Genomic DNA, 56,267 nt, shown 5'->3' with positions numbered 1-56,267 from the left:
GCGCAGGGTGGCGGTGCCCACTACCCGGATGTTGTCGGACGGGATGTCCTGCAACTGCTCGGAGAAGAGGCGCAGACAATCCCAGCCCCGCTCCATGGCGGCACGGTTGAGGCGAAAATCGGCATCGAGGCCGGCGGCGAGGCGTACCTTGCGCTTGACCTTGGTGACGGTACGCAGGGCACCGGCGACCTCGCGCACCACCAGCATGTGAAAGCTGTTGGAGCCGAGGTCGATGGCGGCATAGAGAGGCGAGTTGTGCAACTTGGCCGATCCCTCAGTTCTTGCGGGGGGGGCGACGACGGTTGTTGCTGTTGCCACCGCCCTGGCGATCCCGCATGTTGCGGTTCACCGGCTGGCGGTTGCGGAACACCCGTTTTGGTGCGGTGACGTCATCCAGCAGCGCCTCGCGGTCATACTTGCTGACCGGGATGGGGTGGTGGATGTACTCCTCGATGGCCGGCAGGTTGAAGGCATAGTCTTCACAGGCCAGGCTGATGGAGTGACCGCTTCTGCCGGCGCGGCCGGTACGACCGATGCGGTGGACATAGTCTTCGGCATCGTCGGGCAGGTCGTAGTTGAAGACGTGGGTCACGTCGGGGATGTGCAGACCACGGGCGGCCACGTCGGTGGCGACCAGGATATCCAGGGTACCCTTGGTGAACTCTTCCAGGATCTTCATCCGCTTCTTCTGCGGCACGTCGCCGGTCAGCAGGCCGACGCGGTGGCCGTCGTTCTCCAGCCAGGCGTGAACGTCTTCACAGACGTGCTTGGTGTTGGCGAAGACGATGGCTTTCTCGGGCCACTCCTCTTCCATCAGGGAGAGCAGCAGCAACATCTTGTCTTCGTTGGAGGGGTAGAAGAGCTCCTCCTTGATCCGCACGCCGGTCATCTGTTCCGGTTCGACCTGTACATGTTCCGGGTGGTTCATGTGTTCATAGGCCAGCTCCTGCACCCGCAGGGAGAGGGTGGCGGAGAACAGCATGCTCAGACGCTCAGTGGCGGGGGGCATGCGGCGGAACAGGAAACGGATGTCCTTGATGAAGCCCAGATCGAACATGCGATCCGCTTCGTCCAGTACAACGACCTGGATGTTGCCGAGATCGATGACCTTGGACTTGAAGTAGTCGATGATGCGGCCGGTGGTGCCGATCAGGATGTCGACGCCCTGTTCCAGCACGGCCAGCTGCTTGTCGTAGCCTTCGCCACCATAGGCGAGACCGAGCTTGAGCCCGGTGGAGGCTGACATGCTCTCTGCATCGTTATAGATCTGGACGGCCAGCTCCCGGGTCGGGGCCATGATGATGGCGCGGGGCTGGTTGACGAGGCGCGGCCTGGTCAGCGGATGGGTCAGCAAATAGTTGAATGTCGCCGCCAGGAAAGCCAGGGTTTTGCCGGTCCCCGTCTGAGCCTGACCGGCGAGGTCATGACCTTCAACCAGCAGGGGCAGGGAGAGTGCCTGGATGGGCGTACAATAGTGAAATCCCTTTGATTCCAGACCAGCCAGAACTTCGGGTTCGAGGCCCATTTGGGCGAATTTTTCGGTCGTTAGATGTGTTTTGCTCATGGCGGTAGGTTATCAGGTTAGGCTTGCAATAATAAACAGGATCATTTCAAATAGGGCAACTATTGCCTTTGTTGAACCATCAATAAAGCCTTAATTACTGACTGGAGTTGGAGATGAGTGACAAGATTGTTCAGCTGAGCGATGCCAGCTTCGAGGCCGATGTAATCAACGCCGACAGCCCTGTTCTGGTCGATTTCTGGGCCGAATGGTGTGGACCGTGCAAGATGATTGCCCCGATCCTGAACGAAGTTGCTCAGGAATATGAAGGTCGCGTGACCGTGGCGAAATTGAACATCGATCATAACGCCGACACTCCGCCCAAGTACGGCATTCGTGGTATCCCGACCCTGCTGCTGTTCAAGAATGGTGAAGTGGCAGCGACCAAGGTCGGCGCCCTGTCCAAGACCCAACTGAAAGAGTTCCTGGACGGCAACCTGTAATAATCAAGAAGGAGCGCATTGCAATAATGCGCTCCTTGTGTTTTATCACCTAGACGCTCACCCTGATTGGTGCTAGTTTATCGCTCGTTTGCTAACCTTTTTGCCTGACTCTTTGCTTAACTACCAGCCTGGCAAGTCAAATCCGATCAGCATCAATCCAGCAGACTGTCTCCTCATTTCAATCCTTGCTTACAGACTTTCACCACTATGAATCTGACTGAACTTAAGAACACTCCTGTGTCCGAGCTGGTCCAGCTTGGCGAATCCATGGGGTTGGAAAATCTGGCTCGGGCGCACAAGAAAGACATTATCTTTGCAATCCTCAAGGCGCACGCCAAGGGCGGCGAGGATATCTTTGGCGACGGTGTGCTGGAAATCCTGACCGACGGTTTCGGTTTCCTGCGCAGTGCAGACGGCTCTTATCTCGCTGGTCCGGATGACATCTATGTCTCCCCGAGCCAGATCCGCCGCTTCAACCTGCGTACCGGCGATACCATCTCCGGCAAGATCCGGCCGCCGAAAGAGGGCGAGCGCTATTTCGCCCTGCTCAAGGTCAACGATGTCAACTACGACCGTCCGGAAAACTCCCGCAACAAGATCCTGTTTGAAAACCTCACTCCCCTGCACGCCAACGAGCGTCTGCGCATGGAGCGTGGCAACGGTTCCACCGAAGACATCACCGCCCGTGTACTGGATCTGGCATCCCCGATCGGCAAGGGCCAGCGCGGTCTCATCGTTGCACCGCCCAAGGCCGGTAAGACCATGCTGCTGCAGAACATCGCCCAGAGCATCGCCTACAACCACCCGGATTGTGAGCTGATCGTGCTGCTGATTGACGAGCGTCCGGAAGAAGTGACCGAGATGCAGCGCATGGTGAAGGGCGAAGTCATCGCCTCCACCTTCGACGAGCCGGCCTCCCGTCACGTCCAGGTCGCCGAAATGGTGATCGAGAAGGCCAAGCGTCTGGTCGAGCACAAGAAGGACGTGGTGATCCTGCTGGACTCCATCACCCGTCTGGCCCGCGCCTACAACACCGTCATCCCGTCTTCCGGCAAGGTGCTGACCGGTGGTGTGGACGCCAACGCCCTGCACCGTCCGAAGCGTTTCTTCGGTGCGGCGCGCAACGTCGAAGAGGGCGGCAGCCTGACCATCATCGCCACAGCGCTGATCGATACCGGCTCCAAGATGGATGAAGTCATCTACGAAGAGTTCAAGGGTACCGGCAACATGGAACTGCACCTCTCGCGCAAGATTGCCGAGAAGCGCGTCTACCCGGCCATCGACATCACCCGTTCCGGCACCCGCAAGGAAGAGCTGCTGACCGCCCCGGACGAGCTGCAGAAGATGTGGATCCTGCGCAAGATCATTCACCCCATGGGCGAGATCGACAGCATCGAGTTCCTCATCGACAAGCTGGCTGCGACCAAGACCAACGACGAGTTCTTCGACTCCATGAAGCGTCAACAGAAGTAACAGCCTCTTCAATGACAAAACCGCGGCCCAGGTCGCGGTTTTTGTTTATCTATTTCACGGTTGGCTTAGTAGTATGAAGCCTCGATGTCACAAGGAAAGGGACGTCATGAAGCTGGTGTTGTTCATATGGATGGGTTGGTTGTGGCTGGCGGCCCCGGTGCATGCCGACTCCCCGCCGCAATTGCAGGCTCCCCTGGTGGCGGACGAGGGACTGGAGGGGCATCGGGCGTACCTGGACGGCCGCATGGCGCTCGGACAGTTTGATGCCATGGACTCGTTGCTCGAGACCCTGTCGGTGGGGCAGCGGGAGTTCCTGTTGTTCCAGTTGCTGGGTGAGCTCAAGTCATCGGGCGCACCGAGCCCGGCGCTGCTGGCCTGGGTGCGGGCACAAGCGGCCAAGGCGCCACAATGGCTGGTGGAAGGGAAGGTGGATGGTTTCCTGGTACAGCTACCCGCCTACGACTTCCCCGCCGAGGCCCGGCTGGTGCTGAGCCACTGGCAGCAGCTGGCCTGGCAGGACAACTATCGCCAGTTGCTGGAGCAGGATCGCTTCGACTTCAAGCAGGTCTACTACAGCCGCAATCCCGAGCTGACACAGCAGCAGCAGGCCCTGCTGGCGGTGCTCGATCGGCAGCCGGTATCCGTGCTGCGCCGGGAGGCGCAGCGGCTTGCCGCCCTCAATCTCTTCCTGCCGGACAACCAGTTGCTGCTGTACTTCATCGAACAGACCGGGGAGACGGCACTCTACCTCAAGCTGTGGCGTCAGCCAGTGGATCACGATAGCCTGACTGCACTACACACCATTTCCCGCTTTTATTCAGGGCAGGAGGCGAGCGATCTGCTGATCGCCGCCAGCCAGAACAGCCGCCTGATGGTCCCCGCCCTGCATCAGCTCAGCCGCCTCTCCCCCTTGCCGGACGGGGCCCAGCAGTTCCTCCTGGCCGAACTCGGCAAGCACCAGTATGGCGGGCTGGTGGCCGGCCTGTTGTTGCAGATGGACGAGCCCAGGCTCCTGGGTCAATTGGCAAACCGGCTGACGCTTCAGGAGCGGCGACACGCCTCGTCCGTCATGAGGTCCGATACGGGTACACCGGATACGCCGCCAGGGTTATAATGCGGGACCACCTGATCCCGCTGGGGTACTTGCATGAAATACAAGGACTTGCGTGATTTTATCGCGCAGTTGGAACAAAACGGACAGCTCAGGCGCATCAGTCGCGAGATAGACCCCTATCTGGAGATGACCGAGATCAGCGACCGCACCCTGCGGGCGGGCGGGCCTGCCCTGCTGTTTGAAAATCCCAAGGGCTATACCATGCCGGTGTTGACCAACCTGTTCGGCACGCCGGACCGGGTTGCCATGGGCATGGGCCAGCCCAACGTCAGCGCCCTGCGCCAGGTGGGGACCTGGCTCTCCTATCTGAAAGAGCCGGAGCCGCCTCGCGGGCTCAAGGAGCTGATGGAGAAGCTGCCCATCTTCAAGCAGGTGTTCAACATGCCGACCAAGCGGCTCTCTTCGGCCCCCTGTCAGCAGGTGGTGCTGGAAGGGGGCGCGGTGGATCTGGATCAGATCCCGATCCAGCACTGCTGGCCCGGGGATGTGGCGCCCCTGGTCACCTGGGGTCTGACCATCACCCGCGGTCCCTACAAGAAGCGGCAGAACCTCGGCATCTATCGTCAGCAGAAGATCGGCAAGAACAAGCTGATCATGCGCTGGCTGGATCATCGGGGCGGCGCTATCGATTTTCGCGAGTGGCAGGAGGCCCACCCGGGCGAACGCTTCCCGGTGGTGGTGGCGCTGGGCGCCGATCCGGCGACCATCCTGGGCGCGGTGACGCCGGTGCCGGACAGCCTCTCCGAATACGCCTTTGCCGGTCTGCTGCGGGGCAGCCGTACCGAGGTGGTGAAGGCGCTGAGCTGCGATCTGGAAGTGCCCGCCAGCGCCGAGATCGTGCTGGAAGGCTATCTGGAGCCGGGGGAGATGGCCCCCGAAGGGCCATACGGCGATCACACCGGCTACTACAACGAAGTGGACGAGTTCCCGGTCTTCACCATCACCCACATGACGATGCGCCGGGATGCCATCTACCACAGCACCTACACCGGCCGTCCGCCCGATGAGCCGGCGGTGCTCGGGGTGGCGCTCAACGAGGTGTTCGTGCCGCTGTTGCAGAAGCAGTTCCCCGAGATAGTGGATTTCTACCTGCCGCCGGAGGGGTGCTCCTACCGGATGGCTGTGGTGACCATCAAGAAGCGTTACCCTGGCCACGCCAAGCGGGTGATGCTGGGGGTCTGGTCCTTCCTGCGCCAGTTCATGTACACCAAGTTCGTGATCGTCTGCGATGACGACATCAACGCCCGGGACTGGAAGGACGTGATCTGGGCCATCACCACCCGGATGGATCCGGCCAGGGACACCACCCTGCTCGAGCACACCCCCATCGACTACCTGGACTTCGCCTCGCCGGTCTCCGGGCTCGGCTCCAAAATGGGGCTGGATGCCACCAACAAGTGGCCGGGGGAGAGCAACCGGGAGTGGGGGCAGCCCATCGTCCAGGACGAGGTGGTAAAGCAGAAGATCGATGCCATCTGGGACGAGCTGAAGATCCTCGACTGAGGGATCCCCGATGCGGCGCGGCCATTGTGACGCAAAAGTGCGGTATTGCCGTGCCGAATTGGGTATGCTCGACGGACCTGACCACCAACTGGTCGCCATAAAAACAGTGAAACCATGAGCGAAGCGGGCCGGGCAGGCCCCTCACAAGGACAAGAATGCAACGTATCAAGTGCCGCGTAGAGGAACTGCGCGAATATGTCGACACCATCTGGCACGTGGCGCTGGCGCCGCAGCAGGAGGTGAGCTTCAAGCCGGGCCAGTATCTGCTGGTGGTGATGAGCGATTCGGACAAGCGCCCCTTCTCCATCGCCAACTCGCCGACCCGCTCCGGCGTGCTGGAGCTGCAGATCGGTGCCACTCCCGAGAATGCCTATGCCGGTCAGGTGCTGGCCCGCATGCGCGAGCAGGGAGAGATCGAGGTCGAGCTGGCCGCCGGCAAGGCGTTCCTGCGCGACGAATCCCCCCGACCGCTGATCCTGATGGCGGGCGGCACCGGCTTCTCCTATGCCCGCGCCATCCTGGAATACCTGATCGGCAGCGGCAGCAAGCGTCCGGTGTTCCTCTACTGGGGGGTACGCCAGGCGCACTGGCTCTACGAGCTGGAGCAGATGCAGCAGTGGGAGCGCGACTACGCGCCGCTGACCTTCATTCCCGTGGTGCAGGAGCCCGAGAGCGACTGGACCGGCAGGACCGGGCTGGTGCACAAGGCCATCATGGATGACTTCGTCAGCCTGCATGACTACGACATCTATGTGGCGGGCCGATTCGAGATGGCCGGTGCCGCGCGGGAAGAGTTCAAGGTGCTGGGCGCCGAGCCAGAGCGCATCTTCGGCGATGCCTACGAGTTTATCTGACCACGGCCAACCGCAGTGCGTCGATCTGCCCCCTTATCGTCTTGCGAGAGAGGGGGGATGAGAAACTCGTTGTCCCCATAAAAACGACAAACCCCAGCCTGGCTGGGGTTTGTGCTATCTACGGCGGGTCACGCCGGATCATTCGCCCTTGGCGGCGAGCTGCTGCTCGAGCTGGGCCAGCTTGGCCTCGAGGGCGGTCAGCTTCTCCCGGGTGCGCAGCAGCACCTTGGTCTGCACGTCGAACTCCTCGCGGCTCACCAGATCCAGCTTGTTGAGCTGGGCCTGCAAGACCTGACGGGTCTTTTTCTCCACCTCTTCACCCATGCTGCGAATGCCGGGGGGCAGGGCGTTGTGTATCTGTTTGGCGATCTCTTCCAGTTTTTTCGGGTCGATCATGGGGGTCTCCTTAAGCAATGGCGCCATTCTACCGACAAATCGTCTCCTTTGCCGAGATCGGAGCGGCTTTTTGCGCCATGGATCCCATCGGGCTCTGGTCGGGTCTGGTTGATGCCCCCTGGCTGCTACCCTGTGACACCGGGAATCAATTCCAATTCCTTGATGGTGTACACAAAAAAATCAGATCAGATGACTGACCAGAGGCTTATTAATTGTTGCGTTGCTGTTAATATGATTCGGTCGGGTTTGAACCCTACCCCGTCAGGCTCATCATGGATAACAACATAAAAGAGATAAGGATATGAAGAAAAAGCTAATTTACGCGGCCGTCGTCAGTGCGCTGCTGAGCGGTTGTGGTGGCAGTGACGACAACACAGGCGATACCTCAAGCTATCTCGATTATCTGCTGAGCGGCTCCAATGCAGTCCGACCCAGCGCCCTGGCAGCCCGTGCGACCGACGGTACCCTGAAATTCTCCACGGAAACGGCGGATCTCTCCAACCCGGTGTCCGCCCTCTCCACCCTGGATGGCTGGTCGACTACCCAGGCGATCCAGATAGTGCCGGTGACGGCCTCCGGCATCCAGGTCAAGGCGCCGGCCGCTGCTGAATTCGCAGCCTCCGTGGCACCCCTCTACCTGATGGAGCTGGAGTTTGACAGTGCGGCCCTGCGTCCGAGCGGCGTGAAAAAGGTGCTGACCTACGGGGTGGACTTCGTGGTGGCCGAGACGACCGGCAAGCTGAATCTGATGCCGCTCAAGCCTCTCAACCCCTCTTCCTACTACATGATAGTGGCGACTGATACCCTCAAAGACAGCACGGGTGCCCCCCTGCGACCGGGTAGCGACTACAGCAACTACAAGACCAGCACCGGCAGCAACGCCCAGGAGCAGACCATCAGCGGCCTGATTGCGCTGCAGGAAGGGCTGTTCAAGGCTGCCACCGGCATCACCAGCGATCACGTGATCTTCTCCGACTGGTTCGGCACCCAGTCCGGCGCCGACGTGCTGGTGGCGGTGAAAGGGGCGGCCGCATCCGTGCTCAAGAGCCCGACCCTGGACGCCGCCGCCCTGTGGAAGCAGGACGCCCTGGGCAATACCAGCCTGCCTGGCACCTATACCCTGTCGGTGAGCGGCGGCAGCCCCTTCCTGACCCAGCTGGACGCCGAGAACTTCCTGCCCCCGGAGCAGAAGGATGCGATTGCCGCCGCCGTTGACGCCAACCCGCAACTGAAAGGCCTGGCTGGCATGACTCAGGTCTATACCGGCACCGTCAAGCTGCCCTACTTCCTCTCCTCCCCGGCCACCGCCGGCTCCTGGGACAAGGCGAAGACCCAGTCCTGGCACGGTGCCATCCCCAGCCTCTACGCCATCGCGAACGCCCTGAAGGCCCAGGATACCGAAGTGATCGGCGGCCTGGTGGGGGCGGGTGTGGATCCGGCCTTGCTGGGCGAACTCATCGCCGATCCGAGCCGTCAGGCCGAGCTGCTGGCGGAGGCGAGCAAGCTGATCGGGGTGACCCTCACCTCCGGCGGCAAGGCGCTGGATCCCGAGATGAACATCGGGCGCTTCAACCCGCTGCCGGCACTGGAAGAGGTGCAGTCCGTCCCGATGCGGATCTTCGCCGCCGCACCGCTGGCGAACATCACCGACGTGATCATCTATCAGCACGGCGTCACCTCCGTGAAGGAGAACGCCTATGCGCTGGCCCTTGGCCAGATTGGTGCCGGTGCCCAGGCGAGCAAGAACGTGGCCGTGGTGGTGATCGATCATCCGTTGCACGGTGAACGCGGCTTCGCCCTGACCGGCAGCATGGACTCGGTGACCACCTCCGACAACCCGACCCCCTACCTGAACCTGAGCTACCTGACCGTGGCCCGCGACAACCTGAAACAGAGCGTGGCGGATCTGCTGGGCCTGCGTCTGGCGGTGGGGCTGGCCAATGCCAAGGGCGCCATCGGCACAGCAGGCAGCCTCAAGGTACACTTCCTGGGTCACTCTCTGGGTGCCATCGCGGGGGCCAACCTGCTGGCGGTGGCCAACCAGTCTGTTGGCAACCCGACGGCAGACGCCCTGTTCAAGTTCGACACTGGCGGCCTGGCCATGCCGGGTGGCGGCATAGCGCCGCTGTTGCTGAACTCGCCGACCTTCGGTCCGACCATCCAGATGAGCGTGCTGACCGCTGGCAGTGCAGCCCTGAAGGCAGCCTTCACCGCCTACGCCCCGAACTGCAAGACGGCAGTACCGACCTGCTTCGTCAACGAGTTCCTGCCGAGCCAGGATGCGGCCACCCAGGCCACGGCGGCCAGCACCCTGCAGAGCTACAGCTTCGCGGCGCAGTCGGTGCTGGATTCGGCAGACCCCATCAACCTGGGGAGCGGTATCGCGGCGGACTTCCCGCTGTTTGCCACCGAAATCGTCGGCGACGGCGCCCTGAGCCTGTCGGATCGAGTGATCCCGAACAGCATCGCCACCGCCCCGCTGGGTGGCACCGAGCCGCTGTTCAAGGTCCTGGCCCTGCAACCGCTGACCGCCACCGGCGCCGCCAACCACAGAGCGGCCCGCTTCGTGGCCGGGGGTCACAGCTCGCTGCTGGCACCTGACGAGAACTTCGATCCGACCGGCGCCGTCACCACCGAGATGCAGACCCAGTTCGGCAGCTTCTTCGCAAGCGGCGGTACCGCGGTCAAGGTGACCGACGCCAGCCTGCTCAAGCAGTAAGCCGGCCGACCAATAAAAACGCCGCCCCAAGGGGCGGCGTTTTTTTATGGCAAATCGGCTCAGGCTGGCCTGTGGCGCCTGTCCAGCCAGCCCTGGGCAAGGCCGACCAGCAGGCCCGCCAGGTGAGCCATGTTGGTGGTCGCTATGGTTGCCGAGCCGTTGCCGGCAACCAGGCCTCACCCCGGCCTGTGGTGTTTGTCCAGCCAGCCTTGGGCAAGGCTGACCAGCAGGCCTGCCAGGTGAGCCATGTTGGTGGTGGCTTTGGTTGCCGAGCCGTTGCCGGCAACCAGGCGTCACCCCGGCCTGTGGTGTCTGTCCAGCCAGCCCTGGGCAAGGCCGACCAGCAGGCCGACCAAATGGGCCATGTTGGCGGTGGGGGTGCCGAGCATGTCCAAGAAGCCGAGCACCAGCCAGACCAGCATGAAGCCCATCAGGGCTGGCGGCATGGCGAGGCCGCAATCCGGTTGCAGCCTGGTTCGCAGCCAGCTGTAGCCGAGCAGGGCATAGACCACCCCGGAGAGGCCGCCAAAGCGCGGGCCGCTGGCAAAGAACTCGGCGATATTGGGCAGGGCCGCCCCGACGATGAGCAGGATGAACAGCTTGCCGCTGCCGAGGCGCTGCTCTATCTGGCCACCGAGATACCACCACCACAACAGGTTGAACACCAGATGCAGCACCGAGAAGTGGATGAAGGCCGGGGTGACGTAGCGCCAGGCCTGCCAGTCGGTGAACTGGGCCAGGGTGGGGTGGAAGGCGAGCTCGTCGAAGATGGGCAGGCCGATGGCATCCAGAGCGTAGATGGCCAGGCAGGCGATGATGACCACCAGGGTCAGGGGGCCCGCCTGGTGGAGGAAGTCGGTGACCGGATCCGTCATCCCCTTGCTGTAGTCGATCCGGGCATCGGCATGGCCGGATTGCCAGGAGGCCTCCATGTAGCGGGGATGATTGGGTTCGCTCAGGAAGCGTTTGACCTCCTGCTGGGCCTGGGCGAGGCGCCGTTCGTCCGCCAGCCAGACCGAGACGCCGAGCTCGGACTGGGTCAGCTCGCACGAAATGCCCAGGGTAGCGAGATAATCCACCAGCGCCTGGGCCATGCGGGCGTCGCCCAGCACCAGCAGCTGGATCATGCCGGTGGAGGAGGAGCGACCCGCCTCTGTCATGCGTCCCCCGCCTGGATGGGGAACTCCCTGCGCCAGGCCTCGAAACCGCCATCCAGGCTATAGACCTCGTCATAGCCTTGTTGCAGCAGGTACTGGGCCGCCCCCTGGCTGCTGTTGCCGTGATAGCACATCACGATGACGGGGGTATCGAAGTCCACCTCGTTCATAAAGCGAACCAGGGTGCCGTTGGTGAGGTGGAAGGCGCCGACCGCGTGGGCCGTCTCGAAGGATTGGGGATCGCGAATGTCCACGAGACGGGCTTCGCCTGCGCTCAGCTTCTGGTGGGCATCATGGGCGCTGATATGGGCAAACTGGTCCATTGAGATGTCCTGAAAATGGAGGGTTGAAGGGCAGTTTACCGCAAGCGGCGGTTTGCGCTAAGTGTGCAATGGGGGCGGCATCCAGGGGATCGCAATTTTATTCAATATCGGGCCGCCCGGGCCGGGTAGGCTCGGGCTTCCCTCAATTGAACGAGCATCATCCATGGAATTCAGTCTGCTGTTATCCATGGCCGGGTTTGCCCTGGCCATGTCCATCTCCCCGGGGCCGGTCAATCTGGTCGCCCTTGGCACCGGCGCCCGGTACGGTTTCACGGCCAGCCTGCGCCACGTGGTGGGGGCCACCCTCGGCTTCATCCTGCTGCTCCTGCTGATGGGGCTGGGTCTTGGCGGCGCCCTGTCCCGCTGGCCTGTGGCGCTGGGGGCCATTCACTGGGGCGGCGTGCTCTTTCTCGGCTGGATGGCCTGGCAGTTGCTAGTGGATAGCGGCGAGGTGGAGGAAGTGGAGGGCGTACCCCCCGCCTTCTGGTACGGGGCCCTGATGCAGTGGCTCAATCCCAAGGCCTGGCTTGCCGCCAGCATGGGGATGGGAGCCTATGGGATCGCGGGCGGCATAAGCCAGATCGCCCTCTTTACCGGCATTTATCTGGTTATTTGCCTCGGCTCCATCGCCTGCTGGGCCTATGCGGGCAGCCGATTGCAGGGGTGGCTGGTCTCTCCTCGCCGATTGCGCTGGTTCAATCGGGCCATGGCGCTCTTGCTGCTGCTCAGCGCCGCCTATCTGGTGCGCTCGTCCTGAGGGGCGAGCTGCGCTCTGTACTGGCCCGGGGTGGCGGCCACCCGGCGTTTGAACTGGCGCTGGAAGTGGGCCTGATCGGCAAAACCGCTGGCAAGGGCCACTTCCGCCAGGGGCTGCCCCTGGCGCAGCAGGGTGCGGGCGTGGCGAATGCGCTGATCGAGCAGGTAGGCGTGGGGCGTCATGCCGTAGTGGCGGCTGAAGGCGCGCACGAAGTGGGAAGGGGTGAGCCCGGCCACCGCACTCAGCTGTGCCAGGGTGAGGGCGCAGGCACTCTCGTCCTGCATCAGCTCGGCGGCTCGCTGCAGGTGCTGGGGAGGGCGGTCATCCCACTTGGCCGGGGTGAGCCTGGCCAGAAGCTGGCGGCTGAAGAGGTGGCAGGCCACTTCGCGAGCCAGGGGATCCGGCTCCTCCACCAGTTGCCGATGAAGCCGGCAGAGCCCCTGGTAGAGCAGGGGATCCCGGCTTGCGGTCATGTCGAAGGGGCGAAACGCGTTGCCGAGCCCGGCCTCCTCCTGCTGGCGCTGCAACCAGAGGTTGTCGATGTAGAACATCAGATAGGACCAGGGCTGGTCAGCGACGGGATTGCAGGCGTGCACCTCTTCCGGGTTCATCAGCACCAGGCTGCCGCGGCCGACCTCTTGCAGGCTGCGCTGGTTGAGGTAGTGGCTGTGGCCGCCGGTGATGGCGCCGATGGAGAAGTGGGGGTGGCTGTGCTTGTCGTAGCAGACGCGCCGGCCATCCTGCACCGCCCTCGCCTCGATGAAGGGCAGGGCGGGATCGTGCCAGAAGTGGTGCTGATCCTGCGTCGCCCGCGCACGGCTCACGATGTGCTCCTCGGCGGGGGGCTGTTCCCCTGCCGGGCTCGGGGAGCGCGGCAGGGGAAGGGTGACGATGGTTGCTGCATCCTCAGCCGCCGAGATAGGCCTGGCGGACGGCGGGGTTGGCCAGAAGGGCCTCTCCCGTGTCTTGCAGCACCACCCGGCCGTTCTCCAGCACATAGCCGCGATCGGCCAGCTTGAGCGCCTGGTTGGCGTTCTGCTCCACCAGGAAGATGGTCATGCCGTCGCGGCGCAGCTGCTCTATGGTGTCGAAGATCTGCTGGATGACGATGGGGGCCAGCCCCAGCGAGGGTTCATCCAGCAGCAACAGGCGCGGTTTGCTCATCAGGGCCCGGCCGATGGCCAGCATCTGCTGCTCACCGCCGGACATGGTGCCGGCGCGCTGCTCCAGTCGCTCGTGCAGCCGCGGGAACAGGGTGAAAATCTGATCCAGCAGGCCGCGCTGCTCGGCCTTGTCGACGAAGAAGGCCCCCATCAGCAGGTTCTCCTCCACCGTCAGGCGGGCGAAGATGCGGCGCCCCTCCGGCACCACGGCGATGTCCTTGCGCATGATGCGGGCGGTGGAGAGCGAGTCTATCTGCTCCCCCTCGAACCAGATGGAGCCGCTGCTGGGCTTGGGCTCGCCGCACAGGGTCATCAGCAGGGTGGTCTTGCCGGCGCCGTTGGCGCCGATCAGGGTGACGATTTCCCCCTCTTTCACCTCGACGCTGACGTCGTGCAGCGCCTGAATTTTGCCGTAGTGGGTCGATACGTTGCGAAGTTCTAACATCTTTTTGTCCTTACGACTCGCCCAGATAGGCCTTGATCACTGCCGGATTGCTGCGGATTTCATCTGGCTTGCCGTGGGCCAGCGGGGTGCCCTGGTTGACCACGAAGATGCGGTTGGAGATCTCCATCACCAGCTTCATGTCGTGCTCGATCAGCAGCACCGAGACCCCGAACTCGTCCCGCAGGTTGGAGATGAGCTCGTTCAGCTCGTCGGTCTCGTGGGGGTTGAGGCCGGCGGCCGGCTCGTCCAGCATCAGCAGCTCGGGCCGGGTCGCCATGCAGCGGGCTATCTCGAGCCGGCGCTGCTGGCCATAGGCCAGGTTGCCGGCGGCGCGGTTGGCGAGATCCTTGAGCCCCACCTTCTCCAGCCAAAAGGCGGACTGCTCCAGCCCCTCCCGCTCGGCGCGGCGAAAGGCCGGGGTCTTGAACAGCCCGGCCAGAAAACCGGTGTTGAGGTGCCTGTGCTGGGCCACCAGCAGGTTTTCCACCGCCGTCATGTCCTTGAACAGCCGCACGTGCTGAAAGGTGCGCACGATTCCCTTGCGGGCGATGAGGTGACCGGGCAGCCCCTGGATCTCCTCGCCCTTGTAGCGAATGATGCCGCCGCTCGGGCGGTAGAAGCCGGTCAGGCAGTTGAAGATGGTGGTTTTGCCGGCCCCGTTGGGACCTATGATGGAGATCACCTCCCCCTTTTCCACGTCCAGCTTGACCCCGTTGACCGCCAGCAGGCCGCCGAAACGCATCGACAGATCAGAGACTTCCATTAACTTCTGATGAGTACTCATTTTTTCAGCTCCCAGTCCAGGGTGGAGCAAGTCACCGCCAGCAATCCGGCCAGATAGCGCATCGACAGCTCAGAGACGTCCAACAACTTCTGATTGGCACTCATTTCTTCAACTCCAGATGCGGGCGGGTCATCGGCAGCAATCCTTGTGGCCGCCAGATCATCATGAACACCATCAAGAGGCCGAACATCAGCATGCGGTACTCGTTGAACTCGCGCGCCAGCTCCGGCAGCACCGTCATCACGATGGCGGCCAGCACCACCCCGATCTGGGAGCCCATGCCGCCCAGCACCACGATGGCCAGCACGATGGCCGACTCGATGAAGACGAAGGACTCCGGGCTGATGAAGCCCTGGCGCGAGGCGAAGAAGCTGCCGGCAAACCCCGCGAAGCAGGCGCCTATGGTGAAGGCGGTCAGCTTGATGATGGTGGGGTTGAGCCCCAGCGACTTGCAGGCGATCTCGTCTTCCCGCAGCGCCTCCCAGGCGCGGCCAAGCGGCATGCGCAGCAGGCGGTTGATGACGAACAGGGTCGCCACCACCAGCACCAGCGCCATCAGGTAGAGGAAGATCACCTTGTGGTTGGCGTTGTAGGCGATGCCGAAGAATTCGTGGAAGGTCTCGAAGCCGCCATCCTTGACGGTGCGGTTGAACTCCAGCCCCCCCAGGGTCGGTTTGGGAATGCCGGAGATGCCGTTCGGGCCGCCGGTCAGGCTGGTCATGTTGTTGAGCAGGATGCGGATGATCTCGCCAAAGCCCAGGGTGACGATGGCCAGGTAATCCCCCCGCAGCCGCAGCACCGGGAAGCCGAGCAGGAAGCCGAAGGTGGCTGCCATCAGGCCGGCGATGGGCAGGCACTCCCAGAAACTGAGCCCGAAGTAGCTGTTGAGCAGGGCATAGCTGTAGGCGCCGACCGCGTAGAAGCCAACATAGCCGAGATCGAGCAGGCCGGCGAGGCCCACCACCACGTTCAGTCCCAGCCCCAGCATGATGTAAATCAGGGTGAGGGTGGCCAGATCGATGGCGCCGCGAGAGGCCATGAAGGGCCAGCTCACCGCAAACAGCAGCACCAGCACGGCGGTGAGGTTATAGAGCTTGGGGGCCTCTTCGGGGCTTGGCAGCACCAGCTTGGTGAAGCCGACGGAGAAGCCGCTGATGGAGGCCTGGAACAGCCGGCTTATCTGGCCGCGCAGCATCTGGAACCAGAAGACGATGGTGGCGCCCCCCAGCAGCCAGGCCAGCGATACATCGAGGCGGCTCACCACCAGCAGGCGGGAGCCATCGGTCTCCAGCTTGAAGCCGAGCAGCCAGAAGGAGAGCACCAGCAGCACCAGGCTGGCGATGCAGGCATGGATAAATTGACGTTTCATCAGACTTTCTCCACTTCCGGACGGCCGAGAATGCCAGTGATGGTCATGAACAGCAGCACGAGGGCATGCATAGATTGGTTTTTCATACCTTCTCGACCTCCGGACGACCCAGGATGCCGGTGGGCATGAAGAGCAACACGAAGATGAGCAAGGCAAACGCCATCACATCCTTGTACTCGGTGCTGAGATAGCCCGCGGTGAGCGCTTCCACCACGCCGAGCAGCAGGCCGCCCAGTACGGCACCGGGAATGCTGCCGATGCCGCCCAATACCGCAGCGGTGAAGGCCTTCAAGCCCGCCATGAAGCCGAGATAGGGGTTGATGACGCCGTAGTACATGCCGAGCAGCACCCCCGCGACGGCGGCCAGGGCGGCCCCCAGCACGAAGGTGATGGAGATGACCACGTGGGTGTCTATCCCTAACAGGTTGGCCATCTTGATGTCTTCGGAACAGGCACGGCAGGCACGCCCCATGCGGGAGCGGCCGATGAACTGGGTCAGCGCCAGCATGGTGACGAAGGTCACCACGAAGATGATGAGCTGCATGTAGGAGAGGCTGGCCTGGAAGCCATCCTCGCCGCCGAGGGTCCAGCCCCCGGAGATCAGAGTGGGCATGGCGATGTCACGCGAGCCCTGGGCCATCCGCATCATGTTCTGCAGGAAGATCGACATGCCGATGGCGGAGATGAGGGGGATCAGGCGGTTGCCGCCCCGCAGTGGACGATAGGCCACCCGTTCTATGGACCAGCCATAGCTGCCGGTGATGATGATGCTGACCAGGAAGGCGCCCCCCAGCAGCAGCACGGTGCTGTCGATGCCCATCATCATGAGCCCGGCCATCACCATGAAGGCGACATAGGAGCCGATCATGTAGACCTCGCCGTGGGCGAAGTTGATCATGCCGATGATGCCGTAGACCATGGTGTAGCCGATGGCGATCAACGCATAGGTGCTGCCTATGGTCAATCCGTTCAGCAACTGCTGAACCAGATAAAGAAGGTGTTCGGACATACCGCGTTCCCTGTGTACTTGCCCGCAAAGAAAGGAGGGGTGACTCACGTCACCCCGACCGGCAGATTATTTGAGTTGAGTGGAGGTACCGTCGGCGTGCCACTGGAACACACCGAATTCGAAGCCTTTCAGGTCACCGTTCGGTGCCCAGGTCAGGGGGCCCATCACGGTGTCGATCGGTGCGGCCTTGATGGCGGCAGCCACGGCAGCCGGATCATCCTCGCCCGCCTTGGCGATACCGGCCGCCAGGGCCTGCATGGCGGCGTAGGTGGTCCAGACGAACGGACCGGAGGAGTCCTGACCCTTGGCCTTGAACGCTTCCACGATGGGGGCGTTGGCGGGGACCAGATCGTATTTGTTCGGCAGGGTGACCAGCAGGCCTTCGGAAGCCGGGCCGCCGATGGCGGAGATGTCCTTGTTGCCCACGCCTTCCGGACCCATGAACTTGGCCTTCAGACCCTTTTCGCCAGCCTGGCGCAGGATCAGACCCAGCTCGGGGTGGTAGCCGCCGTAGTAGACGAAGTCGACGTTCTCTTTTTGCAGCTTGGCGATCAGGGCGGAGAAGTCCTTGTCGCCGGCGGTGATGCCCTCATAGGCCACGACCTTGACGCCGGCCTTGTCCAGGGCCGCTTTCACGCTGGAGGCGATGCCTTCACCGTACTGTTTCTTGTCGTGGATGACGGCCACGCGCTGGGGTTTGACCTGCTCGATGATGTACTTGGCGGCGGTCGGGCCCTGGTCGCTGTCCAGACCGATGGTGCGCAGGGTCAGCTGGTAACCGCGCTCGGTGATCTTGGGGTTGGTGGAGGCGGGGGTGACCATCAGGACCCCTTCATCTTCATAGATGTCGGAGGCGGGCAGGGTGTTGTCGGAGCAGAGGTGGCCGACCACGAACTTGACGCCGTCGTTGATCACCTTGTTGGCGATGGCCACGGCCTGTTTGGGATCGCAGGCATCGTCATAGATGACGGCTTCGATCTGCTTGCCCTTGATGCCGCCCGCCTTGTTGATCTGCTCGACCGCCATCTTGCCGCCGGTGAACTGCATGTCACCGTACTGGGCGACCGGGCCGGTCAGGGGGCCGGCGATGCCGATCTTGATGGTATCGGCCGCATTGGCCATGGAAACTGATCCAAACAGAGCCAAAGAAACCGCTGCTCTGACTGCCATTTTGCTGAAGTTATGCATTGATTCGTCCCTTAATCAGTGAATTGTTTCATTTTATGCATGTCATTCCGAGCCTGTGTCCCGCCAGCCCGGCGATAGATAAGGTTCTATCATTCCTCGCCGGGCAATAACAAGATGTTAAAGATACTAACCGGAGCAGGCGCAAGAGGGGTTTTGTGAAACTAACGCGCAGTTTATTGTTGTTTATTGGAGTTTAATGTTGCTGCGATGGTGCAACATACAGATAACAAATTGTCATGGTGACAATTTACAGAGTAAAAAACTGACGATATTTCATTCTGCGTCCGCTCTCATTTTGACCAAAATCCGTTTGCGCAAAAAGAAATGACCGCATAGATTAGCCAGCATTGATAATTCACTGGCAGCGCCCGTTAAAATCAAGCCTTTATTCGGGAAATCTGCTACTGTTCCGCCTTTGTTATTCAGGAGACAGAGATGGCAACTATCAAGGATGTCGCCTCGCGCGCAGGCGTATCCATCTCCACCGTCTCACATGTACTCAATCACACCCGTCGGGTCAGCGAAGACGCAACCCAGAAAGTGCTTGAGGCGGTGGCAGAGCTGAACTACGCGCCCAACTCGGTGGCGCGCAGTCTCAAGATCAATTCGACCAAGACCATTGGCATGCTGGTGACCACCAGTGCCAACCCCTTCTTCGCGGAAGTGGTACAGGGGGTGGAAGCCTACTGCTTCGAGCAGGGTTACAGCCTGATCCTGTGCAACACCGAGAACCAGCCGCCACGCCAGCAGCACTATCTGCGCATGCTGATGGAGAAGCGGGTGGACGGTCTGCTGGTGCTGGGGACCGATATCGACACCCAGTTCAGGGACATGCTGCGCATCCACAAAAACGTGCCGCAGGTGGTGCTGGACTGGGGCAACGAGTGCGATTTCGCCAACGTGATCAACGACAACGCCCGCATCGGCGCGCGTCTGGCGGTGCGCCATCTGCTGGAGCAGGGCCACACCAACATCGTCTGCATCACCGGCCATCTCGCCAAGCCGACTACCCAGCAACGGCTGGACGGGGTGCGCGATGCCCTGGCTGAACAGGGGATGACCCTGAAAGAAGAGCAGATCTTCGAAGGGGACTACGAGAGCCAGAGCGGCTTCGATGCCATGCAGCGCATCCTGGCCCTCACCCCTCGCCCGACCGCGGTCTTTGCCTTCGACGATCCCATGGCCATCGGTGCCATCTGCGCCGCCTGGGAGGCCGGGGTCAAGGTGCCGGACGATATCTCCATGATCGGTTATGACGACGTGGAGATGGCGCGCTTCTCCAGCCCGCCGCTCACCACCATCCGCCACCCCAAGGCCGAGCTCGGTCTGCTGGCGGTGCAGCAACTGGTGAGCCGGATCCGCAACAAGGAGCTGGAAGTGGAGTCCATGACGGTGCAGCCCGAGCTCATCGTCCGCCGCTCGGTCAAGTCCCTGCGCTGACGGCGCCACGGGTGCCATGAACACGAAACCCCCTCGCCAGCGAGGGGGTTTCTGTTTTTGGGCCCCTCTCGTGGGCGTCAGGCCTTGAGGCCGAGCCGTCTGGCGAGGCGGTGCAGGTTGCCGCCGTCCAGATCCAGCGCCCGGGCGGTGGCGGCCCAGTTGCCGTCATGGGCGGTCAGGGTCTGCTCGATGAGCTGGCGCTGGAACAGATCGGTGGCGGCGCGAAGGCCCAGGCCGGCAATGGCCGGGGAGGCGGGCTGGCTGACGGTGTCGGCGGGCAGGGATGAGCCCGTCGGCCCCAGGTTGAAGTGGTGGGGTTCCAGGGTCGGCGAGGGGCTGCCCTGTTCGGCCCGCGCCAGCACGGCGGCGCGGTGGATGGCGTGCTCCAGCTCCCGCACGTTGCCGGGCCAGTCGTGGCGCTCGAGCAGTTGCAGCACCTGTGACTGGATACGCAGCTGCTCCAGCCCCAGGCCGAGCCGGCAGCGCTCGCAAAAGTAACCGGCCAGCAGGGGAATGTCGCCCGGGCGCTCCCGCAGTGCAGGGGCGTGGATCGGGAACACGCTCAGCCGGTGGTAGAGGTCGGCCCGAAACTGCCCCTCGACCACCGCCTGTTTCAGATCCCGGTTAGTGGCCGCCAGGATGCGCACATTCACCTTGAGCGGGGTGTCGTCACCGATCCGCTGCAGATCGCCGTATTGCAGCACCCGCAGCAGCTTGGCCTGCAGCGCCAGGGAGAGCTCCCCTATCTCGTCGAGAAACAGGGTGCCCTTGTCCGCGAGCTCGAACTTGCCCGCCCGATTGTGGATGGCGCCGGTGAAGGCCCCCTTCACGTGGCCGAACAGCTCGCTCTCGGCCACGGATTCGGGCAGGGCGGCGCAGTTGAGGTAGACCAGGGGGGCATGGGCGCGGGGCGAGCCGCCATGCACCGCCTTGGCGATCAGCTCCTTGCCGACCCCGGTCTCCCCCAAAATCAGCACGTTCAGCTCGGAGCTTGCCACCACGTCTATCTCGTGGCGCAACCGGGCCATGGCGGGGGAGTGCCCTATCATCTCCGGCTGCTCGGGGCCGGGCCGGGTGCCGGCCAGGGGCTCGCTGCTTTGGCGGGCGAGCCGCTCCAGCAGCAGGGCGTTGTCGAGGGCGGCGGCGGCCAGGGCCCCCACCAGACGCAGTTCCTCGTCGCTGATGCCGTCGAACTGGGTCGGGTTCATGCCGTCTATGGTCAGGGCGCCGATCAGCGCCTGCTCCGAGAAGAGCGGCAGGCCGACACAGGCGTGCACCTTGAAGTCGTCGTGATCCGGCAGCAGGCCGTCATAGGGGTCGGGCAGGGCGCTGTCGGCAGGGAAGCGCACCACATCCCCGGCGCGGGCGATGGCCTCGAGGCGCGGGTGATCCTTGAGGGCGAAGCGGCGCCCCAGCACGTCCTGCATCAGGCCGTCGATGGCGAGCGGGATGAACTGGCCCCCCTCGTAGCGCAGCAGGGCCGAGGCATCCGATTTCAGCAGGCTGCGCACGCTCTGGATCAGGCGGTGGAAGCGGTCCTGATGAGAGATGCCGAGTTGCAGGTCGAGGGCGATGCGCGCCAGGCTGTCGGTCGAGATCACGATAATTGTCCAAATGACAGTATGTTTGTGATTTTGACTATAACGGTGTGGTGTCTTGATGACAACGAGTGATATTAGAAGCCATTAAAAACAACGAGTTACATGTTGGCACGTCCGCTGCAATAGCTGGTTCAGTTGAACATCCACTATTACATTCGAGGAACTGCCTGATGAGCATTCACGTCAAGAACAACATCCACTGGGTCGGCCAACGGGACTGGGAGGTACGCGACTTCCACGGCACCGAGTACAAGACCCACAAGGGCACCAGCTACAACAGCTACCTCATCCGCGAAGGGAAAAACGTGCTGATCGATACCGTCGATCACAAGTTCAGCCGGGAGTTCGTGCAGAACCTGGCGGCCGAGATCGATCTCGCCGCCATCGACTACGTGGTGATCAACCACGCCGAGGAGGATCACGCCGGCGCCCTGACCGAGCTGATGGCCCGTATCCCCGGCACCCCCATCTACTGCACCCACAACGCCATCGACTCCATCACCGGCCATCATCACCACCCGGAGTGGAACTTCCACCCGGTCAAGACCGGTGACAGCCTGGACATCGGCAACGGCAAGCAGCTGGTGTTCATCGAGACCCCCATGCTGCACTGGCCCGACAGCATGATGACCTACATGACCGAGGATGCGGTGCTGTTCTCCAACGACGCCTTCGGCCAGCACTACTGCGACGAGCACCTGTTCAACGACGAGGTGGATCAGAGCGAGCTGATGGAGCAGTGCCAGCGCTACTACGCCAACATCCTCACCCCCTTCAGCCCCCTGGTGACCGCCAAGATCAAGGAAGTGCTCGGCTTCAACCTGCCGGTGAGCATGGTGGCCACCTCCCACGGCATCGTCTGGCGCGAGGACCCCACCCAGATCATCCTGAAATACCTGGAGTGGGCCGACCACTATCAGGAAGACCGCATCACCCTCTTCTACGACTCCATGTCCAACAACACCCGCATGATGGCCGACGCCATCGCCCAGGGCATCCACGAGGTGGACCCCGGCGTGGCGGTGAAGATCTACAACGTGGCCCGCCACGACAAGAACGAGATCCTGACCCAGGTGTTCCGCTCCAAGGGGATACTGGTGGGCTCCTCCACCATGAACAACGTCATGATGCCCAAGGTGGCGGGCATGCTCGAAGAGATCACCGGCCTGCGTTTTCGCAACAAGCGCGCCTCGGCCTTCGGCAGTTACGGCTGGACCGGTGGCGCGGTGGACCGGATCCAGACCCGATTGATGGACGCAGGCTTTGACATCAGCATCTCTCTCAAGGCCAAGTGGCGGCCGGATGGCTCGGCGCTGGCCGAATGCCGCGAGCATGGTCGCCAGCTCGCCCGTCAGTGGGCGTTGCACCCGCTGGACGCACCCCGCCCGATCACCACAACCCAGACAACCGTGACGCCCGTCCCCGCGATGCCTGCTGTTGAGCCGCAAGCCGCAGCGGCCGCCGCCGAATGGGATGACGACCAGGCCATGCTCTGCACGGTCTGCCAGTGGGTCTATGACCCGGCCCAGGGCGAGCCGGATCAGCTGGTGGCGCCGGGCACCCCCTGGGCCCAGGTGCCGGACAGTTTCCTCTGCCCCGGCTGCGGCATCGGCAAGGAGGTATTTGAACCCTGCGCCGTGGAGGCCTGTGTATGAGCGCAGCAACGCAGAGTGACGCCGGCATCAGCCGGGAGATAGTGGTGATCGGCAGCGGCTTCGCTGCCCAGCAACTGGTCAAGAGCCTGCGCAAGCTTAACGCCGAGCAGCCCATCCGCCTCATCACCGCCGACAGCGGCGATGAGTACAACAAGCCCGACTTGAGCCACGTGGTGAGTCGGGGCTGCCCTGCCGCAGCCATGACCCGTCAGAGCGGCAGCGATTTTGCCGAGCAGCAGCGCATCGCGCTGCTGCCCCACTGCCCGGTGCATGGCATCGACCCTGCCCGGCGGTTGGTGCTGACCGAGCAGGGGGAATTCCCCTACGGCAAGCTGGTGCTGGCCACCGGGGCGAGCGCGGTGCGCCCCGATCTGCCGGGCAGCGAACACCTGGTCACCCTCAACAGCCAGCAGGAGTACGCCGCCATCGAGGCGCAACTGCGCCAGGCCCGCCGCATCCTGGTGCTGGGGGCGGGGCTCATCGGCTGCGAGCTGGCGATGGACATGGCGAGCGCAGGAAAAGAGGTGACGCTGGTGGATCTGGCCGACAGCCCCTTAAGCGCCCTGCTGCCCGCCGCCCTGACCGAGCCGCTGCAACAGGCCCTGCGCAGCCAGGGGGTCAGCCTGCAGTTCGGGACGGGTCTCGCCAGGATAGATGCCCAGCCGGGGGATGGCTGGCGCGTCACCCTGACCGATGGGCGCATCAGCGAGCAGGATCTGGTGATCGCCGCGATCGGCCTGCGGCCGAATCTGGCCCTGGCCCGTGGGGCCGGGCTGGCAGTGGAGCGCGGCATCCTGGTCGATGATCGGCTGCAGACCAGCGATCCCCACATCTTCGCCCTGGGGGATTGCGTGCAGTGGCAAGGTCAGCTGCTCCCCTTCCTGCAACCCATCGTGCTGGGGGCCAATGCGCTGGCGCGCACCCTGCTCGGCACACCGACCCCGCTGGCCCTGCCGCCCATGCTGGTGAAGGTGAAGACGCCGCGCTACCCGCTGCAACTGGCGGGTCGTACCCGGGGTGAAGATCTCGCCTGGCAGTGCCGCTGGAACAGCCACGGCATGGTGGCCGAGGCGCACGGCGAAGATGGCAAGCTGTGCGGCTTCGTGGTGGGGGGCGACCAGATGAGCGCCGCCTTCCCGCTGCTGCGTCAGCTGCCCCGTTGAACCATTAATAGCCGAAGGCCGGGCTGACCCGGCCACTCGAGGAGAACCGATATGGCCATGCAACTGATCCCGTCTCACTGGGTGGTACGCCGTTCCACCCCCTTTTTCACCCGCCAGAACGTGCCCCAGGCCCTGCTCACCCACCACAACACCGCGGCCGGGGTGTTCGGCCAGCTCTGCGTGATGGAGGGAACCGTCACCTATCACGGCTTTGCCGACGAACATGCCGAGGAGCCCGAGGTGAGCCTGGTGATCCGGGCCGGGGAGTTTGCCACCAGCCCGCCCCAGTACTGGCACAGGGTTGAGCTGTCGGAGGATGCCCGCTTCAACATCCACTTCTGGGCCGAGCAGGCCGAATCCGACCAGCCGCTGTTCCACAGCCGCAAATAACGGGGTTTAAGGCTGAGGGGGCGGAGCGGGCAAATGCCCCCTCTGCCCATGCAGATCAAAATCATCAACTCAGATGTTGGTTATCCTGCCCCCTCGATTCGGATGAGCACTGTGAGGGAAGCATGAGCCTGTTGGAAGCCCTGACCATGACCTCGGGTCTGGTCTATCTGGTTCTGTTGTTGTGGCAGGGCCGCAGCGGTTGGGGCTGGACGCTCTCTCTGCTGTTGGCCGCCGCGCTCTGGCTGCTGGTGGCGGATTCGGTACTCTGGCTCGCACTGGGGCTGGTGGCCACGACCCTGGCGCTCTGGCTGCGCTATCGCCCCCTACTCATGCTGGCCCACATAGACAGTCAACGTCTCAGAACGGCCACCAGGCAGCTATTGCTGCTGTGTTGGGTGTTGGTGGCGGTTCAATATGTTGTTCATATCGGACAGTTGGGGCTGGGGATGACCCCCTGGCTGGTGCGCCCCGACGTGGTGGACGGTTTCCTGCCCATCGCAGGTGGTCTCGGGCTGCGGGCCTGGCTCGGGCAGGGGCTGACGGACCCCCACCACCCGGCGGCCACCGTCACCGTGCTGGTGCTCTCCCTGTCGGCCCTGCTGCTGGGTCGGGCGTTTTGTGCCTGGTTCTGCCCGCTCGGGCTGGTGGGGGAGTGGCTGCACGGCCTGCGCTCGCGCCTGTTGCCGGGGGAGTGGACCCCGCCGCGCTGGCTCGATGCCGTGTTGCGCGGCCAGAAGTTTCTGGTGCTCGGCTTTCTGCTCTTCATCATATTGCTGGCGGTACCCGCCGCCGCCCTGTCCGGCTACCTCGCCAGCCCCTACCATCAGGCGGCGGACATGAAGATGGGGGCCTTCTTCTTCAACCTGACCCTGATCTCGGGCCTGTGCCTTGGCTGGGTGTTGTTGCTCACCGCCACCTTCCGGCAAGGGTTCTGCCGCTACCTCTGCCCCTATGGCGCCTGGTTCGCCCTGCTCGGCCTGCTGACCCCGCTGCGCATTCGCCGTGACCCGGCCCGCTGCCTGCGAAGCACGGGCCACGACTGCGACAAGTGCAGCCGGGCCTGCCCCTCGCGCATCCAGGTACACCAGCTCATCGCGGTGCAGAGCCTCGAGTGCACCAGCTGCCAGAGCTGCGTGGCCGCCTGCCCCAAGCGGGCCGATGCCCTGCATCTTGGCACGCAAGGGCAGCGACTCGCCCCCCGCCAACTGCTGGGGCTGCTCTGTCTGTTGCTGCTGGTGTTGCCGCTGCTCGCTTACGGCTTGCTGGATCTCTGGGTCAGCCAGACACCGATCCCTGACCGCTACGAGTTGTTGCAGCGGCTGCCCTGGCTGAGCCACTGAGGGGGGAAAGGGCAAAAGGTGGATGATGGGGGGATCTTTCGGATTGGCGATAATAAGCTGTATAAAAATCCCCCGCCAAATTGTTAGCGCCATCCCACTTTGCTCATATTGCAATTGATCATATAGCGCTCCCCACCATAATGGGTGCTGTTATTTGGCGTTGTTAATATCAATTGGATGAGCAACAACATGAATATCAAGGTCAGCTATCCCAAGTGGTTTACCCTGGACCATAAGATCGCGTTCTTCTTCCCGCTGTAATTCCCCGCGGCGGCGCGGCATGCCTGCCATGCCACGAGCCCGCCTCCATTCCTGAACTGAAATAGCTGCACCCGTCTTCGCCTGTTTATTCTGGCGAGGCGATGTCGTGCACCCATTTCCCAATATTTCCCACCTGCCGGACATTCTATTTTCGGCGGGGGGAGAGACTCATTTTGAATATTTAAATCTGGGGTGTTTATATTATGGAAAACTTCAAGCATCTGCCCGAACCCTTCCGTATTCGTGTCATCGAGCCGGTCAAGCGCACCACCCGTGCCTATCGGGAAGAGGCCATTGTCCGGGCGGGCATGAACCCCTTCCTGCTGGACAGCGAAGACGTCTTCATCGACCTGCTGACCGACAGCGGCACCGGCGCCATCACTCAGGACATGCAGGCCGCCATGCTGCGCGGTGACGAGGCCTACAGCGGCAGCCGCAGCTACTATGCCCTGCAACAGGCGGTGCAGGAGATCTTCGGCTACTCCCTGACCATCCCCACTCATCAGGGGCGCGGCGCCGAGCAGATTTACATCCCCGTGCTCATCAAGAAGCGGGAGCAGGAGAAGGGGCTGGATCGCAAGAAGATGGTGGCCCTCTCCAACTACTTCTTCGACACCACCCAGGGCCACACCCAGATCAACTGCTGCGTGGCGAAGAACGTCTACACCAGGGAGGCGTTCGATACCTCGGTCACCGCCGACTTCAAAGGCAACTTCGATCTGGTGAAGCTGGAAGAGGCCATCCTGGAGGCGGGCCCCGCCAACGTGCCCTACATCGTCAGCACCATCACCTGCAACTCCGCCGGGGGGCAGCCGGTCTCCATTGCCAACCTGAAGGCGGTGTACGAGATCGCCAGAAAGTACGACATCCCCGTCATCATGGACTCCGCCCGCTTCGCCGAGAACGCCTACTTCATCCAGCAGCGGGAGCCCGGCTACGCGAACTGGACCATCGAGGAGATCACCAGGGAGTCCTACAAGTACGCGGACGGCCTCGCCATGTCGGCGAAGAAGGATGCCATGGTGCAGATGGGGGGGCTGCTGTGCTTCAAGGATGACAGCATGCTGGACGTCTACACCGAGTGCCGCACCCTGTGCGTGGTGCAGGAGGGCTTCCCGACCTATGGCGGCCTGGAAGGGGGCGCCATGGAGCGCCTGGCGGTGGGCCTGCGGGACGGCATGCGCCAGGACTGGCTGGCCTATCGCATTGGCCAGGTGCAGTACCTGGTGGACGGGCTGGAGGCCATCGGCGTGGTGTGCCAGCAGGCGGGGGGCCATGCGGCCTTCGTGGATGCGGGCAAGTTGCTGCCCCACATCCCGGCGGATCAGTTCCCGGCCCACGCCCTGGCCTGCGAGCTCTACAAGGTCGCCGGCATCCGGGCGGTGGAGATAGGTTCCCTGCTGCTGGGGCGCGACCCCGCCACCGGCAAGCAGCACCCCTGCCCGGCGGAGCTGCTGCGCCTGACCATCCCCCGTGCCACCTATACCCAGACCCACATGGACTTTGTCATCGAGGCCTTCGGCGAGGTGAAGAAGAACGCCCACCGGGTGAAGGGGCTGGACTTCATTTACGAGCCGGCCGTGCTGCGTCACTTCACCGCCAGACTGAAAGAGGTCGAGCATAACGACCCGTCAGCCGGCAAGACGCAGAAAAAATTGATAGAAGCATAACGAGTCAGGGGCACAGATTTTTCTGTGCCCTTTTTTTCACTGCTCTGTGAAAGATTTGGAGTGACACACATGACATCAACACCGTCCGTCATCGGAGGGGCCTGCATCATTGCCAGCGTCTGTGTCGGTGCCGGCATGCTGGGGCTGCCGAGCGCGGGAGCCGGGGCCTGGACCAGCTGGTCAACCCTCGCCATCATTCTCACCATGGTCATCATGACGGTTTCAGGCTGGATGCTGCTGGAAGCCCTGAAACCCTACGCATTGACCGCCTCCTTCAACTCGGTGACCAAGGATCTGCTCGGTCACAGGATCAATCTCTTCAACAACCTCACCGTCTATTTCGTGGGCGGCATTTTGCTCTATGCCTACATCACCTCGTCGGGTCTCATCCTGGGCGGCCTGCTGGGCATCAATAGCCAGCTGGCCTCGGTGTTGTTCGTTCTGGTGTTCTCCTGGTTCGTCTGGCATTCGACCCGGGCGGTTGACAGGATTTCGGTCGTCCTGATCGTCTTCATGGTGCTGAGTTTCGTGTTCGGGGTCTCCGGGCTTGCCAGCAAGATTGACACTGCCATGCTGTTCAGCACAGTCGCCGAGGAGCTGAAGCAGGCCCCCTATGCCCTGGCCATGCTGCCGGTGGCGCTCACCTCCTTCGGCTACCACCATTCGGTGGCCTCGATGCGCGCCTACTACGGCGAGGAGCAGAAGGCGAAGCAGGCGATCCTGGGGGGCACCCTGATCGCGCTGGCGCTCTACCTGCTGTGGCTGCTCAGCATCTTCGGCAATCTGCCCCGCAGCGCCTTCGGCCCCGTCATCGCCAAGGGGGGCGACGTGGATGTGCTGCTGGGGGCGCTGGCCTCGGTGATAGAGTCCAGGCAGGTCTCCCAGGCCATCAACCTCTTCTCCATGGCGGCCATCCTCTCCTCCTTCATCGGGGTGGGGCTCGGGGTGTTCGACTATCTGGCGGATCTGTTCCGGTTCGACAACAGCCGCCGGGGGCGGGCCAAATCCTGGGCGGTGACCTTCCTGCCCCCCCTGGCGCTCTCCCTGATGTTCCCGTTCGGCTTCGTGGTGGCCATCGGCTATGCCGGGGCCGCGGCGACCGTCTGGGCCTGCATCATCCCGGCCCTGCTGGCGAAGAAGTCCCGGGAGCTGGCCCCGGACGAGGCGAGGTTCAAGGCCCCCGGCGGCCAGCCCATGGTGGTGGCCGTCATCGTCTTCGGGGTGCTTACCGCCATCTTCCACCTGATGGCCATGGCGGGTCTGCTGCCCGTCTACACCGGTTGACCCTGGTGTGCTGAACCTGGCCCCATCCCGAACATATTCCACGGATGGGGCGCAGGATCCGGCCCGTTTCTCCCCATTTTCCCTCCAGATTTGATACCCGAAGGCATGCAGGGTAAAGTCCCCCGGCGCCAGCAGTGGCGAACGCAGGAGAAGCACGGCGGTGTGCCGTGACCAGTCGACAATCCGTTTGGGGGAGTAATGGAACAGAAACCATCGTTGGTGGGCGGGGCATGCATCATTGCCGGCGTCTGTGTAGGGGCCGGCATGCTGGGGCTGCCGAGTGCGGGGGCGGGCGCCTGGACCCTCTGGTCCATGCTCGCGGTGGCACTGACCATGGTGGTGATGACGGTCTCCGGCTGGATGCTGCTGGAGTCCTATCGAGGCTATCCCCTGCGCGTCTCCTTCGATACCGTGACCCGGGATCTGCTGGGGGAGAAGGTCAACGCCCTCAACAATCTCAGCGTCTACTTCGTCGGCGGCATCCTGCTCTATGCCTACATCACCTCGGCCGGTCTCATCATCGACGGCATGACGGGGATGGGCAGCCAGTGGGCGTCCGTGCTCTTTACCCTGGCCTTCTCCCTGCTGGTGTGGCACTCCACCCGGGCGGTGGACCGCATCTCGGTGCTGCTGGTGATCCTGATGGGGCTGAGCTTTGCCTTCGGCATCTCGGGCCTGTCGATGAACGTGCACCTCGATCTGCTGCTCGACCGGGTGGGCAGCGAAGTGAGCTACGCCCCCTATGCCCTGGTGATGCTGCCGGTGGCGCTCACCTCGTTCGGTTACCACCATTCGGTCTCCTCCATGCGCGCCTACTACGGTGAAGAGCGTCGCGCCAGCCGCGCCATTCTGGGGGGCACCCTGATCGCGCTCGCGTTTTACCTCATCTGGCTGGTGAGCGTCTTTGGCAACCTGCCCCGCAGCGAGTTCGGCCCGGTGATCGCGGAGGGGGGCAACGTGGATGCCCTGCTCAAGGCTCTCGGTTCGGTGATCGAGTCCAAGGCGGTGGCCAGCGCCCTCAACGCCTTCTCCATGGCGGCCATCCTCTCCTCCTTCATCGGGGTGGGGCTCGGGGTGTTCGACTACCTGGCGGATCTGTTCAAGTTCGACAACAGCCGGGGTGGCCGTGCCAAGTCCTGGGCGGTGACCTTCCTGCCGCCCCTGGTGCTCTCCTTGCTGTTCCCGTTCGGCTTCCTGGTGGCCATCGGCTATGCGGGGGCCGTAGCGACCCTGTGGACCTGCATCATCCCGCCCCTGCTGGCCTGGAAGGTACGGGCGGCCCGGCGCGAAGAAGGTGGCGAGGGCTTCCGCGCCCCCGGCGGCCTCTTCATGATCGTCCTGGTGATCCTGTTCGGCGTGCTGACCGCCGCCTTCCACCTGCTCAACATGGTGGACCTGCTGCCCGCCTACAAGGGCTGAGCCGTTACCCGGGTCGCAGTGCCAGCACACAATGACAAAGAAGGAGCCTCATGGGCTCCTTCTTACTTGTCACACAGGCAATATTGGCGTCGGTTACTGAATGCCGACCGACAGGGAGTGGGGGACCTTGGCGCCTTTACGGGCGGTGGCGCGCATCTGGTAGACCTGGATCAGGTACTTGCCCGACTTGGGCAGGGTGCCTTGCCATTTTGTGTCCACGTTGCCGCCGCCCAGAGCCTCGGCCTGACCCGGGATGGCGCCCGGCGCGAAGACGTTGAAGTTGGCATTGGTGCTGCCGGTGATGGCGACAGTCATGGTCTGGCCTTCTTTGGCGCCCAGGGTGTAGTTGATGGTGTCATAACCGGAGAAGGTGCCGTCAACCTTGGTGCTGTGCGCGCCTTTGGCGAAGTGCACCGGCACCGTGGTCACCTTGTCTGCCGCCTGAACCGAGGCCGCCATCATCATGGCCAGCAAGGCGGCCGTTACTGCTTTTTTCATTATCTATTGCTCCTGTGATCGGGCCCTGGCACGGGCCTCGAGGGGAAGATATGCCTGAACGATGACGCGACTCCATCGAAATGATGGGGCGGTCGGAGTGGGGGATGTTGCAAGATTTGGGGTATGCACAGACGGACATGGTGCCTTTTGGCCGCAAGCCAGATGAACACAAGGTCGATGGGGTTTTATATGGCGAGTATCCCTGATACAGGGGGCGTTTTTGTCAACGTGGTGTTGACGAACAGGGTGCCCGCTGCGGCCATGACTCTGCGACAGAATTGATCGCCCCGGGTCTCCTGCATGGTCAGGGCGCGGGAGGGCGTGCGGAAAAAGAGGACGTCATGGCTGGCTGGAGCCCTCAGCCGCCATGGCCTGCTGCTCATAGCGCGCCACCGTGCCGTCCTGCTTCATTTGCCGGATCACGCTGGCAAGGGGGGCCAGCAGATCCTGATGCCGTTCGTGCAGGTAGACGTAAGAATCGGCCAGCTCCATCACCCCGGCGGAGTAGATGCCGGCATAGCCCGGGTCCTGGCGCGTCAGGGCGGCCAGGGCCTGGCTGGCAATCAGGGTCTGCTCCACATAGAGGTCACTGCGCCCCTTGAGCAGCTTGCCCATCCCCTGCTCGGCGGTGGTGATGGCAAAGAGCCGGTTCGGTGCCACCACCTTGCCCAGCATCATCTCCGGCAGCTTGGCGCCACGGCGAAACTCGACCCGATAACCGGTGCCCAGCAGGCTGTGCCACCCCTGCAGCTGGATCCCGGGCTGGTGGGCATAGGCCTGATAGGAGACGGCGAAATGGGGCTCGGGCACGCGCTGGAGGGTGCGGGTCTGCTGCTGGTAGCTGGCGGCGCGGTGGATCTCGCCATCGACCTGTCCCTGCTCTGCCAGCAGGGGGGCCCGTCCCCCGGGGTAGCCCTGGTACTGGAAGTCATAGCCCAGGCGGGCGAACGCGTCCCGATAGATGAGATCGAGCCAGCGACCATAGGGGGACTCCCTGGTTTCAAGGGAGCTCACCAGTGTGATGTTGCCCCTGCCTTGCGCCCCCCATACCTGGAAGGCCAGCAGCAAGAGCAGTGAAAGAGCGAAGAAGCGGTATCCTGAAACCTGCGCCATGGTGTCCCTGTCAGAGCGGTGGTTGCAAAGGGTGACAGTCCTATCCTAGCCCAGGGGGTTGCCCGGTCCAGCGCTTTCTGCCGTCCGCCCGTGGATACCCTCCGGGCCGCCTTGCCCGAATGAACGACAACAAAGGGAGATAACCAGCGCCGCTCACAGGCTGGCGAAATCCACCTCGGGCAGGGTTTCGAAGCCGGAGCGGGCAAACAGATAGCCCTGCATCAGGCTGACGCCCATCTCCCGCAGGCAGGCCATCTCGTCGCGGGTCTCGACCCCTTCCGCCAGCGGGGTGATCTGCAACTCCGTAAACAGCGCCAGACAGTGGCGAACGATGGCCTGACGGATCGGGTCCTGGTCGATGCCGCGCAGCAGGTGCATATCGAGTTTGATGATGTCGGGGCGAAAATCGGCCAGCAGACTCAGGCCCGAGTAACCGGCGCCAAAGTCGTCGATCGCCGTCTTGAAGCCCAGGGCCTGATAGTGATCGACGATGCCGCGAATATGGCGGTTGTCCTGCACCTGTTCCACCTCGGTGAACTCGAACATGATCTGCTCGATGGGGAAGAGGTGCTCGCGGGCCGCCTGCAACGTGGTGCGAATGCAGCGCTCCGGGCGATAGACCGCATTGGGCAGGAAGTTGATGCTCAGCATGCCCCGCATGTCGAGGCGGGCGGCCAGCGCGATGGCCTTGATGCGGCACAGCTGATCGAAGCGGTAGCGGTTGTCGTCGTTGACCCGGGCAATCACGCTCTGCGCCGGTTCGTTGTTGATCCCCCGCACCAGCGCCTCATAGCCGAATATGGTGCGCTGGCTGCAATCGACGATGGGCTGGAAGGCCATGGTGAAATCGAAGTCGAGATCCACCTGCTCCTGACACAGCTGGCAGATGGCGGGGGACGGGGCGGCAGGTATATCCATGACTTTCCTCTTGGGCGTGGCGGCGCTGGGCACTGTCTCAAATGATAACAGCTCATTACCCCCCTGTAGGTTCGATTAGCAAAGCGTAATCAGACGATCGAGAGGCTTTGATTACGGTTGTTGCCGTGCAACATAGGCGGCCAGCCGGAGGGAGGAAATTCGGCTGGCCGTTATGGCGGGAGAATCTATTTACGCGAACGTCCGATTACGCATGGCGGCTAATCGAACCTACGAGTTGCCCCCTTCTCCCCTTGCGGGAGAAGGGTTGGGGATGAGGGGCGTTATGCCAACCCAAGGTCAATGTTGGGTTTCTCGATGTTCGGCACCGACCGGCATGCTCCGCAAGCCACCGCCTTCTGTAGGTTCGATTAGCGCAGCGTAATCGGACGATTGAGTGGCCTTGGTTGCGGTTGTTGTCGTGCAGCGGGGCGGCCAGCCGGAGGGAGGAAATTCGGCTGGCGGTTATGGCGGGAGAGTCAATTTACGCGAACGTCCGATTACGCCTGACGGCTAATCGAACCTACGGGCTGACATAAAGTCATAATAGTATTACTTTGTTTGCACGCCCGAGAAAAGAGTAAGTAACAACGTGATATATTCATTGCGAAAAGAATAATTGATGGTTATGTGACCCATTTAACAGAGATATTCAATGAGGAATGGTATGAGTGTTTTTTCAAGTGAACATGAAATGCAGGAGTGGTTAGAAAATAAGTTCACTACGATTTATGGGCTATCTGAATTAATAGCTAATATCGAATCTATAGAACTTTATGTACCTAAAAACTCATCCGAAGAAAAGATAAAACAAACATTTTTATATTGCATCGAATCTCTTAACATGAATGAGTTATTAACAAAAAATGAAAATATATCTTTAGAAAAAGGAGACTCTCTTAACCCTGATATGTTTGCTTTTTCCCCGGAAACAGAGTCTATTGTTATTATTGAGTTAAAAAACCAGAAAGGGGCGACTAGAGAGGCCGGCACCGAATTATCTGCTTATGCGGGTGAAATTAAAAGCGCGCTATCCTATCTTTCTGATGGAGAAATAATTAATGTAATAATCTCCCCTGTTTGGCCAACTCTCCTAAAGCATCACTTATATAACAATATATTCTGGCAAGGTAAAAAAACTATTTGTTTGGAACCATGCATTACAGATGGTGAAATAAAGCTTAAAATCATAGATATACCAGTACTTGTCCAAGCGGACATTCCAAGTAAAGTTAGTGAGGAACATTTAGGGGGATACCATATTTGCCTTTACGATGATGCAATGTATCAGATGCCTTCCCCAGAAAGTAAATTACATCAGAAATTACAATTGATAAAATCTAGTATCTCAGCTATAGCAACAAAAGGTGAGAAAATGAATACACATGGTTTTGCTTTTTTAACGGGGGGAGGCCAACTTTCACCATATTTTATTACTGTTGTGAATGTAGCACCATTCAAGTCGATAGAAAGAATTTTGCATTCGAATGAAATTAATAGCTATGCCGAGCTTCCTCTAATTGAAAGGAAAATACTAGATACATATCTTGAATACATCCCTGAAGGTCATGGGGCCAGCCTAAATGCATTATTCGATACTGCCAATTTAATGTTGGGAGGTGTATGTTCGCCAGCTCCTGAAGCATTTACTTCTTGGGGTAACTTAAAATCTCACATATTGGATGATTATGAGCCAATGTACTTTGATTCATGGGGTGTATTTAAAGATTTAGCCATTGATAAACTATGTGAAAAATATAGAAATGGCGACCACAATATGAGTTTAAATAGTGTTGATTTAGGGTTGGAAGTACTGAGTGATATTATTGATGAAAACTATAATTATATTGATCCATGTTATCTGGGAAGCGATTTCTTCCCTATAGGTCACCCTCGTTATGAAGAGAAATTAGATGATTAAAATGTCTAATAGCTATCAATACAAGCAGTGAATTGGCACATCTATTATCGTACTTATCATGTGGTTTTTTGATAGGTAGTACATCTATGTGATCTCAGTAAGAACAAAAACGGCGCCTCGCGGCGCCGTTTTTAATCTCAATCAACCCAACCAGAATCACTGCAGCAGGGAGATATCCGCGACTTGCAGGAACAGGTTGCGCAGGTTGTTCAGCAGCGCCAGACGGTTGGCCTTGAGGGCCTCGTCGTCGGCCATCACCATCACCTCGTTGAAGAAGGTGTCGACCGGCTCGCGCAGGGCGGCCAGACGGGTGAGGGCAGCCTGATAGTCACCGGCAGCGAACAGCGGGGCCAGTTCGGCTTGCAGTTCAGCAACCTGGGTGGCCAGCGCCTTTTCGGCGGCATCGACCAGCAGTTCCGGTTTGACGGCAGTCAGCAGTTCGCCTTCGACCTTGGCCAGAATGTTGCTCACGCGCTTGTTGGCGGCAGCCAGTGCCAGTGCGGCATCCAGAGTGCGGAAGTGGCTGACGGCCTTGACGCGACGATCGAAGTCGAGCGGACGGGTCGGGCGGCGGGCCAGTACGGCCAGCACCACGTCGGCACCGATGCCTTCGTCCTGATAGGCAGCGCGGAAGCGACCCAGCATAAAGTCGACCACGTCGGTGACGACGGTTTTGTTGGTCAGCTTGTCGCCGTAGACGCGTACCGCTTCTTCAACCAGTTCAACCAGATCCAGATCCAGCTGCTTCTCGGTCATGATGCGCAGGGCACCGATGGCGGCGCGACGCAGGGCAAACGGGTCCTTGTCACCCTTGGGCAGCATGCCGATGCCGAAGATACCGGCCAGGGTGTCGAACTTGTCGGCCAGCGCGACGGCGCAGGCAACCAGACCGGACGGCAGGGCATCACCGGCAAAGCGCGGCATGTACTGCTCGTTGAGGGCCACGGCGACTGCTTCGTCTTCGCCATCGTGACGGGCGTAGTGCATCCCCATGACACCCTGGGTGTCGGTGAACTCGCCGACCATGTTGGTCATCAGGTCACACTTGGAGAGCAGACCGGCACGCTTGGCCTGAGCCACGTCGGCGCCGATACGCTCGGCGATAAAGCCGGCGACGGTCTCGATGCGCTCGACCTTGGCCTTGACGGTACCCAGCTGTTGCTGGAACAGCACGGTTTCAAGGCGCGGCAGGCGGGAGGCCAGGGTCTGCTTGAGGTCGGTCTTGAAGAAGAACTCGGCGTCTGAGAGACGGGGGCGAACCACCTTCTCGTTGCCGCTGATGATCTGGCTCGGATCTTTGGACTCGATGTTGGTGACGAAGATGAACTTCGGCAGCAGCTTGCCGTTCTTGTCGTAGACCGGGAAGTACTTCTGGTCACCCTTCATGGTGTGAACCAGCGCTTCAGCCGGCACGGCCAGGAACTTCTCTTCGAAGTTGGCGGTCAGCACTACCGGCCATTCGACCAGTGCGGTCACTTCTTCCAGCAGGGCATCGTCCAGATCGGCTACGCCACCGAAGGCGGCAGCGGCCGCTTCGACGTCAGCCTTGATCTTGGCCTTGCGCGCCATAAAGTCGGCAATCACCATGCCGCGCTCCTGCAGGATCTGCGGGTACTGGCTGGCGTTGTCGATGGTGAATTCGCTCTCGCCCATAAAGCGGTGACCGCGGATGGTGCGGGCAGAGTCGATACCCAGAATGTGAGCGGGAACCAGCTCGCCATCCAGCAGCAGGGTCACGGTGAAGACCGGACGCACGAACTGGATGGTCTTGTCGCCCCAGCGCATCATTTTCGGGATCGGCAGCTTGGCCAGTGCGGAGGCGACCAGTTCGCCCAGCAGATCGACGGCCGGACGGCCTTCGACCTTGGCGGTGTGAACCAGCCACTCGCCCTTGTCGGTGACCAGACGCTCGGCCTGCTCAACGGTGATGCCGTTGCCACGGGCCCAGCCTTCGGCAGCCTTGGTCGGCTTGCCTTCGGCATCGAACGCCTGAGACACGGCCGGGCCGCGCTTCTCGACGCTCTTGCTAGGCTGTTCGCCAGCCAGCTCGCTTACCTTCAGCGCCAGACGGCGCGGTGAAGCAAACCACTCGACGTCGCCGAAGGCCAGATCGGCCTTGGTCAGTTCGGCTTTGAAGTTGTCGGCAAAGGCTTCGGCCAGGGAGCGCAGGGCTTTGGGCGGCAGCTCAGCAGTACCGATCTCTACCAGAAATGTATGTTGTGCCATGTCCGTTCCTTAACCTTGCTTGTTCTCTGTGCGCTGACACATGGGGAAACCCAGCGCTTCGCGGGAGGCGTAGTATGCCTCTGCCACGGCCTTGGTCAGGGTGCGAATGCGCAGGATGTAGCGCTGACGCTCGGTGACCGAGATGGCCTTGCGGGCATCCAGCAGGTTGAAGGAGTGAGCGGCTTTGAGGATGCGCTCGTAGGCAGGCAGCGGCAGCGGTTTTTCCAGTGCCAGCAGATTCTGGGCTTCCTTCTCGTACTGCTCGAAGCAGTGGAACAGGAACTCCACGTCGGCGTGTTCGAAGTTGTAGGTGGATTGCTCCACTTCGTTCTGGTGGAACACGTCGCCGTAGGTGGTCTTGCCCAGCGGGCCGTCAGACCAGACCAGATCGTAGACGCTGTCGACGCCCTGGATGTACATGGCCAGACGCTCGAGACCGTAGGTGATCTCGCCGGTGACCGGCTTGCACTCGAGGCCGCCAACCTGCTGGAAGTAGGTGAACTGGGTCACTTCCATGCCGTTCAGCCACACTTCCCAACCCAGACCCCAGGCACCCAGCGTCGGGTTTTCCCAGTTGTCTTCCACGAAACGGATGTCGTGGATCTCGGGATCCATTCCCAGCTCTTTCAGGGAGCCCAGATAGAGTTCCTGAATGTTGTCGGGGGAGGGCTTGATGATCACCTGGAACTGGTAGTAGTGCTGCAGGCGGTTCGGGTTCTCACCGTAGCGGCCGTCAGTCGGACGGCGGGACGGTTGTACGTAGGCGCAGGCGATGGGCTCCGGGCCCAGAGCGCGCAGGCAGGTCATGGGGTGGGAGGTACCGGCACCCACTTCCATATCCAGCGGCTGAATGATGGTACAGCCCTGGCGGGACCAATAGTCCTGCAACTGCAGGATCAGGCCCTGAAAGGTTTTGACATCGAATTTTTGCATAGTGTTTTTCGCGCGAAATGAAATCAGAGCAAGATTTGCTGAATGTGAACCGAGGGAGTATACCGTCTGGCATGGTCGGATAATAGGCGAAATTACAGGGGATTAGTGGGGCTATGTTGCCGCTTGCCCTATGATGTCGCCGACGCAAGCGGCCTGCCGATGGCCGATGAAAAACAGGGGAGAGGAAATGGAACTGCGCTGCGCCTGGGTGACCAGAGACCCGGAATACATCGAATACCATGACAAGCAGTGGGGCAGGCCGGTGTATGACGGCCGCGAGTTGTTTGCCAAGCTCTGCCTCGATGGCCAACAGGCGGGGCTGTCGTGGATCACCATCTTGAAGCGCACCGAGAGCTACCATCGCGCCTATGCGGATTTTGATCCGGTGCGCATCGTGCAGTTCGACGACCAGGACGTGGCGCGGCTGATGCAGGATACCGGCATCATCCGCAACCGGCTCAAGGTGCAGTCGATCATCAAAAACGCCCGCGCCTATCTGGCGCTGGAGGCGGAAGGCATCGACTTCGTGGAGTATCTGTGGGGCTTCGTGGGCGGCGCCCCCATGGTCAACCAGCGTCAGGGCAACGGCGACATTCCGGCGACCTCGCCGGAGTCGGATGCCATGTCCAAGGCCCTCAAGAAGCGCGGCTTCACCTTCGTCGGCAGCACCATCTGCTACGCCTTCATGCAGGCGGTGGGCATGGTGAACGATCATCTGGTGACCTGCCCCTGCCACGCCGAGTGCCAGCAAGCAGCGGCGACGTGAAGGGGAAATGCACGAAGAAGGGAGGCTCAGGCCTCCCTTCTTTTTTGCTCTGAATCAGCAGGGCTCAAGGGTGCGGCCGAGCGCCTCGCACACCTCGTCGCTGCTCATCAGCCGCACGAAGGGGCCGGCCAGGGTGGCGTTGTGATGGGCGATGATCTGGGGGGCGGTCAGTTGCGGCGTGTCCATGCAGGTGTGGGCATCGCTCACCAGCACTACGGTGTAGCCGAGATCTGCCGCCGCCCGGCAGGTGGTGTCGATGCAGTACTGGGTCTTCATGCCGGTGACGATCAGGGTCTGCACGCCGTCCTCTTTCAGCCAGCCATCGAGACCGGTGCCATGGAAGGCGCTGGGGCGCTGCTTGTCGAACACCCGATCGGCCTCGCCGACGACCAGCTCAGGCGCAAGCTGCCAGAACGGACTGCCAGCGGCGATGGGGCTACCGGCCGGGCCCGTGTGGCGCACCGCCAGCACGGGGAGAGCGGCACTGCGGGCCGCCTGGCTCAGGCGATTGATGTTGGCCAGGGTCTCAGCCCCGGCATGGGGGGCTTCCGGGCCGTGGAGGAGGCCCACCTGGATGTCGATGATGAGCAGCGCGGGGCGGGAAAGGGACGACATGGTCATGGCTCCGTGAGAAATGTCACCCACTCTGGGGCCATGGGCTCTAATGAGACAACCCCGCATCTGGGGGGCAACCACTCCAGACCCTGGGAGCATGTTCCGTTGCGCCGGGCCGGGAGCATTTTCGCCCCTTGGTACAGCCGGGATACAGTCACACGGGTTCACCATCGGGAGCGCCATCACGAGGGAGTCCCGTGTCACTGAGCGCCGTTCGCCCTCTCTTCCCCGGCCTGATCGGCTGCACCCTGGGGATGACGTCGCTCGTCAGGGCAAACACGAGGGGAAGCCGGCCCTGTGCAAGAAGGTCCGAGGCTGCACAAACGACGCCCCCGAGGGCCGAGTCTGCGCTGCCGGGATCTTGCCCCTCCTTTATCATTGAGAGACGCCGGACTTGCCCAGGTTGTCTGGCGAAGGAGCCATCATGAAGAAGTCCGTATTGGCGCTGCTTGCCGCCACCGCCTTGCTGGCCGCCCTGCCTGCACAGGCCACCAAGCAGGCCCAGGAGCGCCGTGACGCCCGCGATGTGCGTCAGGATACCCGTCAGGAGTCCCGTGACGCGAAACAGGCGTGTCGTGAGGGGCTGGTGGGCAATGCCGACTGCCGCCAGGAGCATCGTGACAACAAGCAGGAGGGGCGAGACAAGGCCCGGGATATCAAATATTGATGCGGGCCCGTCCGAAGAGGGGCTGCACCGGGTGAATCGCAAGGGGCAGGGGGGCATTTTGCCCCCCTGCCCATCTTCGCAATGCGCGCGTCACACTCTGGCGCCTCTCTGGGGTAGAATGCGCGGCCATCGGCTAGAGTCGTTCTTTTTCAGAGGTTTTTTCATGCATTTCAAGAAACTGGTTCCTGCACTTGCCCTGACCGTCGCCATCACTGGCTGTACCACCAACCCCTATACCGGTGAATCCCAGACCTCCAAGGGCGCCTGGGGCGCGTTGGCGGGTGCGGCGACCGGCGCAGCCGTGGGGGCGCTCTCCTCCAGCAAGGGTGACCGCAAAAAGGGCATCCTGACTGGCGTCGCCGCCGGTGCGGCCCTGGGTGGCGGTATCGGTTACTACATGGATGTGCAGGAAGCCAAGCTGCGCGAGAAGCTGCAAGGCACCGGCGTCAGCGTGACCCGCAACGGTGATCAGCTGATCCTCAACATGCCGAACAACGTCACCTTCGACAGCTCCAGCGCCCAGCTGAAAGCCGCCGGTGCCAACACCCTGTCCGGCGTGGCCCTGGTGGTTGCCGAGTTCGACAAGACCCGTCTGAACGTGGTCGGCCACACCGACAGCACCGGCTCCCGCGAGCTGAACATGAAGCTCTCCCGGGATCGCGCCGATGCCGTCGCTGCCCAGCTGATCGGCCAGGGCGTGTCCGGCAGCCGCATTGCCATCAGCGGTGTGGGCCCGGATCAGCCGGTGGCCAGCAACAGCACCGCCGAAGGCAAGGCCCAGAACCGTCGGGTGACCATCACCCTGACCCCGACCGCCTAAGCGGCCTGCGTTGCAGTCATGAAAAAGGCCCCGCCAGTGATGGCGGGGCCTTTTGCTATCCGGCGTTGTGGGCAGTGGCGCCTTGTTCTTTGCTCCCTTCTCCCCTTGCGGGAGAAGGGTCGGGGATGAGGGGATAACCGCCTCTTAGACAGCGGCGGTCAGCTGCACTTCTACCTTGTAGCTCTCGTGGGCCAGACGGGCCTGCACGCAGGCGCGCACGGGGACTGTATCGGCATCAGGGGAGCCAGGCATCCCGCTTTGTTTAGACAGCCGCAGTCAGCTGCACTTCGACCTTGTAGCCTTCATGGGCCAGACGGGCCTGCACGCAGGCGCGCACGGGGGCGGTGTCTGCATCAGGGGAGCCAGGCATCCCGCTTTGTTTAGACAGCGGCAGTGAGCTGTACTTCCACCCTGTAGCCTTCGTGGGCGAGACGGGCCTGCACGCAGGCACGGACGGGGGCGGTGCCTGCCGGGATCCAGGCATCCCACTGCGCGTTGAAGGCGGCGATGTCTTCAATGTCCTTGAGATAGATGTTGGCCATCAGGATCCTGTCGACGCCGGAACCGTTGGCTTCCAGCAGACGCTGCAGGCTTTCCAGCACTTCACGGGTCTGCTGGTGGATGTCGGCGGTCTCGGTGGCGGGCACTTCCACCACGTAGAGGGTGCCGTTGTGGATGACCACATCAGACCAGCGCTGGGTGGTCCCGATACGGGTAATGGATGTCATGTTTGCTCCGGTACGGGGTTATTGACCCTTGCGGATCAGGTAGCGGTAAGGGGCCTGCTCAGTCTCGCTGGCGACCAGGGTATGGTCCATGAAGCGGCAGAAGCTGGGAATGTCGCGGGTGGTGGAGGGGTCGTCGGCGCTGACCAGCAGGGTCTCCCCATCCGCCATCAGCCGCACTTTCTTGCGAACCATCATCACGGGTTCGGGGCAACGAAGCCCGATTGCGTCCAGCTCGTGGGTCGCATTGCAGAATTCAGTACTCATGAATAATCAACCTTCAGCCGCACCTTCTTGCGCGCTATCGTCACGGGTTCGGGGCAACGAAGCCCGATTGCGTCCAACTCGTGCGTTGCGTCGCAGAATAAAGCACTCATCAATAATCAACCTTCAAACAATTCGGCCAGCAATGATACTCACGGCGAAAAAATAATCAAACCACGGGGCGGTTATGCAGCATATGCTACCAAAATGTGAACCGGCTCTACCCAGGCTTCGCTCGATGAGTAATATAAAAATTGAACCATATTCAACAAGGAGGTGTGAATATGCAGGTCTCCTACGGCAGATTGCAAGCCTACGCAGGCATGGGGTTCTTGTCGTTCGCCATGATAGTGCTGGGCAGCCCGATCGGTAATACCGGTACCTGGTTCGGCTCCATGGTGATGATAGGGCTGGGGCTCTGGATCGAGCTCAGCGACTACTACGACGAGGATGAGGACGAGAACGATCCCTCCTGAGAGCCTGGCTCTCGGCACTCAAAGGCGGACGATGTCCGCCTTTGTCATTTCTGCTCCGCGCCGGAACGGGTCGAGCGCATGGCGCGTTCCAGCTGCTGCGCCGTCTGCTCGGGGTTGGCCCTGGCGTCGTTGAAGAAGCTGCTCAGCACATCCATGATCCCCTGGCGCATGTTGGTGGGCACCGCCATCCCCTCCGCCATGCTGGGCAGCAGGTTGTCCTGTTGCTCGGCGTGGAGGAAATCCTGATAGGAGCGGATGGCGCAGCGATCGAACTTGCTCATGTCCGGCTTGATGAGCGCCGGGATGGAGCCCTTCACCCGGTTGAATTCCTCCTGAAAGCGCGGCGTCATCAACAGCCTGGCTAGCTCGCCCTGGGCCTGCAACTGGGCGGGATCCCGCTGCTTGAACATGGCGATGGAGTCGAGGTTGTAGCTGAACAGTCCCTGGCTGCCCGGGCTTGGCAGGCACTCGATATCCTCGCCGGGGCGGTAGTTGCCGGCGCTCAGCTCCCCTTTCACCCAGTCCCCCATCACCTGCATGGCGGCGCCGCCGCTCTCCAGCAGGTTGGTGGCCTGGTGCCACTTCAGGCCGGCGTATTTCTCGGGTACATAGGCGCGCAACTGCTGGAAGCGGGTCAGCACCCGCACCATGTCGGGGCCGGTCAGGGTGGCGCTGTCCTGTTCGAGGAAGGCCTTGCGATAGAAGGTCTTGCCCCCTTCGCCGAGGGCCACCGTTTCGAACAGCACCGCGATCTGCCAGGGTTCGTTACCGATGGCGAGGGGGGTGATGCCCTGCTCCTTGAGCTTGTCCGCAACCGCCACGAACTGGGCCCAGTCGGTGGGGGGCTTGAGCCCCTGTTGCTCGAATACCTTGCGGTTGAGCCACAGCCAGTTGACCCGGTGGATGCCGGTGGGGACCGCCATCAGGGCGCCGTTCTGGCTGAGGGTATCGCGCACCATGGGGGGCAGCTGAGGGTACCAGCCGAGGTGCTCGGCCATGGGGGTGAGATCGCGCAGAAAGCCCAGGCTGCCCCACTCGTGCAGCTCGAACCCCTTGAGGTGGGCCGCCTCCGGCGGGTTGGCCGCCAGGGCCCGGCTCTTGAGCACCGTCATGGCGCTCTTGCCGCCCCCGCCCTGTACCGCAAAGTCGTTCCACTGGTTGCCCTGTTCGGCCCACTCGGACTTGAGCACTTCCACGGCCCTGGCCTCGCCGCCGGAGGTCCACCAGTGCAATACCTCCACCTGGGAGGCACAAACGGGCAGGGAGAGCAGGGCGATGACAGAAAAAGACAACCACTTCATACATTACTGCCTTGGTAGGGAGAGGGTGGCCTGCAGGCCGCCCTGGGGGCGATTTTCCAGCACCAGGTCGCCGCCGTGGGCGTGGGCTATGTTGCGGGCGATGCCAAGGCCCAGCCCGGTGCCGGCGGCATCGGTGCTGAGGCGGTAGTAGGGCTCGAAGATGCGCTCGAACTGATCGTCCGGCAGACCGGGCCCCTCGTCCATGATGAAGAGGATCAACATCTCCTCGTCATCCATGATGATGATGCGCACCTTCTGGCCGTACTTGATGCCGTTGTCCACCAGGTTGCCGATGCAGCGCTTGAGGGCCAGCAGCTTGCCGCGATAGGGCCACTTGCAGTGCCCCTCGATGGTGAGCAGATCCTCGTGCAGGTTCATGGCCTCCGCCATCTGCTCCAGCAGGGCGTTGACGTCGATCTGCTCGAGGTTCTCGTGAATGTCCGTCTCTTTGACCGTCTGCAGCGCCCCTTTGACCATCAGCTCCAGCTCGTCCAGGTCCTTGTTGAACTTGGCGATCTGCACCTCGTCGTCCAGCAGTTCGACCCGCAGTCGCAGCCGGGTGATGGGGGTCTTGAGGTCGTGGGAGATGGAGCTGAAGAGGCGCTCCCTATCGTCGATGAAGCGGCGAATGCGCTGCTGCATGATGTTGAAGGCGCGGGTCGCCGCCACGATTTCGGAGGCACCCTCCTCTTTGAGGGACGGCTGGTCGATGTCCTTGCCGAGGTTGACCGCCGCCTTGGCGAGGCGACGCAGGGGGCGGGTCTGCCAGCGCACCAGCATGAAGGTGAAGAAGCAGAGGAAGACCGTCATCAGGGCGATGAAACGCACCTGATTGCTCGGCATCACGGTGTCATCCAGCGTCATGTAGGGGGCGGGCAGCAGGGCCGCCAGATAGAGCCACTCCCCCGGTTCTATCTCGATCTGGGTCACCAGCACCGGCGGATTGATGGGCTCCAGAGACAGGGTGTAGCGGGCCCAGGAGGAGGGGAGATCCGCCAGCAGGGTGTCGTTGTTGAAGACGTGCAGCTCCTCGGGGCGGGAGAAGTCCACCTTGATCGCCATGGCGTCGGAGAGTTTGCGGCTGAGCACCTCCTGCACCTCTTTGAGCACCAGCGTCTTGCGCTCGCTGTCGGGGATGGCGCTGATGTGGATCTCTTCCTCGTTCAGGGAGACGAAGAAGCGGCTGCCCCCCATGTTGCGTAGCTGGTCCAGGGCAATGTGGCGGTATTGCAGGGGCAGGGACTTGAAGAAGTTGACGGTGGAAGCCGCCGACAGCGCCAGGTTGCGGGTGGTGCTGAGCATGCCCTCCAGCTCCCGCTTCTGGATCTGCTGCATCCAGATGCCAGTGAGGATGGTCTGGGAGAGCAGGATGGCGAGCAGCAACAGCAGCAGCATCCGCGACAGCAGGGAGCGGGGCACCAGGGCCCGCCAGAACTTCTGCCCCGTCATGGCAGCGTGTGTCTCTTGTCGATCAGCATGGGGTGCTTACCTCTGTGCCTTGCCGTTGCCCCGTCATGGGTCTCTCTTCTGCCCGTTCAAGGTCTCGCCGTAGCGTCTGTCTGTTACGGGATCTCGTGGACTTCGGCGATCAGCATGTAGCCGCTGCCGCGAATGGTCTTGATGATGCGCGGGCTCTTGCCGTTGTCACCCAGCTTCTGGCGCAGGCGGCTGATCTGCACATCGATGCCGCGCTCCATGGGCAGGCTCTCGCGACCGCGGGTGGCGTCCGAGATGGTATCCCGGTCCAGGACCACGCCGGGCTGTTGCAGGAACATGCCGAGCAGCAGGGCATCGCTGCCGGAGAGATCCAGCAGGCTGCCATCTTCGTGGGTCAGCTGGTGGCTCAGGGTGTCCAGGGTCCACTCGGCGAAGCGCAGCCGACGGCTCGGTTCCTTTTCTTTCTCCGGCTGGCGGAATTCGGCGCGGCGCAGCAGCGCCTTGATGCGGGCCTGCAGTTCGCGCGGGCTGAACGGCTTGGCGATGTAGTCGTCGGCGCCAAGTTCCAGCCCAATCACCCGGTCAGCCTCGTCGGAGGCGGCGGTCAGCATGATGATGGGTACCTGGGAGTCGCGGCGGATCTGCTGGCAGAGGGTAAAGCCGTCGTCGCCGGGCATCATGATGTCCAGAATGATGAGGTCCGGGCTGTGCTGGGCCAGTTGTTGGCGCATCTCGTTCCCTTCGGCCGCGGTCAGTACCTCGAAACCAGCCCGGGTCAGGTACTCGTTGAGCAGCTCGCGGATCTCCCGATCGTCGTCGACGATAAGCAGTTGTTTGCTCGTTGACATATGTATGTGCATCCACCCATTTTTTTGTGCAGATTGAACCTGTCGGGGGAGCAAAAAGCAAGCAAGCCCCCCCTCTAATGTGAAGTTATGGGCAATATAGCCTCAGGATTGGCCCCGATCGCGGGAAAAGAATAAAAAAGGCCGACCCAAACGGGCCGGCCAACACGCAGATTCCGACGGCAGGAGCGCACCCCGTGTGGCGCGTTCCACAGACTCGACAGCAGGGTCGGCAGGCCGACCCGGTATTCGTGATGGGGCCGCTGTGCCGGGAAGCAGGGCCGCCTTCTGTCTGTTGTTGCCGCCTCGAGGCGGCGTCCCTGACCGGTGAGCTGTCAGGAGTGATTCACTTACACCCGTTCGAACACGGTGGCGATGCCCTGACCCAGGCCGATGCACATGGTGGCGACCCCCAGGGTGGCGTCCTTCTCTTCCATCAGGTTGATCAGGGTGGTGGAGATGCGGGCACCGGAGCAGCCGAGCGGGTGACCCAGGGCGATGGCGCCACCGTTGAGGTTCACCCTCTCATCCACCAGGTCTTGCAGACCCAGATCCTTCACGCAGGGGAGGGACTGGGCGGCAAACGCCTCGTTCAGCTCGAAGAGGTCGATGTCGCCGACGGTCAGCCCGGCCCGTTTGAGCGCCTTCTGGGTCGCCGGAACCGGGCCGTAACCCATGATGGCGGCGTCGCAGCCGGCGATGGCCATGGCACGAACCTTGGCGCGGGGCGTGAGGCCGAGGGCCTTGGCGCGATCCGCACTCATCACCAGCATGGCGGCGGCGCCATCGGACAGGGCCGAAGAGGTGCCGGCGGTGACGGTACCGTTGACCGGGTCGAACACCGGGCGCAGCTGGCTCAGCGTATCGACCGTGGTCTCGGGGCGGATCACCTCGTCATAGTCGTAGAAGAAGCGGGCGCCGCTGGCGTCGTGCCCTTCCAGCCCGACGATCTCCTTGGCAAAACGCCCTTCCACGGTGGCGGCGTGGGCACGGCGGTGGGAGCGGGCGGCAAACTCGTCCTGCTGTTGACGGCTGATGCCGTGCAGCTTGCCGAGCATCTCGGCGGTCAACCCCATCATGCCGGAGGCTTTCGCCACCGACTTGGCCATGCCGGGGTGGAAGTCTACCCCGTGGCTCATCGGCACATGACCCATGTGCTCGACGCCACCGATGATGAAGATATCCCCATCACCTACCTGAATGGCGCGAGAGGCATCATGCAGCGCCTGCATACTGGAGCCGCACAGACGGTTGACGGTGACCGCCCCCACCTGTTTCGGGATGCCGGCCAGCAGGGCGGCGTTGCGGGCGATGTTGAAGCCCTGCTCCAGGGTCTGCTGCACGCAGCCCCAGTAGATGTCCTCGATCTCGTTCGGGTCGAGGTTGGGGTTGCGCAGCAGGATGGATTTCATCAGGTGCGCGGACAAGTCTTCTGCACGCACGTTGCGGAAGGCGCCGCCCTTGGACCGGCCCATGGGGGTCCGGATACAGTCGACAATGACTACGTCTTTCATGAATGGATCTCCTTTCCGCAATCAGTAGAAGGTTTTGCCCTGGGCAGCCATCTCGCGCAGCTTGTCGCTGACGCGGTAGAGCGGGCCCAGGTCGGCATACTGGTCGGCCATGGCCACGTAGCGATCCAGACCGATAGTGTCCAGATAGCGGAACACGCCGCCGCGGAAGGGAGGGAAGCCCAGACCGTAGACCAGCGCGATGTCGGCTTCGGCTGGCGTGGCGACTATGCCCTCTTCCAGACAGAGCACCACCTCGTTGATCATCGGGATCATCATGCGGGCGATGATGGCGTCCTTGTCAAAGTCCTGCTTCGGCTTGGCAATCGGGGCCAGCAGCTCGTAAGCAGCGGCGTCGGCCACCTTCTTCGGCTTGCCCTTCTTGTCGGCCTCGTAGGCGTAGAAGCCCTTGCCGTTCTTCTGACCGAAGCGGCTCGCCTCGTACATCACGTCGATGGCGGTACGACCTTCCTTGCTCATGCGTGCCGGGAAGCCCTGCGCCATCACGTCACCGGCATGGTGGCCGGTGTCGATGCCGACCACGTCCAGCAGGTAGGCGGGGCCCATGGGCCAGCCAAACTCCTTCTCCATCACCTTGTCGACGGCGGCGAAGTCGGCGCCATCGGCGACCAGCTTGTTGAAGCCGAAGAAGTAGGGGAACAGCACGCGGTTCACGAAGAAGCCGGGGCAGTCGTTGACCACGACCGGGGACTTGCCCATGGCGGCGGCGTAGGCCACCACGCGGTTGATGGTTTCATCGGAGGTCTGCTCGCCGCGGATGATCTCCACCAGTGGCATGCGGTGCACCGGGTTGAAGAAGTGCATGCCGCAGAAATTCTCGGGGCGCTTCAGTCCCTTGGCCAGCAGGGAGATGGGGATGGTGGAGGTGTTGCTGGCGAGCACAGCGTCTTCGCCGATGATCCCTTCCACTTCACTCAGCACGGCCGCCTTCACTTTCGGGTTCTCGACCACGGCTTCGACCACCACGTCCACATGCTTGACGTTGTCATAGCTGAGGGTCGGCGTGATAGCGGAGAGCACCTGGCCCATCTTGATGCCGTCGATGCGACCGCGCTCGAGCTGGCCGTTGAGCAGCTTGGTGGCCTCATTCATGCCAAGTGCCAGCGCCTTCTCGTTGATGTCCTTCATCACCGCCGGGATGCCCTTGCTGGCGGACTGGTAGGCGATGCCGCCCCCCATGATGCCGGCACCCAGTACGGCGGCATGGCCGGTGGCCTTGTTTGCCTGCTTGGCGGCCTTCTTGGCCAGCGCCTTGATGTGCTGATCGTTGAGGAAGATACCGACCAGAGCCTTGGCCACGTCGGTTTTCGCCAATTTGATGAAGGTGGCGGCCTCGGCGGCCAGCGCTTCGTCACGGCCCATGCCAGCGGCGGCTTCCACCGTCTTCACGGCGGCCATGGGGGCCGGATAGTGTTTGCCCGCCACGGCGGCAACCATGCCGGCGGCGGTGGTGAAGCTCATCATGGCTTCCAGTTTGGAGAGGCGCAGCGGTGCCTTCTTGGCGGCACGGCGGCCCTGCCAGTCCAGCTTGCCTTTGATCGCGTCCTTGATCATCTGCACGGCGGCGCTGTGCAGTGCCTCTGGCGCGACCACGGCATCGATGGCACCCACCTTGAGGGCGTCATCGGCACGGTAATCCTTGCCGGTGGTGATCCACTCCAGCGCGTTGTCGGCACCGATCACCCGCGGTAGACGGACAGTGCCGCCAAAGCCGGGCATGATGCCGAGCTTGGTCTCGGGCAGGCCAATCTTGGCGCTGGTGTCGGCCAGCCGGAAATCGGTGGAGAGAATAGTCTCGCAGCCGCCGCCCAGAGCATGGCCCTTGATGGCGCTGAGGGTGGGCACCGGCAGATCTTCGATGGCGCTGAAGATGTCGTTGGCCTTCTTCAGCCAGCCGAGCAGATCTTCCTGCGGCAGATCGAACAGTTCCAGGAATTCGGTGATGTCGGCGCCGACGATGAAAGCGTCTTTGCCGGAGGTGAGGATCAGACCCTTCAAATCGGCTTGTTGCTGTAATGCGGCGATCGCTTCGCTCAGGGAGAGCAGGGTAGCGCGATCCAGCTTGTTGACTGAACCCGGGGCATCGAACCTCAGCTCGGCAATGCCGTCTTCGAGGTAGCTGACCGTCAGGGTTTCGCCTTGGTAGATCATGAGAGTGTCTCCTTGTTCCCACTCTGTGGGGAATGGTGCTCCTTTATCCCCAGCAGGGGGCGAGGCTCACTATTGATCCAAAAGGAGACATTTTCAACACCTATTTAAAACATTTGTTTAACAGTTGTCGAGTAAAAGCTCTTCATCACAAAACGGGCAAAAAAGAGGCGCCTTGCGGCGCCTCCGATGGAGATGAGCGTGGTATCAACTGGCCAGTTCCGGCCGATTGCGATACTGGTTCAAGACCTCGGGATCGGCGAGGGCGTGGGTGTTGTTGACGGGGCGGTTGTGCACCACTTCCCGCACCGCCAGCTCTACTATCTTGCCGGACTTGGTGCGGGGGATGGCATCCACCTGCAGGATGCGGGCAGGCACATGACGGGCGGTGCAGTGCTGCTTTATTTGCTGGCGGATCCGCTCGCGTAGCGGCTCATCCAGCTTGCAGCCCGCCTTGAGCTTGACGAACAGCACCACCCGCTCGTCCTGTTTCCATTGCTGGCCGATGACGATGCTCTCCTCCACCTCGTCGAGTTGTTCCACATAGCGGTAGATCTCGCTGGTGCCGATGCGCACGCCGCCCGGGTTGAGGGTCGCGTCGGAGCGGCCGTAGAACAGGATGCCGCCGGTCGGGGTCAGCTCGATCCAGTCCCCGTGGCACCAGATGTTGTCGAACCGCTCGAAGTAGGCGGCGTGGTATTTGTCGCCGTTCTCGTCACCCCAGAAGTAGATGGGCTGGGCCGGGAACGGCTTGGTGCAGACCAGTTCGCCCTTCTCACCCAGCACCGGCTGGCCCGCCTCGTTGAATACCTGCACCGCGAGACCAAGGCCGCGCCCCTGGCTCTCGCCGCGATAGACGGGGCTCAAGGGGTTGCCGATGACGAAGCAGGAGCAGATGTCGGTGCCGCCAGAGATGGAGCTGAGCTGCACATCCTGCTTTATCTGCTGGTAAACGTAGTCAAACCCCTCCGGTGACAGCACGGATCCGGTGCTGCAGATGAGGCGCAAGGCAGGCAGGTCGTGGGTATTGATGGGGGCATAACCCTGTTTGTGCAGCGCATCGAGATACTTGGCCGAGGTGCCGAACAGGGCGACCTCTTCGTCCCGTGCCAGATCCCACAGCACGTTGCCATCCGGGTAGAAGGGGGAACCATCGTAGAGCACCAGGGTGGCGCCGGAGGCGAGGGCGCTCACCAGCCAGTTCCACATCATCCAGCCACAGGTGGTGAAGTAGAAGATGCGCTCCCCCGGCTTGATGTCGCAGTGCAACTGGTGCTCTTTCAGGTGTTGCAGCAGGGTGCCGCCAATGCCGTGCACGATGCACTTGGGTTTGCCGGTGGTGCCGGAGGAGTAGAGGATGTAGAGCGGGTCGTTGAAGGCCATGGTCTCGAAGGCGAGCTGGGCATCATGCTGGCTTGCCAGCAATTGCTGCCAGTTGTGACCAAGCTGCAGCGGGTTGCCGAGCAGGGGGATCATCACCGTCTGCTCTAGGCTGTCGAGCTGACCGACGACGCTGGCCACCTTGTCCTGAATGTCGATGGCCTTGCCGCCGTAGCGGTAGCCATCCACCGCGAACAGCACCCTGGGACGGGTCTGGCCGAAGCGCTCCACCACGCTGGCCTCGCCAAAATCGGGGCTGGTGGAGGTCCAGATCGCCCCGAGGCTGGTGGTTGCCAGCATGGCTACCACGGTTTCCGGGATATTGGGCAGGTAGGCTGCGACCACATCACCCCGGCCTATGCCCTGGCTGCGAAGCCACTGGGCCAGGCGGGCGACCTGATCTGCCAGCTGATGCCAGCTCAGGGTCCGGCTTGGGCCCCCTTCGATGCGGGAGATGATGGCCGGGCTCTCATCCTGACGGCGCAGCAGGTTCTCGGCGAAGTTGAGCTGGCTGTCGGGGAACCAGCGGGCGCGCTGCATATCCTGGCGGTTCTCCGCCACAATGTTGCCAAGCTCGCCCTTGACGCCGCAGTGCTGCCACACCAGGGGCCAGAAGCGGGTGGTCTTCTCCACCGACCATTGATACAGGTCGGCATAGCTGCGCAGTTGCAGGCCATGGAAGTGATTGACCTCGGCCATGAACTGGTGGAGGTTGGAGTGCTGCATCCTGTCCTGATCCGGTGTCCACAGACAAAGGTTTTGCATGAGTCGTTCCTGACGGCTGATATCTACTGTCTGTGGGCAGTGTATTGAATTGTTCTTTGTTTGTTAATTGTCTGTTTTATCTTCATAACAAAAAGCCTGTAACCTATGCGTTACCTCACGAAGCGAAAGCCGGGTGGCTCGAGCCTTGATTCGCTTGATGTTATGCTGAAGTCACATTCGCCCGGAGCAGGACGCCATGAGCAGTTACAGCCAACTTTTTGCCCAGCATCTCGACACCCTTCAGCAGCGTACCCGCGACATCCTGCAACAACAGGGTCTTGGCGGCCTCGCTATTCACTCCGGCCAGACTCATCGCATCTTCCTCGATGACCAGGATTATCCCTTCAAGGTGAATCCCCAGTTCAAGGCCTGGTTGCCGGTGCTGGACAACCCTCACTGCTGGTTGCTGGTGGACGGGGTGAACAAGCCGGTGCTGCTGTTCTACCGGCCGGTGGACTTCTGGCACAAGGTGGCGGAGTTGCCCAACTCCTTCTGGATCGATTTCTTCGACATTCGCTTCCTGACTCGCCCGGAGCAGGTTGCCGATCACCTGCCGGCCAACAAGCAGGAGTGGGCCTATCTGGGCGGCCATCTGGAAGTGGCCGAGCTGCTGGGACTGGGTCAGCCCAATCCGGAGGCGGTCCTCAACTACCTGCACTACCACCGTGCCTACAAGACGCCCTATGAGCTGGAATGTCTTCGCGATGCCAACCGCATCGGCGTGCGCGGCCACATCGCGGCCAAGGACTCCTTCATGGCGGGGGCGAGCGAGTTCGAGATCAACCTGGCCTACATGAAGGCGGTCGGACAGGGGGCCAATGAGGCGCCCTACGGCAACATTGTTGCCATCAACCGCAATGCGGCCATCCTGCACTACACCCATCTCTCCACCCAGCGGGTGCCGGATGCGGAGCGTTACTCCTTCCTCATCGATGCCGGTGTGGACGTGCACGGTTATGCCTCCGACATTACCCGGACCTGGGCCTGGCGCCGCGGTGAGTTCGCCGATCTGATCGCTGCGCTGGATGCACAGCAACAGGAGATCATCGACGAGATCAAGCCGGGCCGCCGCTACAGCGAGTTGCACCTGCAGATGCACCACAGGCTGGCGCGCCTGCTGCAAGCCACCGAACTGGTAGACATGTCGGTGGACGAGATGATCCACACCGGGGTGACCAATGTCTTCTTCCCCCACGGTCTCGGTCACTTCCTCGGCCTGCAGGTACACGATGCCGGCGGCTTCATGCAGGATGAGCGCGGCACCCACCTGGCGGCCCCCGAGCAGTTCCCCTATCTGCGCTGCACCCGGGTGATGGAAGTGGGCCAGGTGTTCACCATAGAGCCGGGTCTCTACTTCATCGACAGCCTGCTGGAGCCGCTGCGCCAGGGTGAGCAGGGCAAGCGGATCAACTGGAACAAGGTGGAGGCGCTGCGTCCCTATGGTGGCATTCGCATCGAGGACAACGTGGTGCTGCATGCCAACGGGGTGGAGAACCTGACCAGACAAGCAGGGCTCTGATGGCGACGGATTACCCCATACCGGCAGCCCCACTGGAGGTGAGCGAGGAGATCAAGAAGAGCCGCTTCATTACCTACATCGCCCACACTCCGACCGTCGAGGCCGCCAAGGCCTGGATAGACGAGATCAAACAGCAACACCCGGGAGCCCGGCATCACTGCTGGGCTTTTGTCGCCGGCGCCCCGCAAGACAGCCAGGTTTATGGTTTCAGTGATGATGGCGAACCCTCGGGCACGGCGGGCAAACCCATGCTGGCCCAGTTGATGGGGGCCGGTCTGGGTGAAGTCGCCGCCGTGGTGGTGCGCTATTACGGTGGCGTGCTGCTGGGGACCGGTGGCCTGGTCAAGGCCTATGGCGGTGGTGTGGGGGCAGCACTCAAGCAACTTGAAACTTGTATCAAGCGTCAGCTGACCTCTTCCGTGATCCAGTGTGACTACACCGACATGGGGGCCGTGGAGTCCCTCATCTCTGCCCATCAAGGGCAGTTGCTGGTGGCCGATTATGGTGCCAGCGTCACCCTTCAGGTAGTGTGGGAGTCTGCGCTCTGGGCCCGTATCGCACAGGAATTGACCGACCGGACCCAAGGTCGGGTATCCCTTCGTCCCTTAGATGGCTAGAATCCATCGCTCTTTTAGTTTGAAGAGGGAGCCGGAATGCAGATTCTGAGCATCATTCGTATCGTCGGTCTGCTGGTTGCCCTGTTCAGCTCGACCATGCTGCTGCCCGCGGTGGTCGCTTTTGGGTATCGTGATGGCGGTGGTACCGAGTTCGTCAACTCCTTCGTCATAGCCCTCCTGCTCGGCCTCCTGCTCTGGTTCCCCAACCGCCACCAGAAAAAGGAACTCAGGTCCAAGGAAGGCTTCCTCATCGTGGTGCTGTTCTGGGTGGTGCTGGGGAGCGTGGGTGCCGTCCCCTTCATCATCAGCGACGTGCCGAACATGTCGGTCTCGGAGGCATTTTTCGAGTCGTTTTCCGGCCTGACCACCACGGGTGCAACGGTGCTGACCGGGCTGGACAATCTGCCCAAGGCGTTTCTCTTTTATCGCCAGCTGCTGCAATGGCTCGGTGGCATGGGGATCATCGTGCTGGCGGTGGCCGTGCTGCCACTGCTGGGTATCGGGGGTATGCAACTCTATCGCGCCGAGATCCCGGGGCCCGTCAAGGACAACAAGGTGACCCCGCGCATCGCCGAGACGGCCAAGGCGCTCTGGTTCATCTATCTGTTGCTGACCTCCCTCTGCGCTCTCGCGTACTGGATGGCGGGAATGACGTTGTTCGATGCCATCTGCCACTCCTTCTCCACCTTGTCGGTTGGGGGGTTCTCGACCCACGACGCCAGCATCGGTTTCTTCGACAGCCCGGCCATCAACCTGATCACAGTGGTGTTCCTGTTGCTGGCGAGCGTCAACTTCGCGCTTCACTTCATGGTGTTTGCCCACAAGCCGGTGCGCGTGAGCAGCTATCTGCGGGACTCGGAGTTCAAAGTATTTCTGAGCATCCAGTGCGTGCTGGTGCTGATCTGTTTCGTCTCTCTGCTGTTCCACGGTCATTACGCCACCTGGCAGGAGGCGCTCAACCACGGTCTGTTCCAGGCGGTGTCACTGGGCACGACCACCGGCTACAGCACGACCAGCTATGCGGAGTGGCCCTCCTTTCTGCCCATGCTGTTGATGTTCTCAGCCTTCATCGGCTGCTGCGCCGGCAGTACCGGGGGGGGCATCAAGGTGATGCGTTTCATGATCCTGTTCCTGCAGGGGATGCGTGAACTCAAACGGCTGGTGCATCCGCGGGCCATCTACACCTTGAAGCTGGGACGCCGCGCCGTACCGGAACGGATCGTGGAAGCGGTGTGGGGCTACTTTGCCACCTACATCATCCTGTTCTTCATCTTCATGCTGTTGCTGCTGATGACGGGGCTGAACGAAGTGACGGCCTTCTCCGCCGTGGCTGCGGCATTCACCAACGTGGGGCCGGGTCTGGGGGAGGTGTCGGCCAACTTCGGCAATATCTCGGCCACTGCCCAGTGGATATTGATCGTGGCCATGTTGTTTGGTCGATTGGAAATCTTCACACTTCTGGTACTGTTTACTCCTGCATTCTGGCGTAGTTGAGGTTGGTATGGACAAAATTTTGGTGCTTTATTCTTCCCGGGACGGGCAAACGCGGAAAATCGTGGATGTCATGCTGGAGGAAATATCAGGATGCGAAGTGGTGATGCACGACCTGCACACCCTGCCCATGTGCAACCTCAGCAAGTATGCCAAGGTGTTGATTGGCGCTTCCATTCGCTATGGTAACTTCCACCCCAGCCTGCTCAGCTTCATACACGCACATCATGAACAGTTGGAAGTCGCCAATGCGGCGTTCTTCTGCGTGAACCTGACGGCACGCAAGCCCGAGAAGCAGACGCCGCAGACCAACGCCTACATGAAGAAGTTTCTGCGCCTCTCTCCCTGGAAGCCCAAAACTCTGGGGGTGTTTGCCGGGGCATTGCAGTACTCTCGCTATAACTGGTGGCAGACCCGCATCATTCAGTTGATCATGAAGATCACCGGGGGCAGCACGGATACCAGCAAGGATCTGGAATTCACCGACTGGGACAAGGTGCGCGGCTTTGCCCGTGAGTTTTGGTCAAAAAAATAACAGCGACGTCATTCAAAGCGGCCAGAGCCCTGCTTAAGCAGGGCTTTTTGTTTGATAAGTAGGCGTTCGAGCCACAAAACGGTAAAAAGGACTATTTTTCGCAAAATAGCCCTTGTCATCCCGGCGCGGCTCCCTATAATGCGCCCCTACCAGCACGGCGGAACACGCCAACCTGATGAGCCAGCTTCCTCGTGAAGTCAGCGCCGAAAGAAAAGCGAAAACAACCGCTTGACTTTCGAAGTGAGGAGCGTAAGATGCGCCTCCTCAACGCGATAAG

51 protein-coding genes and 2 pseudogenes (1 of these 53 running past the window's edge) are annotated in these 56,267 nt (G+C 61.8%); 25 read left to right on the top strand and 28 right to left on the bottom strand.

Annotated elements, in window-relative coordinates; genetic code table 11:
- Both gppA and rhlB read right to left on the bottom strand, forming a co-directional pair.
- Window positions 1-261 carry the 5' end (the start) of a guanosine-5'-triphosphate,3'-diphosphate diphosphatase gene (gene gppA / locus OKC41_RS17410; RefSeq protein ID WP_201895248.1) on the bottom strand. The gene continues 1,230 nt to the left of window position 1, outside the view, so the window shows 261 of its 1,491 coding nt (coding positions 1-261); it begins with the start codon at window positions 259-261; its stop codon lies beyond the left edge, outside the window.
- A 13-nt stretch (window positions 262-274) separates the two neighbouring features.
- Complete coding sequence (rhlB, locus tag OKC41_RS17405; protein ID WP_029313424.1) at window positions 275-1,564, bottom strand: ATP-dependent RNA helicase RhlB; 1,290 nt, start codon at window positions 1,562-1,564, stop codon at window positions 275-277.
- A 113-nt stretch (window positions 1,565-1,677) separates the two neighbouring features.
- Here rhlB and trxA point away from each other — a divergent pair, with 113 nt between their 5' ends.
- The 5 genes from trxA to fre all read left to right on the top strand — a co-directional run bounded on the left by trxA (window position 1,678) and on the right by fre (window position 6,948).
- Complete coding sequence (gene trxA, locus OKC41_RS17400; RefSeq protein WP_010672369.1) at window positions 1,678-2,004, top strand: thioredoxin TrxA; 327 nt, start codon at window positions 1,678-1,680, stop codon at window positions 2,002-2,004.
- Between the two features lie 207 nt (window positions 2,005-2,211).
- Window positions 2,212-3,477: a transcription termination factor Rho gene (gene rho, locus OKC41_RS17395; RefSeq protein ID WP_010672370.1), complete on the top strand. Its 1,266-nt coding sequence runs from the start codon at window positions 2,212-2,214 to the stop codon at window positions 3,475-3,477.
- Between the two features lie 106 nt (window positions 3,478-3,583).
- Window positions 3,584-4,591 (top strand): hypothetical protein, encoded by a 1,008-nt coding sequence (locus OKC41_RS17390; RefSeq protein ID WP_103261014.1) that lies wholly within the window; start codon window positions 3,584-3,586, stop codon window positions 4,589-4,591.
- Window positions 4,592-4,624: 33 nt separating this feature from the next.
- A complete protein-coding gene (gene ubiD, locus OKC41_RS17385; protein WP_270672223.1) occupies window positions 4,625-6,094 on the top strand; it encodes a 4-hydroxy-3-polyprenylbenzoate decarboxylase in 1,470 nt (489 codons plus the stop codon).
- 155 nt (window positions 6,095-6,249) lie between these two features.
- Window positions 6,250-6,948 (top strand): NAD(P)H-flavin reductase, encoded by a 699-nt coding sequence (gene fre / locus OKC41_RS17380; RefSeq protein ID WP_010672373.1) that lies wholly within the window; start codon window positions 6,250-6,252, stop codon window positions 6,946-6,948.
- A gap of 138 nt (window positions 6,949-7,086) precedes the next feature.
- Here fre and OKC41_RS17375 read toward each other — a convergent pair whose 3' ends face one another.
- Window positions 7,087-7,344, bottom strand: coding sequence for an accessory factor UbiK family protein (locus OKC41_RS17375; RefSeq protein ID WP_010672374.1), 258 nt, complete (start codon window positions 7,342-7,344; stop codon window positions 7,087-7,089).
- 301 nt (window positions 7,345-7,645) lie between these two features.
- Here OKC41_RS17375 and OKC41_RS17370 point away from each other — a divergent pair, with 301 nt between their 5' ends.
- On the top strand, window positions 7,646-10,063 hold the full coding sequence (locus tag OKC41_RS17370) for a VolA/Pla-1 family phospholipase (RefSeq protein WP_201895251.1): 2,418 nt from the start codon (window positions 7,646-7,648) through the stop codon (window positions 10,061-10,063).
- 293 nt (window positions 10,064-10,356) lie between these two features.
- Here OKC41_RS17370 and glpG read toward each other — a convergent pair whose 3' ends face one another.
- A complete protein-coding gene (gene glpG / locus OKC41_RS17365) occupies window positions 10,357-11,190 on the bottom strand; it encodes a rhomboid family intramembrane serine protease GlpG (protein WP_201895268.1) in 834 nt (277 codons plus the stop codon).
- Between the two features lie 29 nt (window positions 11,191-11,219).
- The gene (glpE, locus tag OKC41_RS17360; RefSeq protein ID WP_005307320.1) at window positions 11,220-11,543 is read right to left on the bottom strand and encodes a thiosulfate sulfurtransferase GlpE; all 324 of its coding nucleotides are present in this window, start codon (window positions 11,541-11,543) and stop codon (window positions 11,220-11,222) included.
- Window positions 11,544-11,706: 163 nt separating this feature from the next.
- On the opposite strand from glpE, the gene OKC41_RS17355 reads away from it, so the two are divergent.
- Window positions 11,707-12,300 (top strand): LysE family translocator, encoded by a 594-nt coding sequence (locus OKC41_RS17355; RefSeq protein WP_270672222.1) that lies wholly within the window; start codon window positions 11,707-11,709, stop codon window positions 12,298-12,300.
- On the opposite strand, the gene OKC41_RS17350 is transcribed toward OKC41_RS17355, so the two are convergent.
- The 6 genes from OKC41_RS17350 to OKC41_RS17325 all read right to left on the bottom strand — a co-directional run bounded on the left by OKC41_RS17350 (window position 12,279) and on the right by OKC41_RS17325 (window position 18,258).
- Window positions 12,279-13,124, bottom strand: a complete 846-nt coding sequence (locus tag OKC41_RS17350; protein WP_041214153.1) for an AraC family transcriptional regulator — start codon at window positions 13,122-13,124, stop codon at window positions 12,279-12,281. The genes OKC41_RS17355 and OKC41_RS17350 overlap by 22 nt on opposite strands.
- A gap of 82 nt (window positions 13,125-13,206) precedes the next feature.
- The gene (locus OKC41_RS17345; protein WP_201895252.1) at window positions 13,207-13,908 is read right to left on the bottom strand and encodes an ABC transporter ATP-binding protein; all 702 of its coding nucleotides are present in this window, start codon (window positions 13,906-13,908) and stop codon (window positions 13,207-13,209) included.
- A 10-nt stretch (window positions 13,909-13,918) separates the two neighbouring features.
- A complete protein-coding gene (livG, locus tag OKC41_RS17340) occupies window positions 13,919-14,692 on the bottom strand; it encodes a high-affinity branched-chain amino acid ABC transporter ATP-binding protein LivG (RefSeq protein ID WP_005307326.1) in 774 nt (257 codons plus the stop codon).
- A 100-nt stretch (window positions 14,693-14,792) separates the two neighbouring features.
- Window positions 14,793-16,061 (bottom strand): high-affinity branched-chain amino acid ABC transporter permease LivM, encoded by a 1,269-nt coding sequence (locus OKC41_RS17335; RefSeq protein WP_201895253.1) that lies wholly within the window; start codon window positions 16,059-16,061, stop codon window positions 14,793-14,795.
- An 82-nt stretch (window positions 16,062-16,143) separates the two neighbouring features.
- Window positions 16,144-17,070, bottom strand: a complete 927-nt coding sequence (livH, locus tag OKC41_RS17330; protein WP_010672383.1) for a high-affinity branched-chain amino acid ABC transporter permease LivH — start codon at window positions 17,068-17,070, stop codon at window positions 16,144-16,146.
- A 66-nt stretch (window positions 17,071-17,136) separates the two neighbouring features.
- On the bottom strand, window positions 17,137-18,258 hold the full coding sequence (locus OKC41_RS17325) for a branched-chain amino acid ABC transporter substrate-binding protein (RefSeq protein ID WP_039041003.1): 1,122 nt from the start codon (window positions 18,256-18,258) through the stop codon (window positions 17,137-17,139).
- A 435-nt stretch (window positions 18,259-18,693) separates the two neighbouring features.
- Here OKC41_RS17325 and OKC41_RS17320 point away from each other — a divergent pair, with 435 nt between their 5' ends.
- Window positions 18,694-19,698, top strand: coding sequence for a substrate-binding domain-containing protein (locus tag OKC41_RS17320; RefSeq protein WP_010672385.1), 1,005 nt, complete (start codon window positions 18,694-18,696; stop codon window positions 19,696-19,698).
- 77 nt (window positions 19,699-19,775) lie between these two features.
- On the opposite strand, the gene norR is transcribed toward OKC41_RS17320, so the two are convergent.
- The gene (gene norR / locus OKC41_RS17315; protein WP_268915880.1) at window positions 19,776-21,299 is read right to left on the bottom strand and encodes a nitric oxide reductase transcriptional regulator NorR; all 1,524 of its coding nucleotides are present in this window, start codon (window positions 21,297-21,299) and stop codon (window positions 19,776-19,778) included.
- A 170-nt stretch (window positions 21,300-21,469) separates the two neighbouring features.
- Here norR and norV point away from each other — a divergent pair, with 170 nt between their 5' ends.
- The 8 genes from norV to OKC41_RS17280 all read left to right on the top strand — a co-directional run bounded on the left by norV (window position 21,470) and on the right by OKC41_RS17280 (window position 30,481).
- Window positions 21,470-22,954, top strand: a complete 1,485-nt coding sequence (gene norV, locus OKC41_RS17310; protein WP_210556768.1) for an anaerobic nitric oxide reductase flavorubredoxin — start codon at window positions 21,470-21,472, stop codon at window positions 22,952-22,954.
- The gene (norW, locus tag OKC41_RS17305) at window positions 22,951-24,117 is read left to right on the top strand and encodes an NADH:flavorubredoxin reductase NorW (protein WP_143238238.1); all 1,167 of its coding nucleotides are present in this window, start codon (window positions 22,951-22,953) and stop codon (window positions 24,115-24,117) included. The genes norV and norW overlap by 4 nt, the downstream gene beginning before the upstream one ends.
- Window positions 24,118-24,168: 51 nt before the next feature.
- A complete protein-coding gene (locus OKC41_RS17300) occupies window positions 24,169-24,507 on the top strand; it encodes a DUF1971 domain-containing protein (protein ID WP_109112737.1) in 339 nt (112 codons plus the stop codon).
- 122 nt (window positions 24,508-24,629) lie between these two features.
- The gene (locus tag OKC41_RS17295) at window positions 24,630-25,847 is read left to right on the top strand and encodes a 4Fe-4S binding protein (protein WP_270672221.1); all 1,218 of its coding nucleotides are present in this window, start codon (window positions 24,630-24,632) and stop codon (window positions 25,845-25,847) included.
- A 177-nt stretch (window positions 25,848-26,024) separates the two neighbouring features.
- Window positions 26,025-26,108, top strand: a complete 84-nt coding sequence (tnaC, locus tag OKC41_RS21115) for a tryptophanase leader peptide (protein ID WP_069652909.1) — start codon at window positions 26,025-26,027, stop codon at window positions 26,106-26,108.
- Between the two features lie 203 nt (window positions 26,109-26,311).
- Window positions 26,312-27,778, top strand: coding sequence for a tryptophanase (tnaA, locus tag OKC41_RS17290; RefSeq protein WP_010672391.1), 1,467 nt, complete (start codon window positions 26,312-26,314; stop codon window positions 27,776-27,778).
- Between the two features lie 69 nt (window positions 27,779-27,847).
- The gene (locus tag OKC41_RS17285; RefSeq protein WP_236275712.1) at window positions 27,848-29,062 is read left to right on the top strand and encodes an aromatic amino acid transporter; all 1,215 of its coding nucleotides are present in this window, start codon (window positions 27,848-27,850) and stop codon (window positions 29,060-29,062) included.
- 198 nt (window positions 29,063-29,260) lie between these two features.
- Window positions 29,261-30,481, top strand: coding sequence for an aromatic amino acid transporter (locus OKC41_RS17280; RefSeq protein ID WP_270672220.1), 1,221 nt, complete (start codon window positions 29,261-29,263; stop codon window positions 30,479-30,481).
- 93 nt (window positions 30,482-30,574) lie between these two features.
- Here OKC41_RS17280 and OKC41_RS17275 read toward each other — a convergent pair whose 3' ends face one another.
- The 3 genes from OKC41_RS17275 to OKC41_RS17265 all read right to left on the bottom strand — a co-directional run bounded on the left by OKC41_RS17275 (window position 30,575) and on the right by OKC41_RS17265 (window position 33,010).
- Window positions 30,575-30,979 (bottom strand): g-type lysozyme inhibitor, encoded by a 405-nt coding sequence (locus OKC41_RS17275; RefSeq protein WP_270672219.1) that lies wholly within the window; start codon window positions 30,977-30,979, stop codon window positions 30,575-30,577.
- 339 nt (window positions 30,980-31,318) lie between these two features.
- Window positions 31,319-32,092, bottom strand: a complete 774-nt coding sequence (locus tag OKC41_RS17270) for a hypothetical protein (protein ID WP_201997460.1) — start codon at window positions 32,090-32,092, stop codon at window positions 31,319-31,321.
- 153 nt (window positions 32,093-32,245) lie between these two features.
- Window positions 32,246-33,010 (bottom strand): EAL domain-containing protein, encoded by a 765-nt coding sequence (locus OKC41_RS17265; protein ID WP_134997280.1) that lies wholly within the window; start codon window positions 33,008-33,010, stop codon window positions 32,246-32,248.
- Window positions 33,011-33,674: 664 nt separating this feature from the next.
- Between OKC41_RS17265 and OKC41_RS17260 the strand changes: the two genes are divergently transcribed.
- The gene (locus OKC41_RS17260) at window positions 33,675-34,928 is read left to right on the top strand and encodes a hypothetical protein (RefSeq protein WP_270672218.1); all 1,254 of its coding nucleotides are present in this window, start codon (window positions 33,675-33,677) and stop codon (window positions 34,926-34,928) included.
- A gap of 156 nt (window positions 34,929-35,084) precedes the next feature.
- On the opposite strand, the gene glyS is transcribed toward OKC41_RS17260, so the two are convergent.
- Window positions 35,085-37,154, bottom strand: a complete 2,070-nt coding sequence (gene glyS / locus OKC41_RS17255) for a glycine--tRNA ligase subunit beta (RefSeq protein WP_270672217.1) — start codon at window positions 37,152-37,154, stop codon at window positions 35,085-35,087.
- 9 nt (window positions 37,155-37,163) lie between these two features.
- On the bottom strand, window positions 37,164-38,087 hold the full coding sequence (glyQ, locus tag OKC41_RS17250) for a glycine--tRNA ligase subunit alpha (protein ID WP_041212022.1): 924 nt from the start codon (window positions 38,085-38,087) through the stop codon (window positions 37,164-37,166).
- A 187-nt stretch (window positions 38,088-38,274) separates the two neighbouring features.
- On the opposite strand from glyQ, the gene OKC41_RS17245 reads away from it, so the two are divergent.
- Window positions 38,275-38,853, top strand: a complete 579-nt coding sequence (locus OKC41_RS17245) for a DNA-3-methyladenine glycosylase I (RefSeq protein ID WP_270672216.1) — start codon at window positions 38,275-38,277, stop codon at window positions 38,851-38,853.
- Window positions 38,854-38,907: 54 nt separating this feature from the next.
- On the opposite strand, the gene OKC41_RS17240 is transcribed toward OKC41_RS17245, so the two are convergent.
- Window positions 38,908-39,468: a cysteine hydrolase family protein gene (locus OKC41_RS17240; protein WP_103244019.1), complete on the bottom strand. Its 561-nt coding sequence runs from the start codon at window positions 39,466-39,468 to the stop codon at window positions 38,908-38,910.
- Window positions 39,469-39,892: 424 nt separating this feature from the next.
- Here OKC41_RS17240 and OKC41_RS17235 point away from each other — a divergent pair, with 424 nt between their 5' ends.
- Both OKC41_RS17235 and OKC41_RS17230 read left to right on the top strand, forming a co-directional pair.
- Window positions 39,893-40,135 (top strand): hypothetical protein, encoded by a 243-nt coding sequence (locus tag OKC41_RS17235; protein ID WP_010672404.1) that lies wholly within the window; start codon window positions 39,893-39,895, stop codon window positions 40,133-40,135.
- 163 nt (window positions 40,136-40,298) lie between these two features.
- Complete coding sequence (locus OKC41_RS17230) at window positions 40,299-40,955, top strand: OmpA family lipoprotein (protein WP_010672405.1); 657 nt, start codon at window positions 40,299-40,301, stop codon at window positions 40,953-40,955.
- Between the two features lie 144 nt (window positions 40,956-41,099).
- On the opposite strand, the pseudogene OKC41_RS17225 reads toward OKC41_RS17230, so the two are convergent.
- The 4 genes and pseudogenes from OKC41_RS17225 to tusA all read right to left on the bottom strand — a co-directional run.
- Window positions 41,100-41,189, bottom strand: a pseudogene (locus OKC41_RS17225) (endoribonuclease L-PSP); the annotation flags it as partial.
- Between the two features lie 28 nt (window positions 41,190-41,217).
- Window positions 41,218-41,307 (bottom strand): annotated as a pseudogene (locus tag OKC41_RS17220) (endoribonuclease L-PSP); the annotation flags it as partial.
- A gap of 28 nt (window positions 41,308-41,335) precedes the next feature.
- On the bottom strand, window positions 41,336-41,683 hold the full coding sequence (locus tag OKC41_RS17215) for a RidA family protein (protein ID WP_128297086.1): 348 nt from the start codon (window positions 41,681-41,683) through the stop codon (window positions 41,336-41,338).
- An 18-nt stretch (window positions 41,684-41,701) separates the two neighbouring features.
- Complete coding sequence (gene tusA, locus OKC41_RS17210) at window positions 41,702-41,947, bottom strand: sulfurtransferase TusA (protein ID WP_041214136.1); 246 nt, start codon at window positions 41,945-41,947, stop codon at window positions 41,702-41,704.
- Between the two features lie 281 nt (window positions 41,948-42,228).
- On the opposite strand from tusA, the gene OKC41_RS17200 reads away from it, so the two are divergent.
- Complete coding sequence (locus tag OKC41_RS17200; protein WP_010672410.1) at window positions 42,229-42,420, top strand: hypothetical protein; 192 nt, start codon at window positions 42,229-42,231, stop codon at window positions 42,418-42,420.
- A 44-nt stretch (window positions 42,421-42,464) separates the two neighbouring features.
- Here OKC41_RS17200 and OKC41_RS17195 read toward each other — a convergent pair whose 3' ends face one another.
- The 6 genes from OKC41_RS17195 to OKC41_RS17170 form a co-directional block, all read right to left on the bottom strand.
- Window positions 42,465-43,721, bottom strand: coding sequence for an ABC transporter substrate-binding protein (locus tag OKC41_RS17195; RefSeq protein WP_201889084.1), 1,257 nt, complete (start codon window positions 43,719-43,721; stop codon window positions 42,465-42,467).
- A 3-nt stretch (window positions 43,722-43,724) separates the two neighbouring features.
- Entirely contained in the window at window positions 43,725-45,170 is a 1,446-nt protein-coding gene (locus tag OKC41_RS17190) for an ATP-binding protein (protein WP_010672412.1), read from the bottom strand.
- A gap of 113 nt (window positions 45,171-45,283) precedes the next feature.
- Window positions 45,284-46,006 (bottom strand): response regulator, encoded by a 723-nt coding sequence (locus OKC41_RS17185; RefSeq protein ID WP_010672413.1) that lies wholly within the window; start codon window positions 46,004-46,006, stop codon window positions 45,284-45,286.
- Between the two features lie 347 nt (window positions 46,007-46,353).
- Window positions 46,354-47,538 (bottom strand): acetyl-CoA C-acyltransferase FadA, encoded by a 1,185-nt coding sequence (fadA, locus tag OKC41_RS17180; protein ID WP_201895263.1) that lies wholly within the window; start codon window positions 47,536-47,538, stop codon window positions 46,354-46,356.
- A complete protein-coding gene (gene fadB, locus OKC41_RS17175) occupies window positions 47,539-49,686 on the bottom strand; it encodes a fatty acid oxidation complex subunit alpha FadB (protein WP_270672214.1) in 2,148 nt (715 codons plus the stop codon).
- Window positions 49,687-49,890: 204 nt separating this feature from the next.
- Window positions 49,891-51,828 carry an acetoacetate--CoA ligase gene (locus OKC41_RS17170; RefSeq protein WP_270672213.1) on the bottom strand — a complete coding sequence of 646 codons (1,938 nt, stop codon included), beginning with the start codon at window positions 51,826-51,828 and terminating at the stop codon, window positions 49,891-49,893.
- Between the two features lie 196 nt (window positions 51,829-52,024).
- Between OKC41_RS17170 and pepQ the strand changes: the two genes are divergently transcribed.
- The 4 genes from pepQ to hemG are packed head-to-tail and all read left to right on the top strand — an operon-like array spanning window position 52,025 to window position 55,990.
- Window positions 52,025-53,347 (top strand): Xaa-Pro dipeptidase, encoded by a 1,323-nt coding sequence (gene pepQ, locus OKC41_RS17165; protein WP_010672417.1) that lies wholly within the window; start codon window positions 52,025-52,027, stop codon window positions 53,345-53,347.
- Window positions 53,347-53,964, top strand: a complete 618-nt coding sequence (locus OKC41_RS17160; protein WP_180911293.1) for a YigZ family protein — start codon at window positions 53,347-53,349, stop codon at window positions 53,962-53,964. The genes pepQ and OKC41_RS17160 overlap by 1 nt, the downstream gene beginning before the upstream one ends.
- A 36-nt stretch (window positions 53,965-54,000) precedes the next feature.
- On the top strand, window positions 54,001-55,458 hold the full coding sequence (locus tag OKC41_RS17155) for a TrkH family potassium uptake protein (protein ID WP_270672212.1): 1,458 nt from the start codon (window positions 54,001-54,003) through the stop codon (window positions 55,456-55,458).
- Window positions 55,459-55,465: 7 nt separating this feature from the next.
- On the top strand, window positions 55,466-55,990 hold the full coding sequence (gene hemG, locus OKC41_RS17150; RefSeq protein WP_029313439.1) for a menaquinone-dependent protoporphyrinogen IX dehydrogenase: 525 nt from the start codon (window positions 55,466-55,468) through the stop codon (window positions 55,988-55,990).
- The last annotated feature ends 277 nt before the right edge of the window (window positions 55,991-56,267 follow it).

This window comes from Aeromonas sp. QDB17, assembly GCF_027705305.1.
In the GTDB taxonomy this organism is placed as follows: domain Bacteria; phylum Pseudomonadota; class Gammaproteobacteria; order Enterobacterales; family Aeromonadaceae; genus Aeromonas; species Aeromonas caviae.
Note: the sequence above shows the minus strand (reverse complement) of the source record. Positions and strands in the feature narration are given on the sequence as shown.

Bases quoted from the DNA above. Each gene is read 5' to 3' on its own strand.
- norV (WP_210556768.1), top strand. From the start codon at position 21,470: ATGAGCATTCACGTCAAGAACAACATCCACTGGGTCGGCCAACGGGAC.
- OKC41_RS17320 (WP_010672385.1), top strand. From the start codon at position 18,694: ATGGCAACTATCAAGGATGTCGCCTCGCGCGCAGGCGTATCCATCTCC.
- OKC41_RS17325 (WP_039041003.1), bottom strand. From the start codon at position 18,258: ATGCATAACTTCAGCAAAATGGCAGTCAGAGCAGCGGTTTCTTTGGCT.
- OKC41_RS17285 (WP_236275712.1), top strand. From the start codon at position 27,848: ATGACATCAACACCGTCCGTCATCGGAGGGGCCTGCATCATTGCCAGC.
- fre (WP_010672373.1), top strand. From the start codon at position 6,250: ATGCAACGTATCAAGTGCCGCGTAGAGGAACTGCGCGAATATGTCGAC.
- pepQ (WP_010672417.1), top strand. From the start codon at position 52,025: ATGAGCAGTTACAGCCAACTTTTTGCCCAGCATCTCGACACCCTTCAG.
- OKC41_RS17280 (WP_270672220.1), top strand. From the start codon at position 29,261: ATGGAACAGAAACCATCGTTGGTGGGCGGGGCATGCATCATTGCCGGC.
- glpE (WP_005307320.1), bottom strand. From the start codon at position 11,543: ATGGACCAGTTTGCCCATATCAGCGCCCATGATGCCCACCAGAAGCTG.
- OKC41_RS17235 (WP_010672404.1), top strand. From the start codon at position 39,893: ATGAAGAAGTCCGTATTGGCGCTGCTTGCCGCCACCGCCTTGCTGGCC.
- OKC41_RS17200 (WP_010672410.1), top strand. From the start codon at position 42,229: ATGCAGGTCTCCTACGGCAGATTGCAAGCCTACGCAGGCATGGGGTTC.
- tnaA (WP_010672391.1), top strand. From the start codon at position 26,312: ATGGAAAACTTCAAGCATCTGCCCGAACCCTTCCGTATTCGTGTCATC.
- rho (WP_010672370.1), top strand. From the start codon at position 2,212: ATGAATCTGACTGAACTTAAGAACACTCCTGTGTCCGAGCTGGTCCAG.
- livG (WP_005307326.1), bottom strand. From the start codon at position 14,692: ATGAGTACTCATCAGAAGTTAATGGAAGTCTCTGATCTGTCGATGCGT.
- OKC41_RS17375 (WP_010672374.1), bottom strand. From the start codon at position 7,344: ATGATCGACCCGAAAAAACTGGAAGAGATCGCCAAACAGATACACAAC.
- fadB (WP_270672214.1), bottom strand. From the start codon at position 49,686: ATGATCTACCAAGGCGAAACCCTGACGGTCAGCTACCTCGAAGACGGC.
- OKC41_RS17195 (WP_201889084.1), bottom strand. From the start codon at position 43,721: ATGAAGTGGTTGTCTTTTTCTGTCATCGCCCTGCTCTCCCTGCCCGTT.
- glyS (WP_270672217.1), bottom strand. From the start codon at position 37,154: ATGGCACAACATACATTTCTGGTAGAGATCGGTACTGCTGAGCTGCCG.
- OKC41_RS17275 (WP_270672219.1), bottom strand. From the start codon at position 30,979: ATGAAAAAAGCAGTAACGGCCGCCTTGCTGGCCATGATGATGGCGGCC.
- ubiD (WP_270672223.1), top strand. From the start codon at position 4,625: ATGAAATACAAGGACTTGCGTGATTTTATCGCGCAGTTGGAACAAAAC.
- OKC41_RS17265 (WP_134997280.1), bottom strand. From the start codon at position 33,010: ATGGATATACCTGCCGCCCCGTCCCCCGCCATCTGCCAGCTGTGTCAG.
- OKC41_RS17390 (WP_103261014.1), top strand. From the start codon at position 3,584: ATGAAGCTGGTGTTGTTCATATGGATGGGTTGGTTGTGGCTGGCGGCC.
- OKC41_RS17155 (WP_270672212.1), top strand. From the start codon at position 54,001: ATGCAGATTCTGAGCATCATTCGTATCGTCGGTCTGCTGGTTGCCCTG.
- OKC41_RS17370 (WP_201895251.1), top strand. From the start codon at position 7,646: ATGAAGAAAAAGCTAATTTACGCGGCCGTCGTCAGTGCGCTGCTGAGC.
- OKC41_RS17300 (WP_109112737.1), top strand. From the start codon at position 24,169: ATGGCCATGCAACTGATCCCGTCTCACTGGGTGGTACGCCGTTCCACC.
- OKC41_RS17355 (WP_270672222.1), top strand. From the start codon at position 11,707: ATGGAATTCAGTCTGCTGTTATCCATGGCCGGGTTTGCCCTGGCCATG.
- OKC41_RS17230 (WP_010672405.1), top strand. From the start codon at position 40,299: ATGCATTTCAAGAAACTGGTTCCTGCACTTGCCCTGACCGTCGCCATC.
- glpG (WP_201895268.1), bottom strand. From the start codon at position 11,190: ATGATCCAGCTGCTGGTGCTGGGCGACGCCCGCATGGCCCAGGCGCTG.
- OKC41_RS17295 (WP_270672221.1), top strand. From the start codon at position 24,630: ATGAGCCTGTTGGAAGCCCTGACCATGACCTCGGGTCTGGTCTATCTG.
- OKC41_RS17345 (WP_201895252.1), bottom strand. From the start codon at position 13,908: ATGTTAGAACTTCGCAACGTATCGACCCACTACGGCAAAATTCAGGCG.
- OKC41_RS17160 (WP_180911293.1), top strand. From the start codon at position 53,347: ATGGCGACGGATTACCCCATACCGGCAGCCCCACTGGAGGTGAGCGAG.
- glyQ (WP_041212022.1), bottom strand. From the start codon at position 38,087: ATGCAAAAATTCGATGTCAAAACCTTTCAGGGCCTGATCCTGCAGTTG.
- rhlB (WP_029313424.1), bottom strand. From the start codon at position 1,564: ATGAGCAAAACACATCTAACGACCGAAAAATTCGCCCAAATGGGCCTC.
- OKC41_RS17215 (WP_128297086.1), bottom strand. From the start codon at position 41,683: ATGACATCCATTACCCGTATCGGGACCACCCAGCGCTGGTCTGATGTG.
- OKC41_RS17240 (WP_103244019.1), bottom strand. From the start codon at position 39,468: ATGTCGTCCCTTTCCCGCCCCGCGCTGCTCATCATCGACATCCAGGTG.
- OKC41_RS17185 (WP_010672413.1), bottom strand. From the start codon at position 46,006: ATGTCAACGAGCAAACAACTGCTTATCGTCGACGACGATCGGGAGATC.
- trxA (WP_010672369.1), top strand. From the start codon at position 1,678: ATGAGTGACAAGATTGTTCAGCTGAGCGATGCCAGCTTCGAGGCCGAT.
- OKC41_RS17260 (WP_270672218.1), top strand. From the start codon at position 33,675: ATGAGTGTTTTTTCAAGTGAACATGAAATGCAGGAGTGGTTAGAAAAT.
- livH (WP_010672383.1), bottom strand. From the start codon at position 17,070: ATGTCCGAACACCTTCTTTATCTGGTTCAGCAGTTGCTGAACGGATTG.
- OKC41_RS17170 (WP_270672213.1), bottom strand. From the start codon at position 51,828: ATGCAAAACCTTTGTCTGTGGACACCGGATCAGGACAGGATGCAGCAC.
- OKC41_RS17245 (WP_270672216.1), top strand. From the start codon at position 38,275: ATGGAACTGCGCTGCGCCTGGGTGACCAGAGACCCGGAATACATCGAA.
- norW (WP_143238238.1), top strand. From the start codon at position 22,951: ATGAGCGCAGCAACGCAGAGTGACGCCGGCATCAGCCGGGAGATAGTG.
- tnaC (WP_069652909.1), top strand. From the start codon at position 26,025: ATGAGCAACAACATGAATATCAAGGTCAGCTATCCCAAGTGGTTTACC.
- tusA (WP_041214136.1), bottom strand. From the start codon at position 41,947: ATGAGTACTGAATTCTGCAATGCGACCCACGAGCTGGACGCAATCGGG.
- OKC41_RS17335 (WP_201895253.1), bottom strand. From the start codon at position 16,061: ATGAAACGTCAATTTATCCATGCCTGCATCGCCAGCCTGGTGCTGCTG.
- OKC41_RS17270 (WP_201997460.1), bottom strand. From the start codon at position 32,092: ATGGCGCAGGTTTCAGGATACCGCTTCTTCGCTCTTTCACTGCTCTTG.
- hemG (WP_029313439.1), top strand. From the start codon at position 55,466: ATGGACAAAATTTTGGTGCTTTATTCTTCCCGGGACGGGCAAACGCGG.
- OKC41_RS17190 (WP_010672412.1), bottom strand. From the start codon at position 45,170: ATGACGGGGCAGAAGTTCTGGCGGGCCCTGGTGCCCCGCTCCCTGCTG.